At 54.5% G+C, this 57,671-nt stretch carries 45 protein-coding genes (1 of these 45 running past the window's edge); 31 read left to right on the top strand and 14 right to left on the bottom strand.

The window, feature by feature from the left end:
- From HBA55_RS24245 to HBA55_RS24230, 4 genes are all read left to right on the top strand, one after another.
- Positions 1 to 135: the final stretch of a LysR family transcriptional regulator gene (locus HBA55_RS24245; RefSeq protein WP_166996722.1), read on the top strand. It extends 759 nt beyond the left edge of the window; 135 of the gene's 894 nt are visible here — the last part of the coding sequence; its start codon lies beyond the left edge, outside the window; the stop codon is at positions 133 to 135.
- A gap of 214 nt (positions 136 to 349) precedes the next feature.
- Positions 350 to 1,207, top strand: a complete 858-nt coding sequence (locus HBA55_RS24240) for a D-amino acid aminotransferase (protein ID WP_166996720.1) — start codon at positions 350 to 352, stop codon at positions 1,205 to 1,207.
- 268 nt (positions 1,208 to 1,475) lie between these two features.
- Complete coding sequence (alr, locus tag HBA55_RS24235) at positions 1,476 to 2,567, top strand: alanine racemase (protein WP_166996718.1); 1,092 nt, start codon at positions 1,476 to 1,478, stop codon at positions 2,565 to 2,567.
- Positions 2,568 to 2,738: 171 nt separating this feature from the next.
- Positions 2,739 to 3,020 carry a hypothetical protein gene (locus HBA55_RS24230; RefSeq protein WP_166996715.1) on the top strand — a complete coding sequence of 94 codons (282 nt, stop codon included), beginning with the start codon at positions 2,739 to 2,741 and terminating at the stop codon, positions 3,018 to 3,020.
- Positions 3,021 to 3,257: 237 nt separating this feature from the next.
- Here HBA55_RS24230 and HBA55_RS24225 read toward each other — a convergent pair whose 3' ends face one another.
- Both HBA55_RS24225 and ilvA read right to left on the bottom strand, forming a co-directional pair.
- Positions 3,258 to 3,398 (bottom strand): hypothetical protein, encoded by a 141-nt coding sequence (locus HBA55_RS24225; protein WP_166996713.1) that lies wholly within the window; start codon positions 3,396 to 3,398, stop codon positions 3,258 to 3,260.
- A 687-nt stretch (positions 3,399 to 4,085) separates the two neighbouring features.
- The gene (gene ilvA, locus HBA55_RS24220; protein WP_166996711.1) at positions 4,086 to 5,600 is read right to left on the bottom strand and encodes a threonine ammonia-lyase, biosynthetic; all 1,515 of its coding nucleotides are present in this window, start codon (positions 5,598 to 5,600) and stop codon (positions 4,086 to 4,088) included.
- A gap of 117 nt (positions 5,601 to 5,717) precedes the next feature.
- Here ilvA and rpiA point away from each other — a divergent pair, with 117 nt between their 5' ends.
- Positions 5,718 to 6,389, top strand: a complete 672-nt coding sequence (gene rpiA / locus HBA55_RS24215; RefSeq protein WP_166996709.1) for a ribose-5-phosphate isomerase RpiA — start codon at positions 5,718 to 5,720, stop codon at positions 6,387 to 6,389.
- Positions 6,390 to 6,419: 30 nt separating this feature from the next.
- Complete coding sequence (locus HBA55_RS24210) at positions 6,420 to 7,433, top strand: AraC family transcriptional regulator (RefSeq protein WP_166996707.1); 1,014 nt, start codon at positions 6,420 to 6,422, stop codon at positions 7,431 to 7,433.
- A gap of 110 nt (positions 7,434 to 7,543) precedes the next feature.
- On the opposite strand, the gene HBA55_RS24205 is transcribed toward HBA55_RS24210, so the two are convergent.
- Positions 7,544 to 8,203, bottom strand: coding sequence for a fumarylacetoacetate hydrolase family protein (locus HBA55_RS24205; RefSeq protein ID WP_166996705.1), 660 nt, complete (start codon positions 8,201 to 8,203; stop codon positions 7,544 to 7,546).
- A 216-nt stretch (positions 8,204 to 8,419) separates the two neighbouring features.
- On the opposite strand from HBA55_RS24205, the gene serA reads away from it, so the two are divergent.
- The 4 genes from serA to HBA55_RS24185 all read left to right on the top strand — a co-directional run bounded on the left by serA (position 8,420) and on the right by HBA55_RS24185 (position 14,333).
- A complete protein-coding gene (gene serA / locus HBA55_RS24200; RefSeq protein WP_166996703.1) occupies positions 8,420 to 9,649 on the top strand; it encodes a phosphoglycerate dehydrogenase in 1,230 nt (409 codons plus the stop codon).
- Positions 9,650 to 9,706: 57 nt separating this feature from the next.
- On the top strand, positions 9,707 to 10,504 hold the full coding sequence (locus HBA55_RS24195) for an ABC transporter ATP-binding protein (protein WP_206019956.1): 798 nt from the start codon (positions 9,707 to 9,709) through the stop codon (positions 10,502 to 10,504).
- Positions 10,505 to 10,593: 89 nt separating this feature from the next.
- Positions 10,594 to 12,693: an MltF family protein gene (locus tag HBA55_RS24190; protein ID WP_166996701.1), complete on the top strand. Its 2,100-nt coding sequence runs from the start codon at positions 10,594 to 10,596 to the stop codon at positions 12,691 to 12,693.
- A 197-nt stretch (positions 12,694 to 12,890) separates the two neighbouring features.
- Complete coding sequence (locus HBA55_RS24185; protein ID WP_166996699.1) at positions 12,891 to 14,333, top strand: diguanylate cyclase; 1,443 nt, start codon at positions 12,891 to 12,893, stop codon at positions 14,331 to 14,333.
- A gap of 8 nt (positions 14,334 to 14,341) precedes the next feature.
- On the opposite strand, the gene HBA55_RS24180 is transcribed toward HBA55_RS24185, so the two are convergent.
- The 4 genes from HBA55_RS24180 to thiI form a co-directional block, all read right to left on the bottom strand.
- Positions 14,342 to 15,700 (bottom strand): substrate-binding domain-containing protein, encoded by a 1,359-nt coding sequence (locus HBA55_RS24180; RefSeq protein ID WP_166996697.1) that lies wholly within the window; start codon positions 15,698 to 15,700, stop codon positions 14,342 to 14,344.
- 541 nt (positions 15,701 to 16,241) lie between these two features.
- Complete coding sequence (typA, locus tag HBA55_RS24175) at positions 16,242 to 18,050, bottom strand: translational GTPase TypA (RefSeq protein ID WP_338109448.1); 1,809 nt, start codon at positions 18,048 to 18,050, stop codon at positions 16,242 to 16,244.
- 181 nt (positions 18,051 to 18,231) lie between these two features.
- Positions 18,232 to 20,667: a putative bifunctional diguanylate cyclase/phosphodiesterase gene (locus HBA55_RS24170; protein ID WP_166996693.1), complete on the bottom strand. Its 2,436-nt coding sequence runs from the start codon at positions 20,665 to 20,667 to the stop codon at positions 18,232 to 18,234.
- A gap of 124 nt (positions 20,668 to 20,791) precedes the next feature.
- On the bottom strand, positions 20,792 to 22,249 hold the full coding sequence (thiI, locus tag HBA55_RS24165) for a tRNA uracil 4-sulfurtransferase ThiI (protein WP_166996691.1): 1,458 nt from the start codon (positions 22,247 to 22,249) through the stop codon (positions 20,792 to 20,794).
- Positions 22,250 to 22,752: 503 nt separating this feature from the next.
- Between thiI and glnA the strand changes: the two genes are divergently transcribed.
- The 12 genes from glnA (at position 22,753) to HBA55_RS24105 (ending at position 38,198) form a co-directional block, all read left to right on the top strand.
- Positions 22,753 to 24,159 (top strand): glutamate--ammonia ligase, encoded by a 1,407-nt coding sequence (gene glnA, locus HBA55_RS24160; RefSeq protein ID WP_166996690.1) that lies wholly within the window; start codon positions 22,753 to 22,755, stop codon positions 24,157 to 24,159.
- 119 nt (positions 24,160 to 24,278) lie between these two features.
- The gene (locus HBA55_RS24155; protein WP_166996688.1) at positions 24,279 to 24,809 is read left to right on the top strand and encodes a DUF4124 domain-containing protein; all 531 of its coding nucleotides are present in this window, start codon (positions 24,279 to 24,281) and stop codon (positions 24,807 to 24,809) included.
- A gap of 233 nt (positions 24,810 to 25,042) precedes the next feature.
- Positions 25,043 to 26,152 carry a nitrogen regulation protein NR(II) gene (gene glnL, locus HBA55_RS24150; RefSeq protein WP_166996686.1) on the top strand — a complete coding sequence of 370 codons (1,110 nt, stop codon included), beginning with the start codon at positions 25,043 to 25,045 and terminating at the stop codon, positions 26,150 to 26,152.
- The gene (gene glnG / locus HBA55_RS24145) at positions 26,136 to 27,554 is read left to right on the top strand and encodes a nitrogen regulation protein NR(I) (RefSeq protein ID WP_166996684.1); all 1,419 of its coding nucleotides are present in this window, start codon (positions 26,136 to 26,138) and stop codon (positions 27,552 to 27,554) included. Before glnL ends, glnG begins: the two co-directional genes overlap by 17 nt.
- 73 nt (positions 27,555 to 27,627) lie before the next feature.
- Complete coding sequence (locus tag HBA55_RS24140) at positions 27,628 to 28,059, top strand: acyl-CoA thioesterase (RefSeq protein WP_166996682.1); 432 nt, start codon at positions 27,628 to 27,630, stop codon at positions 28,057 to 28,059.
- A 117-nt stretch (positions 28,060 to 28,176) separates the two neighbouring features.
- Entirely contained in the window at positions 28,177 to 28,716 is a 540-nt protein-coding gene (locus HBA55_RS24135; RefSeq protein ID WP_166996680.1) for an RNA polymerase sigma factor, read from the top strand.
- 408 nt (positions 28,717 to 29,124) lie between these two features.
- Entirely contained in the window at positions 29,125 to 30,144 is a 1,020-nt protein-coding gene (locus HBA55_RS24130) for a FecR domain-containing protein (RefSeq protein WP_166996678.1), read from the top strand.
- Positions 30,145 to 30,334: 190 nt separating this feature from the next.
- A complete protein-coding gene (locus HBA55_RS24125) occupies positions 30,335 to 33,307 on the top strand; it encodes a TonB-dependent receptor (protein WP_166996676.1) in 2,973 nt (990 codons plus the stop codon).
- A gap of 102 nt (positions 33,308 to 33,409) precedes the next feature.
- The gene (locus HBA55_RS24120; RefSeq protein WP_166996674.1) at positions 33,410 to 33,886 is read left to right on the top strand and encodes a hypothetical protein; all 477 of its coding nucleotides are present in this window, start codon (positions 33,410 to 33,412) and stop codon (positions 33,884 to 33,886) included.
- Positions 33,887 to 34,030: 144 nt separating this feature from the next.
- Positions 34,031 to 36,835: a TonB-dependent receptor plug domain-containing protein gene (locus tag HBA55_RS24115; RefSeq protein WP_166996672.1), complete on the top strand. Its 2,805-nt coding sequence runs from the start codon at positions 34,031 to 34,033 to the stop codon at positions 36,833 to 36,835.
- A 351-nt stretch (positions 36,836 to 37,186) separates the two neighbouring features.
- Entirely contained in the window at positions 37,187 to 37,783 is a 597-nt protein-coding gene (locus HBA55_RS24110; protein ID WP_166996670.1) for a hypothetical protein, read from the top strand.
- A gap of 76 nt (positions 37,784 to 37,859) precedes the next feature.
- On the top strand, positions 37,860 to 38,198 hold the full coding sequence (locus HBA55_RS24105) for a hypothetical protein (RefSeq protein WP_166996668.1): 339 nt from the start codon (positions 37,860 to 37,862) through the stop codon (positions 38,196 to 38,198).
- An 8-nt stretch (positions 38,199 to 38,206) separates the two neighbouring features.
- Here the strand turns inward: HBA55_RS24105 and HBA55_RS24100 are convergent, their stop codons facing one another.
- The gene (locus tag HBA55_RS24100; protein ID WP_166996666.1) at positions 38,207 to 40,789 is read right to left on the bottom strand and encodes a winged helix-turn-helix domain-containing protein; all 2,583 of its coding nucleotides are present in this window, start codon (positions 40,787 to 40,789) and stop codon (positions 38,207 to 38,209) included.
- Positions 40,790 to 40,999: 210 nt separating this feature from the next.
- Between HBA55_RS24100 and HBA55_RS24095 the strand changes: the two genes are divergently transcribed.
- On the top strand, positions 41,000 to 41,752 hold the full coding sequence (locus HBA55_RS24095; RefSeq protein WP_166996664.1) for a DUF4329 domain-containing protein: 753 nt from the start codon (positions 41,000 to 41,002) through the stop codon (positions 41,750 to 41,752).
- A 37-nt stretch (positions 41,753 to 41,789) separates the two neighbouring features.
- Here the strand turns inward: HBA55_RS24095 and HBA55_RS24090 are convergent, their stop codons facing one another.
- From HBA55_RS24090 to HBA55_RS38070, 4 genes are all read right to left on the bottom strand, one after another.
- Complete coding sequence (locus tag HBA55_RS24090; protein WP_166996662.1) at positions 41,790 to 43,070, bottom strand: amidohydrolase family protein; 1,281 nt, start codon at positions 43,068 to 43,070, stop codon at positions 41,790 to 41,792.
- Complete coding sequence (locus HBA55_RS24085; protein WP_166996650.1) at positions 43,067 to 44,464, bottom strand: amidohydrolase; 1,398 nt, start codon at positions 44,462 to 44,464, stop codon at positions 43,067 to 43,069. Before HBA55_RS24085 ends, HBA55_RS24090 begins: the two co-directional genes overlap by 4 nt.
- Positions 44,465 to 44,526: 62 nt before the next feature.
- Positions 44,527 to 46,413, bottom strand: coding sequence for a DUF885 domain-containing protein (locus HBA55_RS24080; RefSeq protein ID WP_166996647.1), 1,887 nt, complete (start codon positions 46,411 to 46,413; stop codon positions 44,527 to 44,529).
- Positions 46,414 to 46,801: 388 nt separating this feature from the next.
- Positions 46,802 to 47,974: a tetratricopeptide repeat protein gene (locus HBA55_RS38070; protein WP_166996644.1), complete on the bottom strand. Its 1,173-nt coding sequence runs from the start codon at positions 47,972 to 47,974 to the stop codon at positions 46,802 to 46,804.
- Positions 47,975 to 48,218: 244 nt separating this feature from the next.
- On the opposite strand from HBA55_RS38070, the gene HBA55_RS24070 reads away from it, so the two are divergent.
- The 4 genes from HBA55_RS24070 (at position 48,219) to HBA55_RS24055 (ending at position 53,304) form a co-directional block, all read left to right on the top strand.
- Entirely contained in the window at positions 48,219 to 49,847 is a 1,629-nt protein-coding gene (locus tag HBA55_RS24070) for a peptide MFS transporter (RefSeq protein WP_166996632.1), read from the top strand.
- Positions 49,848 to 49,872: 25 nt separating this feature from the next.
- On the top strand, positions 49,873 to 50,229 hold the full coding sequence (locus HBA55_RS24065) for a hypothetical protein (RefSeq protein WP_166996629.1): 357 nt from the start codon (positions 49,873 to 49,875) through the stop codon (positions 50,227 to 50,229).
- Positions 50,230 to 50,605: 376 nt separating this feature from the next.
- On the top strand, positions 50,606 to 50,962 hold the full coding sequence (locus HBA55_RS24060; RefSeq protein ID WP_166996625.1) for a VOC family protein: 357 nt from the start codon (positions 50,606 to 50,608) through the stop codon (positions 50,960 to 50,962).
- A 5-nt stretch (positions 50,963 to 50,967) separates the two neighbouring features.
- Positions 50,968 to 53,304, top strand: coding sequence for an ATP-binding protein (locus HBA55_RS24055; RefSeq protein ID WP_166996623.1), 2,337 nt, complete (start codon positions 50,968 to 50,970; stop codon positions 53,302 to 53,304).
- Positions 53,305 to 53,325: 21 nt separating this feature from the next.
- Here the strand turns inward: HBA55_RS24055 and HBA55_RS24050 are convergent, their stop codons facing one another.
- Positions 53,326 to 53,619 (bottom strand): antibiotic biosynthesis monooxygenase family protein, encoded by a 294-nt coding sequence (locus HBA55_RS24050; protein ID WP_166996621.1) that lies wholly within the window; start codon positions 53,617 to 53,619, stop codon positions 53,326 to 53,328.
- A gap of 168 nt (positions 53,620 to 53,787) precedes the next feature.
- Between HBA55_RS24050 and HBA55_RS24045 the strand changes: the two genes are divergently transcribed.
- Positions 53,788 to 54,570 (top strand): PaaX family transcriptional regulator C-terminal domain-containing protein, encoded by a 783-nt coding sequence (locus HBA55_RS24045; protein WP_166996620.1) that lies wholly within the window; start codon positions 53,788 to 53,790, stop codon positions 54,568 to 54,570.
- 12 nt (positions 54,571 to 54,582) lie between these two features.
- On the opposite strand, the gene HBA55_RS24040 is transcribed toward HBA55_RS24045, so the two are convergent.
- On the bottom strand, positions 54,583 to 55,608 hold the full coding sequence (locus HBA55_RS24040) for a fatty acid desaturase family protein (RefSeq protein ID WP_166996617.1): 1,026 nt from the start codon (positions 55,606 to 55,608) through the stop codon (positions 54,583 to 54,585).
- 218 nt (positions 55,609 to 55,826) lie between these two features.
- Here HBA55_RS24040 and HBA55_RS24035 point away from each other — a divergent pair, with 218 nt between their 5' ends.
- The 3 genes from HBA55_RS24035 (at position 55,827) to HBA55_RS24025 (ending at position 57,524) form a co-directional block, all read left to right on the top strand.
- Positions 55,827 to 56,333 (top strand): GNAT family N-acetyltransferase, encoded by a 507-nt coding sequence (locus HBA55_RS24035; RefSeq protein ID WP_166996615.1) that lies wholly within the window; start codon positions 55,827 to 55,829, stop codon positions 56,331 to 56,333.
- 87 nt (positions 56,334 to 56,420) lie between these two features.
- Positions 56,421 to 57,185 (top strand): TFIIB-type zinc ribbon-containing protein, encoded by a 765-nt coding sequence (locus HBA55_RS24030; RefSeq protein WP_166996613.1) that lies wholly within the window; start codon positions 56,421 to 56,423, stop codon positions 57,183 to 57,185.
- Positions 57,186 to 57,197: 12 nt separating this feature from the next.
- The gene (locus HBA55_RS24025; protein ID WP_338109447.1) at positions 57,198 to 57,524 is read left to right on the top strand and encodes a cupin domain-containing protein; all 327 of its coding nucleotides are present in this window, start codon (positions 57,198 to 57,200) and stop codon (positions 57,522 to 57,524) included.
- Positions 57,525 to 57,671 lie beyond the last annotated feature (147 nt).

Below are 57,671 nucleotides of genomic sequence, written 5' to 3'. Positions count from 1 at the left end.
GAACAACTGATGGAGCTGGATACCGTGCAGCCACCTCCGGCGCTCGACTTCAGCAGTAACTGGCGCATGGATGATGATCGCATCCTGCCGCGATTACTCGCCGACAGCAGCCGGGACATTATCAGCGGCGAATAACACAGCGAAACCCACTGACCATTTCCGACTGCCTATTCTGGTTGTCCTATCGGCAATTTAGACGATTTCTCGATTTTTGCCCCCCTTATCCGGGGAATCGTCTAATAAAGTGGGAGATCACTTATTTTTCTCCCAAACCCCTATGATAAAGTTTGCCCCATTGATAACAGACGTTTTGAACGGGCCCCGCGTGCCCGAGATAAAAGGTGACACCATGAGCATTGTTTTCCTGAATGATTCATTTATGCCAATGGAAGAGGCGAAAATCTCCCCCATGGATCGCGGTTTTTTGTTTGGCGATGGCATCTACGAAGTTGTTCCCTCCTACGACGGCAAGCTGGTAGGTTTCGCCCCCCACATCGAACGCATGAACAATGGCATGCGTGAAATCGGCATCGACTTTAACTGGTCTGTGGAGCAATGGCGTGACGTGTGTCAGGGGCTGATCGAAAAAAACGGCAGTGGCAACCTGGGTATCTACCTGCACGTGAGCCGTGGTGCCGACAGCAAACGTTTCCACGCTTACCCGGAAGGCGTACCTCCCACCGTTTTCGCTTTTGCTTTTGAAATTCCCGCTGCACCGGTTGCCGACAAAACCCAGGCCAAGGGTTACAAAGTCAGCACCACCCGCGACCTGCGCTGGGAACGCTGCCACATTAAATCCACTGCGCTGCTGGGCAATGTCATGCACTTTCAGCACGGTTACTCTCAGGGCGCCAACGAAACCCTGCTGTTCAATGCCAACAACGAACTGACCGAAGCCTCTGCCTGTAACGCCTACGTTGTGAAAGACGGCGTAGTTGCCACACCACCACTGGACAACCAGATCCTGCCCGGTATTACCCGTTACATGCTGCTGGACATCTTGCGCAAAGATGGCTCCATCAAAGTCGAAGAGCGCATCGTGACCATGGAAGAAGTGTTTGCCGCTGACGAAGTATGGGTGACCTCCTCCTCCAAAGAAATCGCCGCGGTGGTTGAAGTGGACGGTAAGCCCATCGGCAACGGTCAGATCGGCGACGTATGGGAAGCCGCTCAGAAACTCTACAGCGCCAGCAAGTACGATTACTAATAACTGCTTTGTTACATCACGTTCTCACGTAGAAGGGTGGATTAGGCGAAGCCGTCGCCTAAAGCGCCTACTGTTGGAATCCACCGATGATGTGGCAGATTCCCAGTCAAAGGTGGATTACGCTTCGCTAATCCCCCCTACGCTGTGTGGTGAAGCTGTGTGACAAAATAGAATTTATTACTGATTGCAAGACGAAATAGCGGTGATACCGCGATCTTAGCCCGCCGTGGCCCACCACGGCGGGCATTTTATAACCGAGATTGATGCCATGAGTCGTCCCGCCCAAGCCATTGTTGACCTCGCCGCCGTGCGCCACAACTTTCAGTTGGCGCAGAGCCTGGCGCCCTCCGCCCAGACCTTGGGTGTGGTAAAGGCCAACGCCTATGGTCATGGCGCCGTGGAAGTGGCAAAAACTCTGGAGCCTCTGGCTCCCGCCCTCGCTGTCGCCTGTATCGAGGAAGCCATTGAATTGCGCGAAGCCGGTATTCGCAAACCCATTCTTCTGCTTGAAGGCCCGTTTGAAAGCGACGAAGTTAAGACCGCCAGCGAACAAGAGTTCTGGTTGATGGCCAGCGGCCCCGAGCAGGTCGACATGATTGCCAACGCCGAAATCGATACTCCGGTAAGGGTCTGGCTCAAAGCCGACTCCGGCATGCACCGCCTGGGCCTCATGGACGAACAACTGCGTCAGTCCTGGGAGAAACTCCAACCACTCCCCCATGTAGACAACGACATCGTCCTGGCGACCCACTTTGCCGCCGCCGATGAACTGGACAGCGACTTTACCCAGCAACAAATCGACAACTTTGCCGCCATGGCCGAAGGCATTAACGCCCCCGTCAGCATGGCCAACTCCGCTGGCATATTGGGCTGGGAACAATCCCGCGGCGATTACAACCGCCCCGGCATCATGCTCTACGGCGCCTCGCCTTTCCCGGGCAGCCACCCCGAAGCGGACAAACTCAAGCCAGTGATGACTCTCAAGTCCAAAATCATTGGCCTGCGCACCATAGAACCCGGTGAAACCGTCGGCTACGGCCGCAGCTGGATCGCCCAGCGCCGCTCCGTGATTGCTACCGTAGCCATGGGCTACGGCGATGGCTACCCCCGCCACGCCCCCAACGGCACCCCCATTATGGTCAATGGCCAACAGGCACAACTGGCCGGTCGCGTTTCTATGGACATGATTACTGTGGATGTGACGGACTTAACCGTCGTACAGGTAGGTGACGAGGTAGAGTGTTGGGGACAACAGCTCGCGGTCAATGACATCGCTGAGCGAGCGGGTACCATTGGCTACGAGCTGATTACCCGCATGCCCCTGCGAACCCCCAGGGTCTACATCAATCACCAGGATTAACGATTGGCTGACCAGCTGGTACTATTCAGTCAGCATTCAGCCATTCACTGACATATTGAACACACCTGAGCAGCGGAACCCACCGCTTCAGGTAATGACAGATCTGTAGCGACGCCTTACCCCGTCACTACAAACTTTCACGGGCCACAAGCCCGTTGGTTGGAGTTATTTATGGTATATCGCGGATACTTCTCACTGGCTCACTGGTCCAACACCGGTGAACAATTCTGGGTACGCTACTGCGCCCAGTTCCACGCAGACCCGTTTCAATCCAGCGGTGGCGTACTGCGTAAACTTGCGGCTCGCAAAATGCAGGAACTGAACGCCGGCGGTATCAGCATCGACCAGGTCGATGCCATCTCCAGCGACAACAGCCGCCCCGAAACCATCGATTGCGTTGGCATCTTCTCGCGACTGGCCAGCGGATCCGAGCAGATGGAATTTCGCGTCTAGGCGACCCCGTCTAGGCGACCGACCCTCTTCGTCGCCAAAGCTGATTAGGGGAGCTTTGACGAAGCCGGTGGGCCCAGCGGTATCGGGCCCGCTACCTATTCCTCCCTAACGCGGATCTTCCCACGCACGGGAACGCCGACGTGACCGCGCCAGATTGTTAAGACAGTGTTTGGATAAAGAGAGTGCTTGGAGGGAGAAGTCAACAGGCCCGGCATCCATACCAGGCCGATATCACGATCAGCGCTGAGCGGTAGTACCTTGCTGCAGAGCTGTCGGAGGCAGAGGTTCGTCGGCAAAAGCCTCGCTTAAATCCATAGCGCTGGCCATGACCCCGACGGCAAAAACAAACACTGCCACAGTAAGTACGTCTAATTTCATTGTTATTCCCCTAATGCCCTTCTTATGGCTTATTCTTGAACCGCGCTGGGCGACTCTTGAGCAATGAGAGCAAGGTTTATACCTAAAAATGCGCGGTTCGCCAAGCTTTTGACGAACACCTCTGTGAAAAGTTCCATTTTAACCCCACCGTCAAGCCAATAAAGGCAACATCAGGCCAGATGTGACCACGATCGCAGCAGATGTAAGCACCCACCAACAAAAGTGGAACCGATCACAGTTAAAGGTAGAAAAGTGTGCCAGTGTCGCGTGTTTTCCGAAGTTGACGCCTAAATAAATAAGCACCGTGGTAACGAGAGATTAAGTGCCAAAAGCCCGGCCCGCACCAAGTTGGTGCAGGCCACCATTCCATTATTGACCCGACATCCAACCAAGAACCTGACAATTGAGGCACAAACCCACACGCACCACGGTGTTAGCGGCGGTCGGCGGGTCCATTTTCAGAGCATCAAAGAGGGCGCCGAAGGAGGGAAAAAGACCGGCGTCTTTTGCCGGGCTTTTTCGTGACCGAGGGCAGCCTGGAGGGCCGCCCGACAGCTCTGAAAATGGGCCCGTCGACCGCCGCGATTGAGGCACCCAGTTACGGGCCTTGATGCATCAATGGTGCATTACGCCTTCGGCTAATGCACCCTACGGGGATACGGAAAGACGGGGCCGTCCAAAGGCAAGCTAGCCAAGAAAAAACTGATAAGCCTCGTTTTCAGTCTCATCCCAATAACCATACCCAAGATCATCCAAAAACTGCTTCATCTCCCGACGCTCAGCCTTGGGCACCTGCATCCCCACCAACACCCGACCATAAGCCGAACCATGATTGCGGTAATGAAACATCGAAATATTCCAGCGCCCCGCCAACTTCGCCAAAAAGTTAAACAAAGCCCCGGGACGCTCCGGAAACTCAAACCGCAGCACCTGCTCATTATCCACCAGCGGCGCATGGCCTCCGACCATATGACGAATATGCAGCTTGGCCGCCTCGTTATCGGTCATATCCACCACCTGATAACCCTTATCGCGCAACTCCTGCACCATCTCCCGACGATCATTATGGTCCGGCGACACCTGCACACCGACAAAAATCCGCGCCTCATGCTCATCGGCAAAGCGGTAATTAAACTCCGTAATATTGCGCTTACCCAAATCCTTACAGAATTTCTTATAGGAACCCGCCTTCTCGGCAATCGTTACCGCCAGGATCGCCTCACGCTTTTCACCGATTTCGGTACGCTCAGAAATATAACGCAGGCGATCGAAATTCGTATTGGCCCCACTGGCCACCGCCACCAGCGTCTGCCCCTCACAACCGTTTTCCTCAACGTACTTCTTCAACCCCGCCAGGGCCAAAGCTCCCGCCGGCTCAGTGATCGAACGCGTATCCTCAAAAATATCCTTGATCGCAGCGCACATCTCATCCGTATTGGCAGTGATTACACCATCCACCGTATCCTTGAGCACCCGGTACGTCTCCTTACCAATCTGCGCAACCGCCACCCCGTCGGCAAAAATCCCCACATGAGGTAAAGTCACCCGGCGCTTCTTATCCAGCGCCGCCTTGAGGCAGGCGGCATCCTCCGGTTCAACCGCAAACACCTTCGTCTCCGGCCGCACATACTTAATATAAGCCGCCATACCCGCGCAGAGCCCGCCGCCGCCAACCGGCACAAACACCGCATCGATCTGACCGGGATGCTGGCGCAGCACCTCCAGAGCCACAGTGCCCTGCCCGGCAATCACATCCGGATCATCATAGGGGTGGATATAGGTCAGCCCCTTCTCCCCAACCAATGCCTGCGCATGGGCAGACGCCTCATCATAAGTATCCCCGTGCAGCACCACTCGGGCACCGCGAGCCCGAACCGCATCCACCTTGATCGCCGGCGTTGTGCGAGGCATCACAATCGTCGCCTTTACCCCCATCTCCTGGGCCGAGAGTGCCAACCCTTGGGCGTGGTTACCCGCTGACGCCGCAATCACACCGTTCTGGCGCTGCTCCTCACTCAACAAACGCAACTTGTTATAAGCCCCGCGAATCTTGAACGAAAACACCGGCTGCAGATCCTCGCGCTTCAATAACACCTGATTATTGAGACGGGCGGACATCAATCGGGCTCGATCCAGAGGAGTCTCGACCGCCACATCGTAGATGCGGGCATCGAGGATACGCTTGACGTAAGACTGGGGCATGGGATTCTCAGTGGTTGGAAAAAACAAGCCAGCAATACTAATGGAAGCCCTATCGAATTCCCATTCCCCCAACCGTATAATAGCGCGCTGTTTACCACTCCCAGCGAACCAGAGACCATGACCCAGGACGAACTGAAACAAGCCGTCGCCAAAGCGGCCGTTGACTACATCCAGCCCAAACTCGACAGCGACAGCATTGTCGGTGTCGGCACCGGCTCCACCGCCAACTTCTTTATTGACTACCTGGCGGAAATCAAAGGCAGCTTTGACGGCACCGTGGCCAGCTCCGAAGCCTCGGCCGAGCGGCTCAAGGCCCACGGCATTCCCGTCTACGACCTCAACAGCGTCGACAGCCTGGTGGTCTATGTGGATGGCGCCGACGAAACCAACCCCGCTTTGGAGCTGATTAAAGGTGGTGGCGCCGCCCTTACCCGCGAGAAAATCGTTGCCGCCGTCGCCGACGAGTTTGTCTGTATCGCCGATGGCAGCAAGTGGGTGGACGTACTGGGTAACTTCCCTCTACCGGTGGAAGTTATTCCCATGGCCCGCTCCCATGTGGCCCGTGAGCTGGTCAAACTGGGGGGTGACCCGGTCTATCGCCAGGACTGTGTCACCGATAACGGCAACGTGATCCTGGACGTGCACAACATGGCGATTACCAATCCGGTGGAAACCGAGACCGCCATCAACCAGATCGTCGGAGTCGTCACCAATGGCCTGTTCGCCTCCCGCCCGGCAGACGTATTGTTGATCGGCCGCGAAACCGGTGTTGAGACCGTTCGTGCATAAAGCCTGACTGGGCTGTTACAATCGGTCACCATGAGCAAGCGGTCCGATATACATCCCGGCTTTTTAAGCGGCTTTATGCAAGGCCCGGCGTCTTGCGGCTATCAGCCGCAGAAGGTCCTCAGTGATCTTGAGCTCGACCCCCTGGCACTGAGCGATGAATCCCGCAGCATCTCGCTGTGGGATTTTAAACGCCTGATCACCCATGTCTGGCAGGATATGGATGACGAAGGGGCGGGCTTTCACCCCCGCCCGCTGAGATCGGGCCTGTTCGCCATGGGCTGCCACGCCAGCATTACCTGCCCCAACTTGCGCAAAGCTCTGTTGCGACACTCACGCTTTTTTGAATTGGTAGACGTAGGTATTCGCGGTACTCTGGAGGAAAAAGGCGAAGAAGCCATCTTCAGTATCGAATTGGACAACCCCAAGAATCTCGATATTGCCTTTGTCACCACCAGCATGCTGATTGTTCGCATCCGCTGGTCCAGCTGGATGATCGACAAACCCCTGTTGCTCGACCGCATTCATGTGACCTTCGACAAACCCGAGTGGGCCGGCATGTTTGACGATATTTTCCCCTGCCGGCACTACTTTAATCAGGGTCGCAACAGTATTGTCTTTAACCGTCGCTTCCTGGATATGCCGGTCGTGCAGACCCCGCAAACCCTGACCGAATTCCTGCGCGATGCGCCCCAGGGCCTGCTGACCCACTACCAGACGGACAACAGCCTGACCGCCAATATCCAGCGCATGCTGCAAAACGAGGATTCGGTCGAGCGATTGCCCTTCGAAAGGGTGGCCGAGCGCCTGCACACCACCACCCAGACCCTGCGTCGGCGCCTGAAGGAAGAGGGGAATACCTATCAGGAGATCAAAGACGCTGTGCGCCGGGACATGGCCGTGTACCACCTGGTCAAGCTCAACACCCCCATCAATGAGATTGTGACCCTGATGGGCTTCAGCGAGCCCAGCGCCTTTAACCGCGCCTTTAAGAAGTGGACCGGGATGACCCCGGGCAGCTATCGCGAAGCCCATCTGCCCGGGTAAGAGTCCTTAGCCAAAAAGACTCATAGCCAGGACAAAACCAATTTGACGCTGTTCCCTGTAGCTGCCCGAGGGCAATAAGTGCAAGCGTTGAATGTGCAGTTGAATCCGCGTCAGCGCGCGCGCGTAGTAACCTCCAACCGGTCGTCCAACTTCACCTGCAATTGATCACCCACAGACAAAGGCCCGACGCCAGCGGGGGTGCCCGTCAGCACCACATCACCCGGCTGCAGACTAAAATGCTGACTGATATAAGACAGCAAACTGGCAACCGGGGTGATCATCGCGGCGGAATTGCCATTCTGCTGTAGCTGCCCGTTGCGAATCAACTGCAGTTGCACACTGCCCCAATCCAAACCCTCGGGGCGCACAAACACCGACAGCGGGCAGCTGCCATCAAAGGCCTTGGCCAGCTCCCAGGGGTGGCCCTTTTGCTTCAGTTTCGACTGCAGCTCCCGCAGGGTCAGATCAAATCCGATGCCCACCCCTGCGATCGCCTCTAAAGCTTCATCTTCTCCGGCACGGCTCAGCGGACTGCCAATCAGCAGCGACATTTCCGTCTCGATGTGGCAATCGCCCCGCTCGCGAGGCAGCTCGATGGGTTCTGCCAGTGGTACCAGGGCGGAAGCCGGCTTGATAAACAGTAGGGGTTCGGCGGGAACCGGATTGTTGAGCTCGCGGGCATGATCGGCGTAATTGCGGCCGACACAGACCACCTTGCCGGGGCTCCACGCCATGGGACTGCCATCTTGCCATTGGTGTTGATACGTCATGAAAGAGGTAACTCCTGAGATTTCGTCTGAATATCGGCTTTTTCACTAAGCATTTGCCCTTTTTAGAGTATAAAAAGGGCGATTTAGCCATCTATCCGCCAGCGGCCTATGCTATCATAGCGCGCCCAAAATTCAGGCCCCCGGCATCCTACACCCCTTGAAAGACGGGGCGAGGAGCGCTGTGGACGACATGCAATTCGAGGTGCAAGACTCCCCATGTCAAAGACGTCACTGGACAAAAGCAAAATTCGCTTCTTACTGCTGGAAGGTGTACACCAGTCCGCAGTCAACACCCTGGAAGCCGCCGGCTACACCAATGTGGAGTATCTCAAGACTTCACTGCCCGAAGAGGAGCTGATCGAGAAGATCAAAACCGCGCACTTTGTCGGTATCCGCTCCCGCACCCAGCTGACCCGCCGCGTGTTTGAGAACGCCCCCAAACTGATTGCGGTGGGTTGCTTCTGCATTGGCACCAATCAGGTAGACCTGGTCGCTGCCCAGGAGCACGGCATCGCGGTGTTCAATGCTCCCTACTCCAACACTCGCTCCGTTGCTGAGCTGGTGATTGCCGAAGCGATTCTGCTGCTGCGCGGTATTCCCGAAAAGAACGCGGTGTGTCACCGCGGTGGCTGGCTCAAGTCCGCCGCTGGCTCCTTCGAAATTCGCGGCAAAACCCTGGGTATTATCGGCTACGGTTCCATCGGTACTCAGGTGAGTGTGCTGGCCGAATCCCTGGGTATGAACGTGATCTTCTACGATGTGGTCACCAAGCTGCCTCTGGGTAACGCCAACCAGGTACGCGCCATGGACGAGCTTCTGGCCCAGGCTGACGTTGTCTCCCTGCACGTGCCTGAGACCGCCGCCACCCAGGATATGATCGGTGAGAAAGAATTCTCGCAGATGAAGAAAGGCGCTATCTTTCTCAACGCCGCTCGCGGCACCGTCGTCGACATCGATGCCCTGGCCGCGTCATTGGAGTCCGGCCATCTGGGCGGAACCGCGATCGACGTGTTCCCGGTTGAGCCCCGCGGCAACGACGAAGAGTTCATATCACCATTGCGCGCCTTCGATAACGCCATTCTGACTCCTCACATTGGTGGTTCCACCATGGAGGCTCAAGAGAACATCGGCTTCGAAGTGGCCGAAAAGCTGGTGAAGTACTCCGACAACGGCACCACTACCTCTTCCGTCAACCTGCCGGAAGTGGCCCTGCCCGAACACCCCAATGCACACCGTCTGCTGCACGTTCACCAAAACGTGCCCGGCATTCTGACCAAGATCAACCAGGTGTTTTCAGAGAACAACATCAATATTGCCGCCCAATACCTGCAGACCAACGAGAATGTGGGTTACGTTGTGGTGGATATTGACGCTGAGTACAGTGATGTGGCGCTGCAGCAACTGCGCAACATCGAAGGTACCGTGCGCTGTCGCGTACTCTTCTGATCAATACCGGCCTTCGGGGCCTTTGGCCCTGCAGGTCTGTTGTACTGAAAGCTGTTTATGACCACTCCCCTGCTCGATATTCGTAACGTCACGGCCTGCCGCGGTGAAACCCGCGTGTTCACCGATCTCAACCTGACCATCGAGCAGGGTGAAAATGTCGCCATCCTCGGCCCCAACGGCGCCGGTAAATCCACGCTGTTGAAATTGCTGACGCGGGAAATTTACCCGATGGAGAAAGAAGACAGCTGGGTGCGAATTTTTGGCAGTGATGTCGTCAACGTTAAACAATTAAGGGAGAAAATTGGCTGGGTATCCTACGATTTTCAGACCAACTATCTGCCTATCACCACCGGTTTCGATGTGGTTCTCTCTGGGCTGCTCGGCACCATTGGCCACCTCTATCAGTTTGATGTGACCGATGAGCAGCGACAGCTGACAGAAGCGGTTATGGCGGAGCTCCAACTCTTGCCACTGAGAGACAAGATGTTTCACCACCTCTCCAGCGGCCAGCAACGCCGCCTGATTCTGGCCCGTGCGCTGATCCACAAACCGTCTACGGTGGTGTTTGACGAACCGACCAGCAGCCTCGACCTGCAGGGCAGCTTTCAAGTGCTGAATGATATGCGCCGGTTAGTTGCGAGAGGGGCGTCCGTGTTGCTGGCCACTCACCATATTGATGAAATTATTCCCGAAATTGAACGGGTCATCTTTATCCGCGACGGCGAGGTAATCGCCGACGGAAACAAGACGGATCTTATTACCAGTGAACGCGTGAGCGACCTTTACGGAATCCACGCCGAAGTGCGCGAACACAATGGTTATTATTCTGCCCTGCCGGGTGACGCCCGCCGCTAGCAGCCTTTTCCTGAACGACAAGCTCGTACACCTTATGGGATACAGTTGTTACACTGGGTGCAGAAGCCAATCAGGAGAAAGGGATATCCATGCGTGCACACCGTCTGTTGCTGCTAGGCCTATTGATCGCACTGCTCTGTGCCTGTAGCGAACCCACCCCCGACGCTTCCAAGAGCGCGCTCCCTGAAACAGACGCCAAACCCGAGGCTCCACAACACTATGAGGAGACCGGTGATCTTCCACAGCTCCGCCAACACGGCCGCCTGCGCCTGCTGGCGCCACGGTTCGATGGCGCCGACGCCCTACCTCGGGACGGCATTCCCGTCTACGGTTACCAACAAGTGGCGGCTGCGTTCGCAAAACACCTGGCACTGGATGTTCAGTGGGTGTTTGTGGACGCCTTTGACGAACTGATTCCCATGCTGCGCCAAGGTCGCGGCGATCTGATTGTGACGAATCTGACGGTCACTGAGCAACGCCAGCAACAGGTAGCGTTCAGTCGCCCGATCAACCGGGTCAGCGAAGTGGTCATCAGTCGACAATCTCTCGACTCACTGGAACAGCTCGCGGGCCTGCATGTGTCTGTGCCTGCCGGCACAACCTACCTGCAGTCTCTGGAGCAATTACAACAGAAGCAGAAGATGCAGCTGCAGCTTTCGCTGGCACCCTCCCACTACAGTGACAGCGATATGCTGAGTGGACTGCTCAACGGAGAATACGATGCTACCGTGTTGGACAGCGACGTCGCCAATGTCCTGCTGCTGGACCATCCACAACTGTTCAAGGGCCCCACGCTAAAACGCGCCAGGGCGATTGCCTGGGCCACTCGACAAAACAACCCCCTATTACAGGCACAACTCAACCAGTTTCTGGTTGCTCATCATCTGCAGGCTTCAGCGCACAGCCTGCAACATCGGGACTGGCAACAAGTGGTGAACAGTGGTCGCCTGCGCATGCTGACACTGAACAATCCCGCCAGCTACTTTATGTGGCGCGGCGAACTGATGGGGTTTGACCTGGATTTAATGCGAAAATTCGCGCAACAGCACCAGTTACACGTTTCAGTGATTCTTAAAGACAATATTGATGAGTTGATTCAAGCATTGAAGGATGGTGAGGGCGATGTGATCGCTGCATCCCTGACCCGCTCACAACAACGTGAAGCGATGGGACTGGTGTTCAGTGAGCCTTATCTGAGAGTGAGTGAACAGCTGGTGGGCTCGCTCGACAGCGCCGACATCGATGACTTGCAACAACTGGCTGGCAAACGGGTGGGGGTAAACCCTGCCACGGTATTCTACTCACACTTTCTGGCATTACAAAAACAGGGGATTGAAATTGAAATCGCCACCTATCCACAAGCCAGCACGGAAAACCTGATCGACAAACTGGTTCAGGGTGAATTCGATTATACTGCAGCGGATTCGCATCTGGTTGCCCTGGAAAATACTCACCGAGGTAACCTCAAGGCGATTCGGCCTCTGAGTGAGCAGTCTGATATCAGCTGGGGGCTACGCCCGGATCAGCCTCAACTGCGGGAACGGCTCAACGGTTTTATCGAGGAGCACTATCGCGGCCTCTTTTACAACGTCACCTACAACAAGTACTTCAAGAATCGTCGACGTATCGAAAAACATCAGTCAGACCGGGTGGTTGAGGGTTCTGCCCTCTCCCCTTACGATGAGTTGATCAAACCCCTGGCCAAAGCCCATGGTATGGACTGGCGCTTACTTGTTGCGCAAATGTACCAGGAAAGTAAATTCGATCCCAAGGCGGTTTCATTTGCGGGTGCCAGGGGACTGATGCAAGTCATGCCTCGCACCGCCAAGGAAATGGGCTACCAGGATCTGGACCAACCCCGCAACGGAATTGCCGCCGGTATTGCCTATATGCACTGGCTGGAACAGCGATTTCCCGGCGAGCTGGACCTGCAGGAGCGGGTCTTCTTTACGCTCGCGGCCTATAACGCCGGTGCAGGTCACGTACGCGATGCCCGACGCCTTGCCCTCCAGCAGGGGCTTGACCCCAACCGCTGGTTTGATCACGTTGAGAAAGCCATGCTGATGTTGTCCAAACCCGAATACTTCCGCAAGGCGCGCTTTGGTTACGTGCGAGGATCAGAACCCGTGCACTACGTAAAATCGATCCGGGATCGCTACCTGGGTTATTTACAACTGGGAGCACGATAAAACTTGCATAACAAAACCGCCAAAAAACCGGCTCAATTCGAAAAAGCGCTACAGATTTTGCAGATTTGTCCGATAATATGTCTAACGGACCCGCAAAAGAGATTGCCGCCACACGCCACATTGGGCCGACGTGGCCCCGACTGAGTGTAGCCAGACAGGATGTACAGATTTATCACCCATAATTCGCGCCAGTGGTCATGGCACTCCGCGCACTAGCCCTCGCCTTGCTGGCGTGGACTGCGGGGCTCAGCTGGGCTCTGGAACTGACTGACGACGAACGCGCTTATATGGCCCACAAGGGCGAATTATTGATGTGCGTGGACCCGGAGTGGATGCCCTACGAGCGTATCAACGAAGCGGGTCAACACGAGGGCATAGCGGCTGACTATCTGGCGTTATTTGCTGAGCGCAGCGGCTTACAGATCACGCTCTACCCCACCAACTCCTGGCAGGACACTCTCGATGCCGCCAGGGAACGACGCTGCGATTTGATTTCGATGGCTCGCCCAACACCCGAGCGACACCAGTACCTGGACTTCACCGATCCCTATCTGACCTATCCATTTGTGATCGCAACCACCAATGACAAATTGTTTGTGGAAGACCTTGAACAGGTCAGTCATCAACCCTTGGCAATCGTTAAAGGCTACGCCATCGGACACTTCCTGCGTCAGGCGAATCCTGACGTCCAGTTGATTGAAGTGGATAATATCTACGACGGATTGCAACAGGTTCGCAACCGGCAGGCGTTTGGCTACATCGATTCGGTATTGTCGATTGGCTATGCCATTCAACGAGGTGACTTTCTCGACATCAAGATCTCGGGCAAACTCGACTTCACATCATCCCCATCGATCGCCGTGCGCAACGATGAACCTCTGCTGACCAGCATTTTGCAAAAAGCGATGGATGCAGTAGATGAACAAGAGAAAAGGGCTATTTATGATCGTTGGATTTCCATTCGCTTTGAACAGGGTTTTGACTACGGCCCTTTATTGCGTTGGATTATCGCAACCGCGCTGGTGTTGCTCGGCATGTTCTACTGGAATCGACGCCTGGTGGCAGCCAACCGAGTGGCTCACAATGCACTGCTGGAACTGAGCCACGCACAAAGCGAACTGCAACAAAAAAACCAACAGCTGGAACACTTGGCGGCCACCGATCAATTGACCGGACTGAATAACCGATTGCGCTTGCATGAGAGTTTACGCAAAGAAATTTATCGTTTCGAACGCTTTCGGCAGCCTTTATCCGTGATCATGCTGGACATTGATCACTTCAAACAAATCAACGATGAATTTGGCCACCAGGTTGGCGACAGCTGCCTGCAGGATTTAGCCCATCTGCTGCAACAGCATACTCGCGAAGTGGATACCTTAGGGCGCTGGGGCGGCGAAGAGTTTTTGGTGATTTGCCCTCAGACCAGTTTGGAAGGTGCCCGCCATCTGGCGGAGAACCTGCGCACCAAAATCGCCCAGCACAATTTTCAGGGGGCAGGGAATCAAACCGTCAGTTTTGGTGTCGCCAGTATAGATGCCGGAGATTCGCAAGAGAGCTTGCTGTCACGAGCCGATCGGGCGCTTTACCAGGCCAAACGCAATGGTCGCAATAGAGTTGAGAGTTTAACTATTGCGCAATAACCATTAAATCAGTTTACCCAGACCTCAACGCGGCGGTTTTTCACTTTTCCACTGCCGCTATTGGCAGCGACAGGCAAATAAGCACCAAACCCCGCCACCGGTGCAGTGGAGATGCCAACTTTACGTAGTGCCGACTTCACTGCCACCGCCCGCAATTTTGACAGCACCATAGCCCGCGCCTGGGTCTGTTTCGCATCGCCAAAACCGATCAACGTCAGGCGCTTGCCCTGATTCTCCTCGCGACTCATATAAGCCACCAGGCGTTGAATATCCTGCTGCGCCTTATTGTCGAGCCGGGCACTGCCCTGATCAAAACGAAAATTCACCGACAGCCGCTGCGCCCCCTGAGTTAATTCCAGATACTCCCGAGGCCCCCGTCGTACCTCTGGCACCGGCGTGGTAATCAATACCTGAGAAACGAAACCGGTCTCCTGCACCTGCTGCTGACCTTCGTCCGTTTGAATAAAACCGATAAATTCGCGGATAAACGGCATCGACTGCTGAGGTGGCGTATACAAAAACAATCGGCGGGATAACGGATAATCCTCCGTCGCCACGCTCACCTTCTCCGGCACCAACGCTTGAGTGCCGACATCCGACACCAACAGCGCGCGAGAACTTCGCACCGACGCCAAGCCCACAAAACCAATGCCGCCAACGTCCCCGGAAACCAAATCCGACAGCTCATCATTCGACTCAAACCGGCGTGCGTCAGACGACAATTTCACCTTCTTACGCAATACCAGACTCTTAAACGTATCCCAGGTACCCGACTTGTCATCGCGGGCATAAAGACTGATGACCCGGTTATCGCCACCCACCTCACGCCAGTTGCTGATCTGCCCCGAAAAAATCGCGGCCAACTGATCCAGATTCAGCTGTTGCACAGGATTATTGCGATGCACCACCACCGCCAACCCATCAATGGCAATCACATGCTCTGCGTCAAAACTGCGCATATTACCGAAGCCCGCAAGACCATCCACCTCTTTGCCCTTAATCGGCCTCGACGACATCGCAATATCTGTGCTGCTGCCCAACAACGCTTTAAAACCGGTACTCGATCCGTGTGCTGCCACCTCTACAAACACCGGCAGCCCCTTCACGAGCCCCTCGACACGATACTCATTCTCCGTCGATAGAGGTACAACACGCACTTTCGACGCCCCCTTGGCTTCTAGGTAATTAACCAACAGGCTTTTCATCAGACTGGCACCAACCGTGTTTGATCCACTCACCTGGAACAACTTACCGGAAGTGGCATCGGGAAATTTGGCAAGAGAAGCGAAGGCCATCGGGGACAGCCCAATCGACAAGAAAGCCGCTGTTAAACAAAACAACAAAGGTCGCTTAATAGAATTCAGCACCGTTAGTTCCCACAGTGAAAGTTGGCGGGACGACAATAAGATGGGTTTATGACACTAAAATGACGATCAATGATTACGCCATCCAGATCATCTGTTTTCGTCATCGTCGAAAATTGCGGCAAGGATTGCACACTCAGGAACCAAGTGTAATCTGACCTACAGCAACGTGCCATAACCGGAAGTTCATAATCCTGGTTCAGGGCACCATGGGCGTTCGATAATGTCCGCAACGGCCGCACGACGTAGGGTGGATTAGAAGCGCTTTGCGCTTCGTAATCCACCGATCCGCCGAAGGTTTAAATTGGCGGCGGCCGTGTACAAATCACCTGTTGCAGGCATATTCAAGGGTGTTAAAAACCGGGCCGCAGCCAACGAACATCTCCGGCAGAACCGGCGGATTACGGCGCAAGCGCCTAATCCGCCCTACGCATAAACAACGCCGTCAGAGTACCAATCCTGCGAATTTCTAAGACCGGTTATGGCACAAAACGGACTGAAAGATAAGACAGGAAGATATTCGTTTATGTGGTCAGGGAGCCAATTACTTCTTGGCCCGCTTACGCTCGTTCTCTTTCAACAGTTTCTTGCGCAAACGAATGCTCTCGGGAGTCACTTCCACCAGCTCATCATCCTCAATAAACTCCAACGCCTGCTCCAACGTGTGACGAATCGGCGGCACCAGAGTCAGTGCCTCATCCGTACCGGAAGCACGCACATTCGTCAGCTGCTTGCCCTTGGTCGGATTCACCACCAAATCGTTCGAGCGGGAATGGATACCAATAATCTGCCCCTCATACACCTCAACAGCGTGCCCCAGAAACAGACGGCCGCGATCCTGCAAGGTATAGAGTGCATAAGACAGCGTCTTACCCTTAACCATACTCACCAGAACACCGTTCTGACGACTCACCACCTCACCCTCTTTCACCGGGCCATAGTGATCAAAAATACTGGTCATGATCCCGGAGCCCGACGTCAACGTCAGGAACAAACCACGGAAACCAATCAGCCCGCGAGACGGCGCCATAAACTCCAAACGAATACGACCCTTGCCATCCGGCTCCATATTCGTCAGCTCAGCCTTGCGCAAACCCAACTCTTCCATGATGGCGCCCTGATGCTGCTCCTCAACATCAATCACCACCTGCTCATAAGGCTCCTGGATCTCACCGTCCACCTCACGCTGAACCACCTCAGGACGGGAAATACCCATCTCAAAACCTTCGCGGCGCATGGTTTCAATCAGAACCGAGAGATGCAACTCACCGCGGCCGGATACAATAAACTTATCCGCACTGTCACCCTGCTCGACCCGCAGCGCCACATTGTGAATCAATTCTTGATCCAGGCGTTCCTTGATATTGCGAGAGGTAACAAACTTGCCTTCCAGTCCGGCGAATGGGGAATCGTTCACCATAAACGTCATGCTGACCGTAGGCTCATCCACGCTCAGTGCCGGCAACGCCTCAACATGCTCCGGATCACACAGCGTGTCCGAAATACTCAGACCATCGATACCGTTAATACACACAATATCACCGGCTGTGGCCAACTCGGTCTCGACGCGATCCAGACCCAGATAGCCCTTCACGTTCAACACCTTGCCCTTGCGCTCTTCACCACTGGACGACTTAACCACCACCTGCTGATTGGGCTTGAGCGTACCGCGGGTGATACGACCCACACCGATAACACCCACATAGCTGTCGTAATCCAGGGCGGAAACCTGCATCTGGAAGTTACCCTCCGGGTCGACGTCCGGGGCGGGCACGCGATCGACAATCATTTGGTACAGCGGCGTCATGTCCTCTGCCATTTCTTCCGGGTCGTCACCGGCAATACCATTGATGGCGGAGGCATAAATCACAGGGAAGTCCAGCTGCTCGTCGGTCGCTCCCAGGCTGTCGAACAGATCAAACACCTGATCCATGACCCAATCGGGGCGGGCACCCGGACGGTCAATCTTGTTAATCACAACAATGGGCTTCAGACCCTGCTCAAACGCCTTGGAGGTTACAAAACGGGTCTGGGGCATGGGGCCATCAACGGCGTCAACCAGCAACAGTACCGAGTCCACCATAGACAGAACCCGCTCCACCTCACCACCGAAGTCGGCGTGCCCCGGAGTATCCACGATGTTAATGCGGTAATCGTTCCAGCTGATGGCCGTGTTTTTCGCCAGGATGGTAATCCCGCGTTCCTTCTCCTGGTCGTTGGAGTCCATGATGCGCTCAGCACCTTCGTCTTTGCGGTCCAACGTGCCGGATTGGCTCAAAAGTTTGTCTACCAGGGTCGTCTTGCCGTGGTCTACGTGGGCAATAATGGCGATATTACGGAGTTTTTCGATCACAACGGGATTCTCAGTGCGGGCCGAGCCAGGGGCTGAAACAGGACAGTCAACAACAGGGCCGTTAAAAAATGGTGCGGGATTATAACTGATGCGGCTGGCGCCCGCATCCGTTAGCGGCATGCCGGACACTGCCGGACTGTGAAGTAGCCTAATTCCCTATTGTGACGATATGGGTAGCCCCTTAGAGAGCGAGGTATTCCGGCGCCTGAAGAAATTTGAGTACATCGTCGGCAGGCAATGGCCGGGCGAACAGGTACCCCTGCCCCTCAGTGCAGTCATTGGCGGCCAGAAAGGTCAGCTGGTCCGGGGTTTCCACCCCTTCGGCCACGGTCTCCAGCGACAACTTGTCACACAGCTCCAGCACCGACAGCACTATCGCCTGGGATTCACTGTCCTGAGCCAGGCGCATGACAAAGCTGCGATCGATCTTGACGCTGTCGATGGGCAGGTTGCGCAGAAACGTCAAAGAGGAATAGCCGGTGCCGAAATCATCCAGACTCACCTTAACCCCTGCAGTACGCAGGGCATAGAGATGCTGCTTGACCAGGATTTCGTCGGTCAGGATGCTGGTCTCCGTCAGTTCAATCTCCAACCGGGTCAGGGGCACACCAAACTGCTGGGCCAGGCTGATAATCTGTTCGGCAAAGTTCTCCTGTGCCATCTGCCGGGCGGAGACATTGATGGCGATGCGAAGGCCCATCGGCAGTTCGGACTCCCAAAGCTGCAGCTGATGCAGAGCTTCTGCCATCACCCAGCGGCCCAGATCGTGGATCAGATTGGACTCTTCTGCCACCGGGATAAATTCGGCCGGAGAGATCATGCCCTTTTCGGGGTCAATCCAACGAATCAAAGCCTCGAACCCAGCCACACGCATGGTTTTCAGATCCACCTTGGGCTGGTAGTACAACTGGAATTCATTGTTCACCAGCCCCTTGGCAATATTCTGCTCCAGCTCCAGACGTTGGTGTACCTGGGTGTTAATCGCCTCGGTGAACAGATAGTACTTGTTCTTGCCCAGGTTTTTGGCTTCGTACATCGCCATGTCGGCGTGGCGCAGCAGAGTATCCGGATCCTTGCCATCCTGAGGGTACAGCGCCACGCCCACGCTGGCGCCGACGCTGACCGGGCTGCCCCCCAGCATCACAGGCTCATTAATATCCGTAATCAGACGCTCGGCCACCAGCGCCGCCTCCCTGGGGTGACGCACTTGATTGATCAGGGCATTAAACTCGTCACCGCCGCGCCGGCTGATCACCTGCTCGGGCAGCTCGTCCCGAGAGGTACCCGCAATCATATCCCCGCCGCGCAAACGCTTTTGCAAACGCTGCCCGATTTGCACCAACAGCTCATCCCCGGCTTCGTGCCCGAGGCGGTCATTCACTTTCTTAAAATCATCCAGATCGATAAACAGCACCGCCAGAAGCATTTTATTTCTCTCGGCCTGCTCGATCATCGATTTTAGAGTCAGCTTGAGGGTGTTACGGTTGGGCAATCGAGTGAGGGGGTCGTAAAAGGCCAGCTGCATGACCTTTTCATTAGTGTCGTTAAGCTGTACACCCATCACCCGGAATGCCTGGGCCAGTTCCCCCAGCTCGTCATTGGAGTCAATATCAATCCGCGGCTGGAACTGCCCCTTGGAGATATCGCGGGTGGCATCGATAAGGCGATCAATGGGTTTGATAATGTCCCGAGCCACCCTCAGGTAGAGAACAAAGCCAATCACTGAAAACAATACTGCGGTAGCCGGAATCAGCACATAGAGAAAATCCAGACTGCTGATGGTGATGGCATCCAAGTCAATCATGGAACCGAGCCAGATGCCGTCATTAACCCGGCGTAGATTGAGCAGGTAGGAAACCCCCGCCAACTCCACCTCAGAGTAACGCTGCCCCTCGCTGGTTTCTTCATTGGTACCTGCGAGTGCTGACTTGGGCAGCACGGTAAAGGTGATGCCCTCGGATTTGGCCAAGAGCGCACCCTGTGCATCTATAAAGAAGAAGCGGGTGGTACGGGTGTCGTTCTCGAAAATCATCTTCTCCAGACCACCCATGCTGGTGGTCAGGAGCAGGTAGCCAAGCAACTGATTGCCCGCTCGGTTGGTCACTGCGACCGCAATCCTGAGCGCGCTGCTGCCATCATCCAAGCTGACCAGTTCACCGAGATGCCCCTCATTCAGCAGCTGTTGTTCCAATTGATCCGGGTAGAGACCACCAAACATACGCATGTCTTCCAACGCAGAGCCAGACAAACCGCCACCGGGCAACGCCTGTTGGGCACGCAGTCGACCACGATGATCGTGCAGGGAAATATGCTGAATGGAAGGATTGAGCATTTGGAAAGCCCGCAAGCGGTCGGTGACCGCCGCGCGACTGACCCGAATATCACCAAGATGGCCTGTCATACGCGGGTCTACTGCTAACTGCTCCGCAGCCAGACGGGGCCGCTCAAGCTCAGTGCGGGCGTTGAGGATCAACTGACCCACGATATTGTTCAGGTAGCTTAGGGCTTCTTTTTGCAGCTTGTTTTCAAAGTACCAGTAAGCACCGCCGCTTAGCACCGCCAGCGGAAACAGCAGCAGTCCCAGCAACATGACCAGTAGTTTTGTTCTCAGCCCCATTCAATCGCCAGTTGTCATTATTATAAGGCAGTTACTTTACCCAGCTTACCGGGTGAGGACAAACGCAATCTAGGACAACGATCGCCGCACCGTTATGGTGCGGAGCATATACCGTCCTTTCTGGTTATTTTGCGGGCCGATAGACGCCCAGATTCTGGTAGCCGGCATCCTTGAGATTGGCCGCGTGGAGCTGGCTCATAATGCCTTTCTCACAATACAGCAGGTATTCGGTACCCGCGTCCAGGCGACTAAATTCATTGCTGAGACGATAGAAGGGGATCTTAAGCACGTCGATGCCTTCAAGCTGCAGGGGTTTGAGTTCTTCTTCGTCGGGGTGGCGAACATCAATGACCACCTGCCGGGCCTGCACCTGCTCTTGTACCTCGACCTGAACCTCTGGTTCCAAATCGTCAATCACCTGGTCAATGCCCACCATACGGCGGGTTTCGATAGCTCGATCAAGCACCGCGAAGTCGAAGTTACCTTCCTCTGCCGAGACCTTTTCCTCCTGGGCACGGGTTGTCGGCTTACGCGAAATCACGCCACAGTACTCCGGCATAGCGGCAGCAAAGTCCTCGGTGCCAATCTTGCGGGCGGTGTTAATAATGTCGCCCTTATCCATGGTGATCAGCGGTCGCAGTACCAATGTGTCGGTAACGCTGTCGATCACGGTCAAATTGGTCAACGTCTGGCTGGATACCTGCGCCACCGCCTCACCTGTGACCAGTGCAGGAATCTCCATCTCTTTGGCCACTTGAGTGGCGGCCCTCAGCATCATGCGTTTGAGTACCACCCCCATCTGTGAGTTTTCCACCTTTTCCAGGATTTCGGCTACCACATCTTCAAAAGGCACAGTGACAAACATCACCCGGTGCGAAGCACCATATTTCTTCCACAGGTAGTACGCCACTTCCTTCACACCTACTTCGTGGGCACGGCCACCAAGGTTAAAGAAGCAGAAATGGGTGCGAATGCCGCGCTTAATGGTCAGATAGCTGGAAACCGTTGAATCAAAACCACCGGAAATCAGAGACAGTACGGGCTCCTGGCTACCGAGCGGGAATCCCCCCAGCCCCGGAGTTTGCTCCTCGATCACGTGAACCTGATTGCGCTTGATTTCCAAACGCACGGTGATGTCCGGATCCTTAAGCCGGACCCCAGCCGCCTCGGTATGCTGATTCAGGCCTCCACCGACATAGCGCTCCATGTCGGTGGAGGTGAAGTCGTGGTCCCCCTGGCGCTTGATACGCACACAGAAGGTCTTACCCTTCAGAGCATCCCCCCATATGGACTTGGTTTTCTGGAACACGTCCTCTTCATCAACCAGAGGAAAGCTGTGCACCAGTGAGAAATGAGCGATACCCGGTGTATTTGACAGGATCTCCGCCACTTGGGCCTTGGCTTGAGCATCGTTCCGCTCTGAGAGTACGTCGATCTTGTCCCAATCCCGGGTGACGGTTACCGGAAACTCGAGCCCCTTGAACAGCTCTTTCAGGTTCTCTCGCAAGTGGCGGATAAAGCGCTTACGCACCGGCGCACTTTTGATGGTGATTTCCGGAAACAGTTTGACGAGAAAATGCATAGTAATGACAACCAGTACAGATGAGTGTGTTGAGGGGGACCGCGGGCGCGCGATTATAAAGCAACCAACGCCAACACGCAGGTGAAAATGCCACCGCATAGTCACAGTCTAACCTTACGGCAGGGAGTTTTCCCTTTGCCCGACTGCTATTTAGCGTCTGATTTCCTCCTGAAAATCCATCAATTTCACGGAATTTCCATACCCTGGCTGCAAATGCACCATTTTGGGTCTACACTCTAATTCCAGCACCACTCTGGTGCATATGGAAATTTTAAGGTGGCTCCTAAGCCCTTGTAATTACAGCGGTTGCGGCGATTTCACCCAATATTTAACACTGGCATACAATTTGCCCTGTTATCGCTCACTCTCTCTTGCGTCCTGCAGATAAAACGTGAAGAATGCGTGGCTGACTTCCCGCGGTCTCACGAAGAAGGACACGAGGAAGGCTTTTTCCCAATAAATTGTTAATTTCGTCTTGGCTAGGCCATTTTGGAGGCATCCACATGTCAGAGAAAACTCTGAATCTGATCAAAGAAAGCGAAGCACGCTGGGTTGACCTGCGTTTCACTGACACCAAGGGTAAAGAGCAGCACGTTTCTATCCCCATTTCCGAAGTTGACGATGACTTCTTCGAAGAAGGCAAGATGTTTGACGGCTCCTCCATCGAAGGCTGGAAGGGTATCAACGAATCCGACATGATCCTGATGCCAGACGACAGCACTGCCATCCTGGACCCCTTCACCGATGAGCCTACCGTAATTATCCGTTGCAACATCGTTGAGCCTTCCACCATGCAGGGCTACGAGCGCGACCCCCGCTCCATCGCCGAGCGCGCTGAAGAGTACCTGAAGTCCACTGGACTGGGTGACACCGCTTTCTTCGGTCCTGAGCCTGAGTTCTTCGTATTCGATGACATCAAGTGGGGCGCCGACATGTCCGGTGCTTTCTACAAGATCAACTCTGAAGAAGCGGCCTGGGCCACTTCTCACGACTTCAACGACGGCAACATGGGTCACCGTCCAGGCGTTAAAGGTGGTTACTTCCCAGTACCTCCAGTAGACAGCCTGCACGACATCCGCGCCGCTATGTGTGCCGCTATGGAGCAGATGGGCCTGGACGTGGAAGTACACCACCACGAAGTAGGTACCGCTGGCCAGTGTGAGATCGGTGTCAAGTTCAACACCCTGGTTAAGAAAGCTGACGAAGTTCAGATCCTGAAGTACTGCGTACACAACGTTGCTCACGCTTACGGCAAGACTGCCACCTTCATGCCCAAGCCTATCGTTGGCGACAACGGTTCCGGCATGCACTGCCACCAGTCTTTCTGGAAAGACGGTGAGAACCAGTTCGCTGGTGACGCCTACGCTGGTCTGAGCGAAACCGCTCTGTACTACATCGGTGGTATCATCAAGCACGCCAAGGCCATCAACGCCTTCGCCAATGCTTCCACCAACTCCTACAAGCGTCTGATCCCCGGCTTCGAAGCCCCTGTTATGCTGGCATATTCTGCCCGTAACCGTTCCGCTTCCATCCGTATTCCTTACGTGCCTTCTCCTAAGGGCAAGCGTATCGAAGCCCGCTTCGGTGATCCTACCGCTAACCCATACCTGATGTTCGCTGCCATGCTGATGGCCGGTATCGACGGTGTTAAGAACAAGATCCACCCTGGCGACGCTGCCGACAAGGATCTGTACGACCTGCCTGCTGAAGAAGCTGCTGAGATTCCTCAGGTTGCCGGTTCTCTGCGTGAAGCTCTGGACTGCCTGGCCGAAGATCGTGAGTTCCTGACTGCCGGTGGTGTATTCACTGACGACGCCATCGACGCCTACATCGAGCTGAAGATGGAAGAAGTTTACCGCGTTGAGCACACCACTCACCCGGTAGAATTCGACATGTACTACTCCGTATAAGTCGAAGCCTGGAGGTTCTCAACCTCTAAGCATCTTCTAAAAAGCCCCGGCCTGCGCCGGGGCTTTTTTGTGTCTGTCAAAAACGCTAACCTAGGGTAGTGATTACACGGAAAACGACCATGAATGCCAGAATAGTCGCCTTGATTGGATGCTTTTGCACCACCTTGTCATTACCAATGTGGGCAGAAATCTACAAAACCGTAGATGAAAACGGCAATGTGACCTATTCCGACACTCCCAAGGAAAAAGCCGATGCTGTCGATCTGCCACAGATCAACACTCAACCCGCTATTCAAGTCCGCACTCGTCCTGGTACTGACACCAGCGAGGAGGAAAACCAGGAACCAGCCCCCAAGCGTTATCAGGTGCGTATTCTGTCCCCTGGTATGGGGTTGCAGGTACCCATGGGCCAGCAGGATGTGCCCGTTAACGTATTAATCGCTCCAAATCTGCATAAGAATCACCGTATGCAGCTCTTTGTTAACGGTCAGCCCTATGGGCCCGCCAGTCAAAGCAACCAGGGCGTACTCAAGAATATTTACCGTGGTGAACACCGCTTGCACGCTGCTGTGGTCACTCGCAAAGGGAAGGTTATCTCCCAATCATCGCCGATAACCATTTTTGTTCAGCGTCGCTCCGTTCTCAACTGACGCCCTAAAACTTCCCTCCCCAACACCCGCCTGCACATTTTTGGTGCATACTTAAGAGTAGAGAAACACCACTTAGTACCTGAAAGCCCTGATTTCACCGAAAAGGGGCGAGTGCGCCGTATTGGTTCGTTTCTTGCTCTTACAGAAGCTAACTGTAAGAACCCTATAAACTCTGGGTGATTATCCGCGGGAAATATCCTCGGCCACACCCGTCCAGACGACGGCAGGACTCAATGTCGATACCAGCAGGAACCGGTGCTAACTCCAGCGAGCAGCACTACAAGTCCATCTTTGACCACCTCAATGTCGCCGTGGTGGTATTGGACAACTCTCTGCGTCTGGTGCACATCAACCCCTCTGCTGAAATGATGTTGGCGGTCAGTCGCAGCAAGGTTCTGGATACGCCGTTCGTACACTACTTTCGGGAGAGTGATGCCTCCGCCGAAGAAGCACTGAAGGCGGCGGCAGACGAAGACGCCCAGTACACCAAGCGCCGCTCCCAATGGCATCTGCACAACGGGGCCAAACTCACCGTCGATTACTCTGTCACCCCCTTGCCCGACAAAGCCGGGCTGTTGATCGAAATTGTGGCACTGGACCGCTTGCTCCGCATCAGCCGTGAAGAGGCACTGATTTCCTCCCAGGAGACGACCCGCAATCTGGTCCGCAGCATGGCCCACGAGATCAAGAACCCCTTGGGAGGCATTCGTGGCGCGGCTCAGTTGCTTGAACGGGAGCTGCCCGCCGAGGAGCTGCAAGAGTTCACCCAGATCATTATTGAAGAGGTGGACCGCCTGCGTAATCTGGTAGACCGAATGCTCGGCCCGCGCCAACTGCCCAATTTCGAAGACATCAATGTGCACGAAGTGCTGGAACGGGTAGCCACGGTTATCCATGCCGAGTGCGGCGGCGACATCCGCCTGAAACGGGACTACGACCCCAGTATTCCGGACTTTCCCGGCGACAAAGAGATGCTGATCCAGGCGATGCTCAATATAGCCCGCAACGCTATGCAGGCCCTGCAGGAAGCCGACCTGAGCGAGAACAGTTCTATCGCTCTGCGAACCCGTATCCAGCGCCAATTCACCATCGGCCGCCAATATCACAATCTGGTGTGTCGGATTGACATTGAAGACAACGGCCCGGGAATTCCCAGCCATATTGTTGAAGACATTTTCTACCCGATGATTACCGGTCGCGCCGAAGGCACCGGTCTGGGTCTGGCAATTTCCCAGCACCTGATCCAGCAGCATCAGGGCCTGATCGAGTGCAGCAGCCACCCGGGCAAAACGACATTTTCTATCTATATACCACTGGAACAACACCATGCAGCCACCCAATAACGTCTGGATCATAGACGACGATCGTTCAATTCGCTGGGTATTGGAGCGCGCTCTGCAGCAAGAGGGTATTACCTGCACGGCTTTTGAAAGCGGGGACCGCGCCCTTAACGCGCTCAAGACCAGTCGCCCCGACGCCGTGATTACGGATGTACGCATGCCGGGCACTGACGGACTGTCGCTACTGAAAATCCTCTCGGACGACATGCCCACCCTGCCGGTGATTATCATGACCGCCCACTCCGATCTCGACAGCGCCGTGTCGGCTTACCAGGGCGGCGCCTTTGAGTACCTGCCCAAGCCTTTTGATGTGGACGAAGCGGTGGCGGTGATCAAACGTGCACTGGCCCACGCGCAGGAGCAACAGCAGGAAAATCCGCCACAGGAGCCTGAACTGGGTACCGAAATCATCGGCGAGGCACCTGCCATGCAGGAGGTGTTCCGAGCCATTGGGCGACTGTCCCAGTCCAATATCACCGTATTGATCAACGGTGAATCCGGTACCGGTAAAGAGCTGGTGGCCCGGGCCCTGCACCGTCACAGCCCCCGCCGCAGCAACACCTTCATTGCCCTGAACATGGCCGCCATTCCCAAGGATCTGATTGAGTCGGAGCTGTTCGGCCACGAAAAAGGCGCCTTTACCGGTGCTGGCGGCCAGCGCCAGGGCCGCTTTGAGCAGGCCAACGGCGGCACACTGTTTCTCGACGAAATTGGCGATATGCCCGCCGAAACCCAAACCCGGCTGTTGCGGGTGCTGGCCGATGGTGAGTTTTACCGAGTCGGCGGCCATACTCCGGTCAAGGTGGATGTGCGCATCATCGCCGCCACTCACCAGAATCTCGAAACCCTGGTGGAAGAGAACCGTTTTCGGGAGGACTTGTTCCACCGCCTGAATGTCATCCGCATCCACATCCCCAAGTTGGGCGATCGCCGCGAGGACGTCCCCAAACTGGCCCAGCATTTTTTCCACAAAGCCGCCAAAGAGCTGGAGGTGGAAACCAAGATACTGCTGCCGGAGACCGAGAATTATCTTTGCACCCTCGACTGGCCGGGCAACGTGCGCCAGCTGGAGAACACCTGCCGCTGGATTACCGTGATGGCATCCGGTCGCGAAGTGCACCTGGAAGACCTGCCGCCAGAGCTGATGGACAGCCGCGACCAGGATTCACCCTCCGGCGACTGGGAAAAAGCCCTGCGCCACTGGGCCGACCAGGCGCTGGCTCGCGGCCAGCACGACATCTTGTCTGAGGCCGTGCCGACGTTTGAGAAAGCACTGATCGAAACTGCGCTCAAGCATACCGCCGGTCGCAAACGTGACGCTGCCAACCTGCTGGGCTGGGGGCGCAATACCCTCACCCGCAAGCTCAAGGAACTGGGTATGTCAGACAACGGCGACGGCGAATAAGGCGGAGGTTGATAAACTCACCTCCTGCATTAAACTGGGGCGGATTCACTCATCCGCCGCCACATGGACGCCTATGCACCCGCTTTTGGAAGATCACCCCTACGTTTACCACCACAAGGTCACCTGGGGTGAGCTGGACGCCTTTCAGCACGTCAATAACACCGAGTACTTTCGTTATTTCGAACACGCCCGCATTGGTCACTTTACCGCCATAGGTATCATGGCGGTAATGGCCAGCGACAACACCGGTCCCATCCTGGCGGAAACCCGCTGCCGCTTTAAGGCCCCACTGGATTTCCCGGATGAGGTGTACATCAGTGCTCAGGTCAAAGATCTCAAAGAGGACTGTTTCACCCATGTCTATACGGTGGTGAGCGAGCGGCACAACCGCGTGGTGGCCGAAGGAGAAGGCAAAATCGTGTACTACGACTACAATCACAACCGCCGCTGTCCGCTGCCGCCGGTATTGCTGCAGCAGCTGCAAAACGCCACTGGCAAAGAATAGGGCGGACCCGACTGTTTTACCTCGGCGGGCTGTGCTATAAATCGCGGCTGCCCCAGGTCGATAAAAACAGACCGATGAGTTAAAGCAATAATAAGATGGGTCCCCTTCTGAAACCCGATGGCGAATAACAAGCACAACAGACTCGAATCGCTCTTTGCCAACCATGCGAAGGCACTCGTGCGCTTTCTGAAACGCAAGGTCAACAGCGAGCAGGATGCGGAAGACATCGCCCAAAATGCCTTTATCCGAATTCAGCGCCTGGCCGAAGAAGGCGAACTGGAGAACCCCAAGGCTTACCTCTACCAGACCGCCTCCAACCTCGCCATAGATATGCTCAGGCGTGAGAAACTTCACCAGAATTACCTTCAGCAAACCTTCAGTCGCGATCAACTGGCCGACGAGGAATACTCAAGCCTTACGGATTACTGCACTCCTGAAAGACTGTTGTCCGCAAGACGCGATCTGGACAACCTGCAGCAGGCCATGAACGAGCTACCCCTGAAATGCAGGCAGGCCTTCCTGTTGCACCGGGTTAAAGGGCTCTCCTACAGCGAGATCGCCAAGGAGATGTCGGTGTCCGTCTCCAGCGTGGAAAAATATATCCTGCAGGCCCTGAAACACAGTCGCAAGCTTGTCACAGGCGAAGAGAAACGCTGAAAAGTTTGCGTTTTTCACTCAACTGCAAAAAAAATGCTGAAAAATTGTGGGTGGAAGACGTTTTAGTACGTCTACTAAATGCAAGACGACTGTTGAGTCCACAGTGGTCGTGGTACAATTCCGCGTCCCAAAACTGGCCAAAAAACAGACAATCCTTGGGGGTTTCTTGAAAGTCAGGCGAATTAATGACTTGTCGGGGGAAACTGTTCCAAGGTAGTGCGGTCTAATCGAAATCGATTCTAAGGCCGATATATTGAGGCCGGCGTCTGTGACTATACTGAATTTGTGCCTGGGTTAGGGAAGATCGCCAGAAAGCACAGAGCACTATGGATCGCAATGTTTGGGAACCCCGTGAGAATTAAGGTTAATGTAAAACAGCACATGGGACATGTGCACAGGTAGTGAAACGTGAGTCAGACCATTTCACAAAACTATGATGAGTTACTGGACGAAGCTGCGGGCTGGATTGCCCGGCTGCGCTCGGACCAGGTAACTGCCCGTGACAAACAGGATTTCTCTCGCTGGCTGAATCAGAGCGACGAGCATTGCCGCGCATTTGATGATATGTCTTCCTCCTGGGAAGCCACCGCCACCGCAGCTTATCTGCCGGATGTCGAGTCGCAGATGCAGCTCCAAACACCCGCCACCCCCTCGGTCGAAGAACCCCAAACCAGCGGTTGGTTCAGTAGCTGGAGTGGCTGGCAGAGCGGTCTCGCCATGGCCTGTATCGCCGGCGTTATTGCACTGGTTACCCTACTGCCAGGCACACCGGACATTCGGGTCGACAGCTATTCCACCGGCGCCGGCGAGCAGCGCCAGATTACGCTGGCCGATGGCTCAATCATTGACCTCAACACCCGCTCTCACCTGCAGGTCTCTTTTAGTGAGGATCAGCGTCAGCTGCGCTTGTTGCGTGGCGAAGCCTACTTCCAGGTTGCCAAAGACCGTGAGCGCCCGTTTGTTGTGGACGTGGGTGCCGGTACTGTCACAGCGGTAGGCACGGCATTTAATATTCATCGCCACATTACGGAAACCCTTGTTGTGGTCACTGAGGGCATTGTTCAGCTGCGAGAGCAGACGGACGCCTCCACCCCGAACCCAAGCTCTGAGCGTCTGATTGCCAATCAGGAAGCCAGCTTCGGCAAACGCGGGCTGACCGAAATCCGCTCCAGCCGCACACAAGCGGCACTGGCCTGGCGAGAGAAGACGCTGATTTTCAACCAAAGCCCCCTGACTGAGGCAGTAGCCGAGCTCAATCGCTACTTGGAGCTGCCGGTTAATTTGGATGACGAATCGCTGCGCGACCTGCGTGTCTCAGGTACCTTCAGTGTGGCTGCACCGGCCGAGACACTGGACGCGCTGATGGCCAGCTTCGACCTCAGCCTGGACCAACAACGCCTGTATCGAAACATCTCTGAAACCCCCTAGGGGTGCCGAACCAAGCGCACCTCCGCCCCCCATTTGATGGCAAAAACGGCCAGGCAAACCTGGCCATTTGCGCCAAGCCTTCATTGAAACCCTGAGCTGAATACTATATAACCGGAAGGGTGTATTTGGTCAGGCGCGTAAACCTTACTGTCGCCTGCACCCGAAAAGGTATCTGGCAGTACTCGATAACATGGTATTCCGTCGCGCTCATTCTTCCCTGCTGGCCCTGGTTGCGGCTTTGCCGTTAACTGTTGGAACGCTGAGCCCGATTCAGGCGGCGGCGCTGGATACTGCCCAAACACTGCAATTGCCTCCACAGCGGCTGTCATCCTCGTTGATCGATCTGGGTAAACGCAGCGGCCTGAGCATTGTATTTCCCTCTCCTCTGGTCCTTCATCAACAGGCACCGGCCTTAAAGGGTGAAATCAGCCCCCGCCAGGCACTGGAGAAGTTGCTGGAACAAACGCCTCTGACTTACCGGGAGATCAGTCCCAGAGTGGTCGCCATTGTGCCGCGACCGCCGGAAACAGGGGGTGAGGAAGAGAATCACGTTTATCCCGTTGAGTATTTTGAGGAAATGATGGTCATCGGTCGCTCGGTGACCGGCTCGCGCATCAATCGCTCCGACCTAGAAGGCTCCTCGCCGGTGGATATTATTTCCGCACCCGAACTGGCCCGCAGCGGCTCTCAAAGCCTGGGGGAATTCCTCAAATTTGTACCGGCGGTATCCGGCAACTCCACCAGCACTGCCGTGAGTAACGGCGGTGACGGCACTGCCACCGTGACACTGCGGGGCCTGCCCGCCAACAACACCCTGGTGCTGATCAACGGCCAGCGGGTGGCTTTTGATGGCCAGGCAGGCGACTCTGTCGATCTCAACAGCATTCCGCCAGCCGCAGTGGAGCGCATCGAGATCCTGAAAGACGGTGCCTCCGCCATTTACGGTTCAGACGCCATCGCCGGTGTCGTCAATATTGTGATGCGCACCGACTATGATGGACTGCAACTGGAGCAATACTACGGCGAAAGCAGCCGCGGTGACCTGGAAACCCTGACCAGCAACCTGCTCTGGGGCACCACCGGTGAGCGCGGCGGCCTCCTGCTCTCGGCCACCTACTATTCCCAAAACGGTCTGTACAGCCGCGACCGAAGCCTGTCAGCCAATGCCGATGGTCGGCCACGGGGCGGTGTCGACCAGAGGGTCAGTGCAACAGAAACCAGCCGCATTACGCTGCCCGATGAACAGGTCCTCATTCTGGACGAACAATACCGCAACCTGCCCGAGGGTGGATCGCAGATCGGTCACTATCGGGAAGCGACCGACGATGACCTGTTCAACTATCAGACCCAGACCTCGTCGATCTCACCATCCCACCGCTACAGTCTGTTTATGAGTGGTCACTATGAGCTCAACGACAAACTGGAGTTAACCGCCGAGGGTTCCTATTCCAAGACCCGCGCCACCATCAGCCTTGCCTCTACCCCGCTTTATACCGCCTTTGAAGAAATTCCCCTGCCGGTCTCTGCCGACAACCCCTACAATCCGTTCGGTACAGACTTGGACGACGTGCGGCGGCGTATTCTGGAACTGCCGGCACGGGAGCAGGAAAACCAATCTCAAAGCTATCGTTTTAACATCGGGCTGGAAGGCAGTGATGGCAATCTGCATTGGGACAGTCACTTGTACTGGAGCCGCAGCGAGGCCGACGAAACCATCTCCAACCTGCTCGATGGCCTGCGGGTGGCTCAAGCCCTGGGGCCGGACTGCCGAGGCACCGCCATTGATGGCTGTGAGCCTCTGAACCTGTTTGGCCCGCCGGGTTCCATCAGCGCTGAACAGCTGGCCTATATCACCCGTGACGCCCGCCTTGATGGTTACAGCCAACTGTACGGCGCCAACCTGATTGTCGATACCATGGCCACGCAACTGGACGCCGGGCCGGTATTCTTTGCCGCTGGTATCGACGTACGCCGCGAGCGCTCCTCGCTCTCCCCCCGCAACTACAGCGCTAACGATGAGCTGATCGGTGGTATCAGCATTGGTTCCACCCGCGGCGAAAGAGACATTGCTGAAATCTTCTTTGAAGTGCAGCTGCCCTTGCTGGCCAACGCCCCCGGCGTCTATAGCCTGGATCTCGAATTGGCGGCACGTCACTCCCATTACAGCGACTTTGGCGACAATACCAGTCCGAAATTAGGCTTGCGCTACCGGCCGGTGCGCGATCTGTTGCTACGCGCCACCTATTCTGAGGGTTTCCGAGCTCCCAGCCTTGATGAGCTCCACAAAGGCGGCTTCCGCACCCAGGCGTTTCTGGAAGACCCCTGCTCTATTGAAGCGAATGTGGGTGTGCTGTCAGGATGCAGTCAACAAAGTGACCCCACCCGTATTCAGTACCTGACCGAATTCAGTGGTGACGCCGAATTGTCACCGGAGGAATCCACCAGTTACAGCCTGGGCCTCGTGTGGACACCACTGGATTGGTCCAATCTGTCTCTGAGCCTCGACTACTTCCGGATCAAACAGCGCAATGTCGTCGATTCCAGCCCCCAGACGATCCTGGATGAAAACGCCGAGCTGGGTAACTTTGGCGAACTGGTGCAACGGGATGCCAATGGCAATATCACCAAACTGTTTGCCCCCTTTATCAATATTGGAGCCAGAGAAATTCAGGGCCTGGATCTGGCCATGCGTTATCAGGTCCCTTTACCACAAGGCAACCTGGTGTTCAGTCTCAACGCCTCTCATATTGCAGAATTTCTCAGCCGTGTGACGGACCAGTCAGAGACCAAAGACCTTGCCGGTACCTTTACTGACGATGCCAAAGAAGGCCACGGTGCCATTCCGGAATGGAAGCTCAACGGTGGCCTGGTCTGGAGTCGAGATGACTTTGAGCTGAGCTATAGCCTCAACTACGTCAGCTCGCTGCGGGAGGACATTCCCTTTAGCGACGACAGCCGCAGCATCGATAACTGGGTTACCCACGATCTGCAGTTCAACTATCGGCCAAGCCTGGTGCGGGGGCTGCAAGTCAGCCTGGGTGCTGACAACCTGCTGGATGAGCAACCGCCGTTCGCCGCCTCGGCCTTTAACGACAACTACGACGCCCGCACCTACGACATCAAAGGCCGCTTCTGGTACCTGCGTCTGAGTCAGAGCTTCTAAAGGGGCTTGTGCGAAAGAGTCTCTGAGAACAAGCCGCTTTTGAGGGGTTTGCCTCCCCGTTCGTCTAGCATCTGTTGACCCTTAATTTTTTTGGAGCCTGTTATGGTTGCTCTCAGATCCTTGCGCGCCTCGCTTTTGGCCCTGGGCTGTGCCTCGGCCTTGATCTCCCCACTGGCGCTGGCGGATAAGACCTTTCCCGGTATAAAGCAGCTGATGGATGAGAAGACGTTTAACGCCGCCGGCTTGCAACAGCTTTCGCCGCAAGAGCTTAAAGCGCTGGACCGCTGGCTGATCCGTTACACCGCCAACGAGGCGGACATCCTCCAAAAAACCGTGGCGGAGGTAAAAGAAGAGGCCAACACGGAAATTCACAGCGCCATCGACGGCTCGTTTCACGGCTGGAAGGGAAAAACCAAATTCCGGCTGCAAAACGGTCAAGTCTGGGAACAGCGCTACAGCAATACCTGGCACACGCAACTGGACAACCCCAAGGTCACGATTTCAAAGAACTTTTTTGGTTTTTACGACATGAAAGTGGAAGGTACCAAGCGCACAATCGGTGTCCGTAGAGTACAGTGACTGGCGGTTCATAAAAAACCACTAAATTTTTGTTAATTTTTTTTGAGGTGTTCCAAAAACCCTTCGTCTCATTATCAGTTGTACCCAAATCGACAGCGAATAAATTGCTGCGACTCGCATAACAACGAACGAGAGGAAGTTATCATGACTAAAAAGAACACTCTGTCTACAGCGGTGAAGATGGCCGTCCTCGGTCTGACCGCCGCCTCCATGATGCCCCTGACGGCAACTGCTGACAACGAAGAAGCCATCGAAGAAGTAATGGTGACCGGCTCACGTATTGCCCGTGACCCACTGGACTACGTTGGCCCCATGAACATCATCAGCAGTGAAACCATCACCAAAGCCAATGCCATTACCGTACAGGAAATTCTAAAGGAGATTCCGTCGGTAACTATGAACGGCACCAGCGAAAACAACTCCAACGCTGGCCAAGGTGTGCGCTCAGTAGAAATGCGCAACCTGGGTGAGCAACGTACTCTCCTGCTGGTCAATGGTCGTCGTTTTGTTTCCACCGTACTGGGCACCGGTCTGGTCGGTGACTTGAACAACATCCCCGTCAACATGATCGAGCGTGTTGAAGTCCTCGGTGACGGTTCCTCAGCTGTTTATGGTTCCGACGCCGTTGGTGGTGTTGTTAACGTAATTTTAAAGCAGGACTTCGAAGGCGTTGAGCTAAGTGTTGGCGGAGGCCAATCCGGCGAACAGGATGGAGACCGATACGACCTGTCCATGGTCATGGGCGCGAACTTTGACAAAGGTAATATCACATTTGGCGTTTCATTTGCCGAAGAAAAAGAAGTGACCTTTGCCGATCGTCCCTGGTCGCAGGATCCCGTGATCATCGACTTCGGTGGCGGCGCCACCCTGAACGGTTCCGGTATTCCACCTTGGGGCAAATACTATCGCCCGTCCAACGGGAGCTCCATTGCTTTTGCTCCTGATGCGGACAGTGGTCTCGACTTTACCGAGTGTGGCGGCGCCAATGGCCAAGCCATCGACGGTTACGAGCCCTGCCGCTTTAACTATAACCTGGGTAACGATGTTTCCCTGCTGAGCCCCAATCAGAAGACTTCCTTCTTCTTGAAAGGTAACTACGAACTGACTGACACGCTGAACCTGATCACCGAAGTCAGCTACACTGATCGCGAAGGCTCCCTTGGTTTCCCTGGCTTGCCGATCTCCGGTGCCCACGGTCAGTTCACCGACATGGTGCCCGTACCTTTCACAAACCCGCACATTCCTTCTGATGCACTGGCGATGATCCAGGCCGAAGAACTGGCTGTTAACTCCGCTGCCACCGGTTTTATCATGGACTGGCGCGCACAAGATGCCGGAACTCGTCAGTTTGAATACCAGGGCGAAACTGTAAGCACTCTGGTTGGGCTGGAAGGTGAATTCACCAACGGCTGGACCTGGGATGCCCACTTCAACTGGGGCCGTTCCGAAGTGTTCGAAGAAACCTTCGACCAGGTTAACGTTGGTAAACTGCGTATTGCTGTTGACCCCGACAAGTGTGACGCTGACGTAGGCTGTTCCAACGCACAAGCAGCTCCTGGTGATGCCATTGATATCTTCGGTCGCGGTGACGTAACCGATGCCTTTGCCAACTACATTCTGTTCGATGACACCGAGTTCAACGAATACGAAATGATGCAGCTTGCCGGTAATATTAGCGGTGATCTGTTCGAGCTGCCTGCCGGTACTGTTGGTTTCGCCGCGGGATTCGAATACCGTGAAGAAGAAGGTGGCAGCCGTAAGTCTGCGGTGACCCAGTCCGGTGATTCCGGTGGTAACTTCTCTCAGTCCACCAGCGGTGAGTACGACGTAACTGAATTTTACGCGGAAATGAACCTGCCTCTGATCGAAGATGCGCCTCTGGCCGATAACCTGTCTATGGACCTGGCCTGGCGTTACTCTGATTACAACACCATTGGTGACGACTCCACTTATAAAATTGGTGTGAGCTGGAGCCCGTTTGAAGATTTGCGTATTCGTGCTGTGTCTTCTACCGCATTCCGTGCACCTAATATCATGGAGCTGTTCGGTGGTATCTCTGATACTTTCGACGCTGTCGGTGATCCCTGTTCCGGCTATGGTGGCGATACCAGTACAACCGTTGGTGCTAACTGTGCTGCTGCAGGTGTGCCCGCAGGTTACATTCAAAACGCCGGTCAGCTGAAAGTTTCCGAAGGTGGTAACCCGGATCTGGAAGCAGAAACCGCCGACAACCTTACCTTTGGCATCGTTTGGACTCCGAGCTTTATTGAAGATTTCTCACTCGCTCTGGACTACTACGAAATCGAGGTGGACAACGCCATTCAGGCTCGTGATGTGACAGGTGTTATCAACAACTGCTACAACACTCCAGGCTTGGCTGCCGCCGATTGTGCTCGTATCGGTCGTAATGAGCAGGGCAACATCATTCGCCTGGAAGTACTGAACGAAAACCTGGCGAGTCTGGAATCCAGCGGTGTTGACATGACTCTGAACTACGCCATGGACACCGACTTCGGTCGTTTCAGCGTCAACTGGTTGGCCAACTACCTGATCGAGTACAAGGAAATCAGCGACGACGGCAGCGAAGAGAACTTCACCGACCGCATTGCGATGGACAACAGCGCCTGGGCCGGTTACCCACGCATTCGCTCCAACCTGTCCTTCAACCTGGCGCAGGACAACTGGGACGTGGGCCTGACTCACCGTTACATCCACGATGCTGACGCTGATCCTGTTGTTCCTTCTCTGGATGTGGTTGACTCCGTGGACGCTGTTCACTACTTCGACCTGACCGGCAGCATGAACTTCGGTAACTTCCGTGTGGTTGCAGGTATTGAAAACCTCACCGACGAAGAACCTGAGTTCATCCCAGCCATCTCCACCAACACCTCTACTGTGTATGACTGGATGGGTCGCTTCTACTACACCAAAGTAACTTACAGCTTCTAAGTCCGAGCTGTAACCGCTCTCTTCCTCAAGGCCCGCTTATGCGGGCCTCTTTTTTTGAACTCATAAATCCGTACCGAATTGCTTCCTGCTCTTTCCTGACGGATTGACCTGATTGCCAATTGCGCTTAGCATCCTCCCAGACCTCTTCAAAACTCGCCCAGGGATGCATCACGCGAGCTAACCAAGGATGGCTGTTTGTCCGCTGTTGCGGTGGTTCGATAATTCCCTGCCCGATTTTTTGTTTTCCCTATGGGAAAACTGCCTCATTTTGCTAAATGAGATTGCGACACCTGCATAGTGGTGTGACTCGGGAGAGCTCGAATTCACTAGAATCGATAGAAGGAACTATCTATGAAACTCAGAAAACATGCTTTGGTTTTGTCACTCGGTGTCTGCCTGACGCAGATGACCTTACCTGCTTTCGGCGCGAACTCTGATCCCGGCAAAGAGGATATTCTGAACCTTGCTTTTGACCATCCGGATTTCTCGCTGATTCAGGAACTTACCCAAGAAGAAAGCGACTCGACAACCGGTGAGTTCTTAGGGTTTTCCCATGCTACTACCGCTGCATTAAGAACGGTCCTTACTCATGCTTCTGCCGGAGGTGGTGCAGCCGTCTTAACGACAGGAATAGACGATGTATTTAATGGCGGCAAGACAGCAGGCGACTACCTTAAAGCAGGAGCATTTGGCATGCTCGGAGGAATGCAAGGAGTATGGTTCAAAGGGCCGGGAGGCTCCGCCATCACAGGAGCGATTATCGCTGAAACTCTAAGGCAGGCAGAGAAGAGAGCAAACACTAGTGTTGAAGAGCTTGGGCTAGGCAAGAACGCTGTTCCCAGATTTGGCGGAGGAGAAGTGGGCTTTCGACCGGCCACCATAAACTTTAGCGCAGGATCGTACAATCGCGGAAGCAATAAGAGCATCATTACCATATACGCTCAATGATCTTAAGACGGTTTGTATCTTTCGAGACCAGGGATACATGCCGTCGGGTATTCTGTTAACAAGGAAAGGTATAAGAATGAAGAACATATTAAAGGGAGTTGTCGACGGTTCGCTATTTCTAAGTTGCTTTGGTGCGTTGGGCTTCAGTGGAGCTATATGGATATACTTTGTAGCGTATCAGATGGGGCATCTCGACACGCTCAGAGGCAATTCAGGTGCTGAAATATTGGTAATGATTCCAGGAATGATTTTTGGGTTCTGGCTCTATGGCGGTAGAGCGGGTGATATCAGATTTAGTGAAGAATCTAAGTTTGAGGGTATCCGAACAAAAGACTATCGAGTGAAAGTCATCACTCTTTTTTGTCTATGGATAATGGCGTATTTATCTTCGCTTTTGATCCCGGTCATGCGCTAGCGCCGGAATCAAATCCCAAACTTTGCCAGCTGCTTCTGGCTGCCCCGTGTTTGCATTTCATCAAAGCTCTTTCGCAACACCGCAAACTGCGCCTTGGTATCGGCAAACGTCAAATACCGTGTGAGCATGGGATCAATGGCGGCCAGTCCGAGCGGCTGCAAGTCCTGCTGCAGCATTCGCTGCAAGGTGGTGGCCAGTTTCACCGGTTGGTTGCTGAGGATAAAGTAAACCAGCTCCGATGCCTGCAGCGACATATGCCCCCAACCCTGGGCACGCATATTCTGAATGCGCTTCTCGATCTCTCTCAAAAGCTGGCGTTTGAGTGCGCTCTGGTTTAAAAGTCCGGCGACATCCGCTCGGTAGAGTAATACCGAAAGCTCGATATCAGGTTCCTGCCAACAACCGCCGCCGTTGTCGTGAGCGCTTTCGAAATAATCACTGGCCCCGGCATAATCACCCCGCTTGTAGGCACCGAGTCCTCGCCAATAGTCCGCTCTGGCCAGGCCAGCCGCCTCATAGTTTTCGCAGCGCGCCTGGTTGGCCCACATATCCTCCGGGTGGATGGCTTCTACGCGCTTGGCGATGGCCTCTACGGCGCCGTTATTGTTTGTCCGCATGGCCATGGCCATATCCAACAGCGCCAGGCGCCAGGAATCCAGCTCGGGTCGTAACTGCTCCAGCAAGTTGCCGGCATCCTCAAATTGGCCGAGCCGGATTAGCGCGTCCACTACCGTAGCATTGACGTAATTTTGTTTCTCCGCCGGGAAGTTGTGCCGCAGGGCGAAATCCAGCACCTCATCATAGCGGCCAGCCGAGTACAGGCCGTACAACTGCATTTTCAGTAATGATTCGTCCCGCGATTGGTTAAAAAACTGCTCCCCCAGACGCAAGGCTTCGTCATAGCGCCCCTGTTTTTGCAGCACAGAGAGGTAGTTGTGTTGGATCTTGGGGTGCAAAGGATCGTTATCTAAAGCCGCACTGTATTGATTGTAGGCACCGCTGAGCTCTCCGTCGGTCATGAGGGCATTACCCAGCCACATACGAGCCATGGAATAAGCGGGTTTGAGCTGTACGGCACGTTCATGTGCCCTGCGGGCCAGACCGTATTCACCCTTCAATTCGTGAATAATCCCCTGGGAAGCGTAGGCCTCGGCCAGTCGCGGCGCGAGCTGCAAAGCCTTATCCACATAGCGCTGTGCCTTTTGGACCTCTTCAGACTCCTTATCTACCCGGCCTTTGTCGGGATCTCCGCCCATTTCCCCATAAATAACCGTAAAACTGTAGGCGTCTGCCAGACCCGAGTACGCCAGTGCGTAATCGGGCTGGATTTCGATGGCCCGTTCAAATTCATCGGCCGCCTTGCGCAGGGATTCCGGGGTGCGCTGATGCCAATAGTGGCGTCCCAGCAGGTACTTTTCGTAGGCGCCGGCATTTACAGAGGCCTGAGGATGAGGTGTCAGCTGCAACTCCAGTTTTTGCGCCACCTCCTGAGCGATTTCCCGCTGGATAGCGAAGGCATCGGCCATATCCCGGTCGTAGCTGCCCGCCCATAGCGGATAGCCCTCTTCGGTGTCCGTCAATTGCACAGTTACCCGCACCCGGTCGCCCTGAATCCGAACAGTACCCTCTACCAGCACATGGGCGTCGAGCTCGCGCCCAATCTCCCGAACATCTTTCGCCTGATCCTTAAACACTCGTGAGGAGGTTCTGGCCACTACCCGAATTTCCGGAATCGTAATCAGTGCATTGCGGATGTCTTCTGAGAGGCCATCGGCAAAGAACGCTTGGTTAGAGTCGCCCGAGAGGCTTACAAAGGGCAGTACGGCAATGGTTTTTGCCGGCGTCATGCCCTTGGCGGTGCTGGGTGCTCCATTGAGACGCTCCTCCACCCGATCAAACACTTGGTCTAACAGCATTTCGGCTTTTTCATCGCCGTGGTGGATGGCCACCGTAGCCTCATCGTCATTCATTACGGCAATCAACACCAGCGCCGCTACCAGACCGCAGCCAATCAGAACACAGTAGATCAGTACGCTGCCGATGGTACTGACAACCGAATTCAAGGTTTGCAGCAGCAGAGCGTACCAGGGCAATGGCGCCGGATTGGCTGCCGTCATGCCGGGGACTGGCGTCGGCTGCACCTGTGCTGCAGCCGGGGACGGCGCAGCAGCAGGGATAAGCTCAGCGGGAGGCGTTGTCTGAGCAGCGACCTCGGACGCAGCCTCTACCCTTTGAGGAGCAACAGGGGCTGGTACGGATTCTTGCAGCGGCTGTGGCTGGAGTAACAACCGGTAGCCACGCTTGGGCACAGTACCAACAAAACGTTTCTCACGAGCGGTATCTCCCAGCAGACTGCGCAGTTCTGAAACTGCGCGAGTAAGTACTTCCTCACTGACAACAACTCCGGCCCAAACTTCACTGAGCAGCTGCTCACGGCTGACCGTTTCGCCACCGGCCCGAGCCAGGCAAAGCAGCACATCCATGACCTTGGGCTCAAGGTGTTGGCGATGACCGGCCTTGACCAAACCACCGTTCAAGGGTTCGACCCGCCACTCGCCAAGAATAAAGCCCTGATTCAGATCATTGTCCATAACTTGCCAGCCATCTAACCCCCAAACAACTAAGTTATTGATAGTTAAGGGGTTGTAAAATTATCCGAAGGTTTTCCGAAGGTTTTTATAGCAGTATTTGAGGAAAACATCAGCATAAAACTGACTTTCTTCAGGTCTCTGCTCCCAGGTTTTCCGACACTGGCCCCACTTGCCAACGCGGCATCGCCGCAGACAGAGACAGAGGTCGTCATGAAAACCACTCGCGGTTACAAACACTTGGTGTCGGGGCTGCTTACCGCCTTGGCCCTGCAGATTTCCACCGTTGGGGCCCTGACGCCAGAAGCGATGGAGTCCTCTCAGGCCTGCCATCACGACCACTCGCTAAGTGTTGACCGGCTTCCTGAACAGGCAGCTCCCGCCTCAGAGGGGCGGGATATTTTTGCTGATCCGGAAAGCGCAGTCATTGCGGCCAGTAACTATTTTAACCCGCTTTCCATAGCTGAGGACCGTGAGTATATGGGGGCGGTGTTGCGCCACCGGCGACAGGGCCACTATGTCTATACCGCTGCCGGCGGTGTGGCGGGAGAAGATCGCATAAATATCCGGCTGCAGTTACCCAAACAGTATGAGGTAGTTGCCTTCTGGCACACCCATGGCGGGCCACATTTCAGTCGTCGGTATTTTTCGGATGTGGACACTCGCCTGGCCAAAGACTGGCAGGTGCCCTTCTATCTGGCCGACTTTACGGGCAGCCTGAAAGTATTCCACCCGGACAGTAATACCCTGCCCAGTATGAAGGCTTATAAACTCGGTTTAGGCAAGCGCAGCGGCTACGCCAAGGGCAGTTCAGTGAAACTCGCGGACAAGCGCGTCAAGATCGCCACCGACTTCGACCAGTGGCAGGCGCTACACGCTCAGGTGGCCATGGGACCGATGGATGAGCACTCCTGCGACAGCATCGCACAGCAAGCGAAAACTGCGCAGGAGCAAAATAACAGCTAGGTATAACGTATTAAATAGATTGCACTAGAGATTCTCTCTACCGAGAGTGAGCCTGCAAACGGCGAAAGTAGCGGTCACGCAGGCGCGTGGCCCGGCTTACCAGGGACATTTCCCGGCCCTCTATCAACACCATCTCCGGCTCGCTCAGCATCTCCAGTGGGTCACCACTCCAAAGCACCAGCGTCGCAGGCGATCCTACTGCCAGCTTGCCCCCTTTTAAACCAAATACCTCAGCGGGGTTTAGCGTCATGGCGTTAATGGCAGCCAGCTTATCGAGTCCATTGGCCACGGCATTACCGGCGGATTGACGCACCAGGAACGCATTGTGGGTATTCTGCCAGCCCATCCCGGTAAAGATCAGCTTCACCCCGGCCTGTTGCATGATACGGGCGTTGTCGAGACGGGCTCCCAAAGACTCGTAGGCATCGGGCAGGTTATGAATAGGGTCGAAGATCACCGCTTTGGCACCGGCAGCGATCTCATCAGCCACGCGCCAGCCTTCACTGACTCCGGCCAAAATCAACTTAAGACCGTAATCCTTACCCAATTTAAGCGCTCTGAGAATATCGTCAGCTCTTTCTACATGGACAATCAGGGGTTTGCGACCGCTTACTACTGGACCGAGAGCATTCAGATCCTGCAGAGACAACGCATAGTCGCGGCGTTCGCCACGCCTGACCGCAGCCTTGTTGGCCGCATAGTCCTTGGCGTCGTCCAGCGCCTCCCGCACCAGAGCCATGGCCACAGCGCGTGAGCCACCGGCCAGATGCTGGCCACTTTCACCCAGGCTGAGCACCACCGCAACACTGTCATTCAGAATCTGCTGACCATGGCTATTGAGAGTGATCAAGGCTGCTTGGCCGGCAAACAAACCGGCGTTACTCTCAGGGGTTACCAGGGCATGCGTGAGCCCCTGCATACGGTTGTGGGGAATCAGGATTGAGTCGGGATTAAAGCCATCGGCGACCTTCATGGCAGCGGTCACCCTTGGATCACCACTGCTGGTGTCCACCGTGCTCTCAATCGCGCTGATTTCCTCCACCCCAAGATGGGTGTCACCGTTAAAGAACCCCGGTGTCAGGCTCATGCCCGTGGCATCAATGCGGCGTGCGTTATCCGGCGCCCACAGCTCAGGGCCAATTGCACGAATGACTCCATCGCGGATCAACACATCTGTCGAGGCCTTAATCCCGTGGGGCGTATACACGTCGGCGTTACTGATCAGAACGGCGTCGGCCGCAAGCGACGCAGTGACCGACAGACCACTGGCCGCTACCAGAGCACCGAACCAACGGCGCAGTTTACTAGTGGCACTCATGGGCGGTCCTCCTCTGGGTTAAGCACGCCGAGATTAAAATCCCTCGTGGGTGTGAGTCCGGGCTTGCCGCTATCGAAACGCAATACGCCGTCAATCCAGACCTTGTCCGCCTTACTGTAAATGCTAAAGGGATCGCTGCTCCAGAGCACCAGATCAGCATTTTTACCGGCCGTGATGGAACCGATACGGTCATCCAGTCCCAAACTCTTGGCGGCATTGAGAGTTACCCAGCGAATAGCATGGGCGCGGGTTATATCCAGCCCCATACGACGCCCGGCGCTCATTGCCTTGGCCACCTCCTGATTCAAACGCTGCACCTGGATGCCGTCATCGGAGTGAATCACCGCACAAGCCTTGGCGTAATCCACCAAGGCCAGGTTTTCACGCACCATATCAAAGGCCTCCTGCTTGAAACCCCACCAGTCGGCCCACATCACCGCGCAGATATTCTCCTGCGCCAACAAGGGCGCCACCTTGTAGGCCTCCACGGCATGGTGGAAGGCCGCGATGGTGTAACTGAACTCCTTGGAAAGGTCGATCATCTGCGCCATTTCGTCGGCGCGGTAGCAGTGGTTATGGATGCGGATCTCACCGTCGAGCACCCCCATCAGCGTCTCCAGCTTGAGGTCGCGCTTGGGCGGCTTGCCGTTCTTTTTCTTCTCGTAGGCCCGCCACTTCTCGCGGTACTCGACCGCATCGATCCAGGCTTTACGGAAGCCGGCCATATTGCCCATACGTGTAGAAGGCATGGTGCCTTTCTCGCCATAAACCCGTTTGGGGTTTTCTCCACAGGCCATCTTGAGACTGTGAGGAGCATCGGGGAACTTCATACCCTGAACCGTGACCGAAGCCACGTTCTTGAGCGTGACGCCACGGCCGCCAAACAGATTGGCGGAACCCGGCAGTACCTGAAAGGTGGTAACGCCCCCAGCCAGCGCCTTCTCATATTGCGGATCCTGGGGCCAGACGGAATGCTCCGCCCATACTTCGGCCGTGACCGGCGACGTCATTTCATTGCCATCGGCATGATTGATGGTTTCCGGTGCCGGGTACACCCCCATATGGGAATGCACGTCAATCAGACCCGGTGTCAGCCATTTGCCATTACCGGGTACCACTCGGGCACCCTCCGGCAAGGGTATATTGGCCCCAACCGCTTCGATACGACCATTACTCAACAACACATCGGTACGGTTAAGTTGCCGGCCATCACCGGTCAACACCGTGGCGCCCCGAATTAATGTCACAGGGCTGCTGGGCACCTGATAAGTGGAGCCATAGGGTTTACGCGCCTCGACGGCGTCATCGGGCTCCGCGGGAGGTTTTACCGGTTGGCTGCAAGCGCTCAGCAGCAGCGCCGCCAACGGTATCAAAGATAAGCCTTTGAGAGTCATCCTTTTGTCTCAAGTTGTGGGGGCAGAGTCACTCCGCCCCAGGTAGTTATTACGAGTAAATATTAGTTGTAAGTTGCTATCCAGCGATCCACCTGTTGCTCCAGAATCGACAACGGAAGACTGCCATCACTCAATACTACTCGATGGTAGTCACGAATGTCGTACTTGTCGCCCAGAGTAATTTGGGCCCGCTCGCGCAGCTCCAGCAACTTAAGTCGACCGATCATGTAAGCCAGAGCCTGGCCCGGCAAAGCGATATAACGCTCGACCTCCGCCACAATATCAGTATGGGACAGCGCCGTGTTGGCCGCCATTAACTCAATCGCCTGCTCACGACTCCAGCCTTTGGCATGCATTCCCGTGTCCACCACCAAACGACAAGCGCGCCACATCGCCATCGTCAGGGCACCAAACTCCTGGTAGGGATCTGTATAGAGCCCCAGATCCTTACCCAGGCTTTCCGTGTACAGACCCCAGCCTTCTACATAAGCCGTAACATGATCAAACTTACGGAACGCAGGCAGCCCCTCCAGCTCCTGAGCGATAGCAATCTGGAAATGATGACCGGGCGCCGCCTCGTGTATCGACAAGGCTTCGCGGATATAGGTGGGGCGGGCCGGCAGGTCGTAAGTGTTTACGTAAAAGATACCTGGCTTGCTGCCATCCGGTGCGGGCGAGTTATATTCCGCCGCCGCCGCTGAAGCGGCACGAAATGCCTCCGTGGGCCTGATCACATAAGGGGCGCGAGGCTCGATATCAAACAACTTCGGCAGCCCCGCATCAATGACGGTGCGGACATCCTCGTAGGCCTGCAGCAACTCCGCCTCGGTCTTGTACTGGAATTTGGGATCACTGCGCAAATGATCAAAAAAGGCGCGCAGATCACCTTCAAAACCCACCCGCGCCTTGATCGCCAACATCTCCTCACGAATCAGTTTCACCTGTTGCAGGCCAATCTCATGAATCTGATCGGCGCTAAGATTCGTGGTGGTATATTCACGCACCTTACTGGCATACCAACCCTGGCCACCCGGCAAATCCCCAAGGCCTACACTGGCGCGGGTCGTGGGCAGATATTCCTCCTGCAGGAATGCATGCAAGCGGCGATAAGCGGGCACAAAGTGCTGTTCAATAGCCTCGCGGTATGAAACCGTCAGACGCTCGCGATCTGCTGTAGAGACCACCTCCGGGAACATCGTTAAAGGTTTATAAAAAATACTGTCTTCCGCCTTGTCGACAATATGCGCCTGCAATTGAGGCAAGGTGCGCTCAATCAACACACGCGGCTGCACCACCCCTTCGCTCATGCCCTGACGCATACGCTCAATAGCCAAATCAACCCACAGGTTGAATTCACCCATGCGCTCTAACCAATTGTCGTAATCCGCCACCGTGGCAAACGGCTGAGTCGAGGCACCGGAGCCCAACACCGCCATAAAATTGGGCAAGCTAAAAAACTGACTCACCGGAATCAACGTGTCCAGACGACCATAGCCCTCGCTCAGATACTGCTCGCGGGCCTCACGTTGATACAAAAAGACATCATAACTGAGGCGGTCCGCCTCGCTCAGCGCATCGCGATCAATCGCCCGCAGAGACTCCAGAGCACGCTGCTCCAGCGCCAGAGACTGCGACAAATAATCATCACTGAGGCCGTCACCCAAACGGTGGTTGTAATCCATTACCCCTTCAAACATTGCATTGATGGGGTTGAGTTCAAAATTGGACTGACGGTAATCAGCAAACACCTTATGCAACTGCTGACTAAGAGCCTTGGGCTCCTTCTTGGACTCCACTGACACATTGACACAGGCGGTTAGAGACACCACCGCAGCGGTCGCTGCAGCCATACGACCGAGCGGCTTGAGATATTGGCGCGCACGTCGTACGGCAGTCGCCAACACTGGGGTGGGAATTCGGGAAAAGAGGTTCTGCGCAGACGCATTCATCGCTTGTTTGGCCTTAGATTTTTGATGGGAATTATATCGCCGCTTACCAAATCCACAGGGTTGGGCAGCTTGTCTTATTAGACGGCCGAGATAAAGAATCCCCCAAATATTTGGGCAATAAGAGAGCAAGAGATGTGAGGTAAAAAAACTCAGTGAACTACGGTGGTAGCGGCGGCTGGGCGTTTCGTTTTCGGAGCATTATAGAGGGTGCCGAAAGAGCCAAAATGACGAGCGTTTTTCAGCTCGGCATTTTGGGGACTGAGGGAACCCAGGATGGGCGCCCGACCGCTCCGAAAACGGAACGCCCAGCCGACGCGATTGAGGCACCAACCTAGAACACCGTCCGACATCTGAGGAGTGCCGGAAACCTTGTTGCTAAACGCAGCAACTATGGCTTAGCAGCAAACAACATCTCCAACTTATTGCGATAACGACTCTGCTGCCCCGCATCCTTAGTCAAGCTGACCGCCCGCTCCAGATTCTTGCGGGCGCTGGCGCTGCGCCCCAACGCACTATCCACCCGCGCCGCCAGGAAAAAAAAGCGATGATCCTCATTATAAGAATCAATTGCCGCCTCTATATGAGCACTGGCCTGAACAAACTGACGCTGCTCCAGAGCCTCCTCTGCCAAATGGTAGCGAAAATACGGATTATTCATCCGAAAACGATGAGCCATCGACTCAAACTGCTGCGCCTCCTCAGTCCGCTCCAGCTGGCGATAAAGCCGTCCCAGATTACTAATCACCAGCAAATTCCTTGGACTTAACTCCAGGGCCCGCCGATAGGCCACCTCCGCCTCATCGAAATGCCCGGCCCGGCGATAAATCGTGCCGAAATTGGCCCACAAGAACTCCAACTTTGGCGCCAACTGTAACGCCTTGCGCTGATAACGAAACGCCTGCTTTAAATCCTGCTCGAACAACTTCTCCATCGCCCGGTTATTATAGAACTGCGCCTCGGCGTAACTGTCATCCACCTTACCCTGGGGATAATCGACATTATAATTCTCCCGGTTCAGGTCCACGATCTTGCGGCCCCGGGGCAACTCCACCACTGCGTTAATATGCCGATAATACACATGAGTACCTGGGCTCTGCATATCCCAGGTAGGAGGTACCTGCACCTCATTAAAATACGCCTTTAAGCCCGCCTCTCGCGCCAGTGCAACAAACATACTGGTGAAGGACAGACAATTACCCTCCTGAAAATAGAACGTCTCGGCAGCGGTATGAGTGGTCAGAGGGTCATACTGCAAACCCAGTATGCCGTTGTGAAAAATTGCCCGTAAAAGACTGTTGAACTTCGCACTTTTGAGCCGATTGCCACCGGAAGTCACATAGAGCTCCAGGAACTGATGCATCTCATCACTTAAGGCCATTACCTGCTCTTCTGGCAGCGTCTTCACCGGGTGCCCCAGCAGGGCTTCGCCACTGAGAGCCCAATGCAACTCGGCATCCGTCGGGGCTTGCACAGCTAACTTGGGCTGGGCAATACAACCCGCCAATAAAGCCAAGCAGGCCATAGAAACAACCAACCTGAGGCAACGATAGACAGCGATCACCGGATACCTCCTCCAGTCAGAGGCCCCCAGCGGCAAAATACCGTAAAGAGCCCAGGAAATTCAGCAAGATCATTGCAACGCCTTCACTCTTTATCTTAGTCTGTTTGGGACATACTTGACCCAAAATCCGACCAATGGCTGCCGACGATCCTCAATAGAGGTCGATGTTCCTTTGCGGTATTTCGTCGCTTAACCGTCCTAAAGGGGTACAACAGCCCCGAAATAACGATAACGCGGACACTTTATGACCACCACATCCATCCCCACCACCGCCCTGGCGAGCGACGAACTGTTCGGCCATCCCAAGGGACTCTATGTGTGTTTTGCCACCGAGCTTTGGGAGCGTTTCTCCTTCTACGGCATGAAGTACCTGCTGTTGCTGTATTTGACCAAGTACCATCTCTTCACCGATAGCGCCGGCTACGACGTCTTGGGTGCCTACGCGGGCCTGGTTTACGCCCTGCCCGTTATCGGAGGCCTGCTGGCCGACCGCTACTTGGGCATGCGCAAGGCCGTGGTATTCGGCGCCCTGCTGCTCACCGGTGGCCATGCACTCATGGCGGTGGAAGGCCAACAAGCGGTGCAATACGCTGCCGGCACCGTGCTGACAACCGACATCACGCTCAATAGCGGCGAAATACTCAAGGCAGGCACGTTGCTGAGCGAAGGTGTCATCATTCAGGACGTCGTGGCACTGAAAGTCTTCTTTCTGGCCCTGGCTCTGATCGCTGTGGGAGTAGGCTTCCTCAAACCCAATATCTCCACCATTGTCGGCCAGCTGTACGCGCAGGATGACCCTCGCCGTGACGCCGGATTCACCATCTTCTATATGGGCATCAACCTGGGCTCCTTCACCGCCATTTTGCTGTGTGGCTGGCTTGGCGAAACCTTTGGTTGGGGCTACGGCTTTGGTGCTGCGGGTATCGGTATGCTGTTGGGCCTGTTCACCTTTTTGAAAGGTCAAAAATATCTGAACGGACTGGCTGAACCAGCTGACCCGGAATCTCTCAAAGAAAAGCTCTTGGGCCCCATCAACCGCGAGTGGATTATCTACCTGGCGGGAATCGCCTCACTGGCCGTGGTTTGGCTGTTGCTGCAGAATGAAATCGTTGTACACGCCACTCAAAATGTTCTATTGGTCATTGCTCTGGCCGGTATTCCACTCTATGCATTGATGAAGGGCACAAAAGAAGAGTTCCAACGCACGCTGGTGCTGATGGTTCTCATCGCTTCCTCGGTGGTATTTTGGGCGCTGTTCGAGCAGTCTGCAGGCAGCATGACCCTCTACGCCGACCGCGTGGTTGACCGCAATGTGATGGGAACGGAATTGCGCGCCTCCATGTTTGGCTCGCTCAACCCCTTCTTTATCATCGTCTGCGCACCGCTGTTCGCCGGCCTCTGGGTGTGGCTGGCCAAACGGGGCTGGGAACCCAGCACCCCGGTAAAATTTGCCCTCGGCATTATCCAGGCCGGCCTTGGCTTCGGCGCCATGGTTGTCGGCGCCAGCTTTTTGGGCGAAGACGGCAAGGTTGCCGTTGTCTGGCTGACCCTCGCCTACCTGTTGCATACCACCGGCGAACTCTGCCTGTCACCGGTTGGCCTTTCAGCTGTCACCAAACTGTCCATCAAACGGGTTGTTGGAGTCAGTATGGGGACCTGGTTTTTGGCCACAGCTCTGTCGGAGACCGTAGCAACCCGGATTGGCAAGATGGCGGCCATCGATACTACCGGTGGCGAATCCCAGGACTTGGCCCTTGCTCTGACCACTTATACCGAGCTGTATGAATTCCTGATGTGGACCGGTATTGGAGTGGGTGTGTTTATGTTGCTGCTGGCGCCCTTGTTGAAGAAGGGAATGCACGGCGTACATTGAGTTCTACACATTCTAAGGAAACAGCATGAAATTGACTGCATTCAGCGATAACGAAATTCTAGACACCGTTAAATCACTCGCTGAACATACGGAAGATTCGTGGAATAAAAAGGACTTCCAGGGGTTTTGTCGATTTTTCTTATCGGCAACACCTGAGCAAACCTTTCCTGAAAGTGAATTTAATCGACAGATAAATGAGAACTACGACACCTTTGGAAAACACACCATCTCCGACTTCGTCGCTATCCACCGCAATCCGGATAACGTGATCGTCATTTGGAAAGTCAACTTCGAATCACGAAAGGAACCCGGTTTACTGATGTATGAATTTAGAGAACATGATGGAGAAATTCTTATCGGTGGTTGTTCTTATCATGCCTGAGATTCGGTATTTTCTTCTAAGAGTAGAAGCATTGACTCTGTTAATCAGCAGAGTTCCCGTCGCGGTCGGAGCCCGCTGCTACGGAATGCGTGACAATCCGGTCAATATTGATGCCCATATGTTCACCAACTATATAGTCAACCGGTATACCCTACGCCGATGAATTCCCTGCGCGCAGAGAAGCAAGCCCAAGACCGCAATAATCGTATGCTTACCCAGAACCCAGTGTGAGCGCTGCACTGGAACTCCCTTGACAACGGGTTTATGCCTTCAAAACCTGCTAATCTTGCCTCATAAGGTGACTTTGGGCCTGCGGCGAGCCAGGTATAGGCGTAATGCGCGATGACGGTCAATTCAGTTAAAGGGGACACTCATCATGAAAATGAACTATTTTGTCTTTGGCACCAATGACATGGCCACTTCGGTCGGTTTTTATGATGCTCTTTTTGCAGGCAGCGGTATCAACAAGATCCATGCTGAGGGACGTATGACCCTGTGGGCTGGTCCGGACTTTATGTTTGCCCTGGCGGAACCCTTTGATGGCCAGCCTGCAACAAACGGCAATGGCACCATGGTCGGCTTCAACCTGGATTCTGCCTCAGAAGTGGACCGGCTGTATGCAAAGGCACTCTCATCAGGTGGTGTGGACGAAGGTGAACCGAAAGAACGATCCGGGCGATACTCAGCCTATGTACGGGACTTGGACAGAAACAAGATCTGTTTTTTCGAGTAACATCCATGAACAAGATGGCTAACTGGGTGTTTTTGCTGGTGCTATCCACCGGTTTGTTATTGACACTGGGTGTCTTCACCACCGTTCGCCAACAAGAACAAGCTCGTCAGAGGGACGTGATCTACGAGCAAACCCAATCCATCGGCGGAAATATCGAAGCCGGGTTTCGTCAACGTACTCTTCAGGTCGCCTCAGTCGCCCATTTGTTTTCCAGTTCGGAGTGGGTTTCCTACGATGAATTTCAGCAATTTATCAGACTCGCCTATCAAGATGAGAGAATCAGCGATTTTGTTCTGAGCTGGTTGGTTTACAGCCCTGTTGCTGATGCCGATAAAATTCAGAATAAGATTCGCCAGAAAAACAGCGAAGTCTTTAGCGACTTTCGCTTTTTTGACTTTGACTACGCGTCCTTTCAACCCAAACCGCTTTTGGGTCACGACGGGTGGTTAACGGCGGTGGCTTACCATTATCCGAAAGAGAAAATCGTAAGGAACTTTCTTGGGCGAAATATCGGAGTGAATCGCCCTGTTTACCGAAACACCGAAGTTGTGCTGCAATCCGGCAAGGCCTACATCAGTGGTTTGTCTGAACCCATACCAGCCGTGCCCGCGCCTCATTATTTTATCACCTATCCGATTACCCGTGACGGGAACATCTCCGGTTTTATTGTCTCAGGAAATTCGCTGGGCCCTATTTTCAATCGTTCACTGCCCGACTACTATCTTGAAGCCTTCCGATTTTGTTTACGCGGAGAAACAGGAGGTGCATTCCGTTATCCTGAAAATACCATTGTCGATCGGTGCACAGAAAATGAGGCGGGAGTTCCCCGCTATGAATTTGACATATCCGGCTCTGAATGGTCACTTGATATCTACCCTGTGAACAATCCCATATCGCAAAGTAATCTGTTGATGTTGTCTTTGATTACCGTGTCGATAATGGCATCGCTTATTTTGGCACTCTTTAGTCGTTCGCTGCTGTTGAAACAGGGCGAGCTGAGAAGTCGAGTGATCGATCAGACCAGTAAACTGCGTATAAAAAACCAGGAACTACAAGAGACCATCGAGCAGGCAAACGCCGCAACAAAAGCCAAGTCTGAATTTCTCGCTAATATGAGCCACGAAATCAGAACGCCAATGAATGGTGTCGTGGGCATGACGAGCTTGTTGCAGAAGACTCAACTGAGCAGTAAGCAAAGGCAGTTTGTCAGTAACATTGATTTGTCCGCCCGCCACCTGATGACCATCATCAACGATATACTGGATTTCTCCAAGATAGAATCCGGAAAGCTCAAACTGGAAAACTCTGCCTTTTCGATACATCAGGTTGTCGATCATTTGAGAGCTACATTGCAGCAAAATGCCGAAGAAAAGGGATTGTCTTTTGAAATCATGCTTGATCCCAATATCCGCCAAGAGCTGGTGGGTGACCTTGTTCGTATTTGTCAGATTGTGATCAATTTGAGTTCAAATGCCGTCAAATTCACCGACAAAGGTAGCGTGACAATAGAATTGAGTATACCTCAGCTACAGAATGCTGAGCCGACGCTTCAGGCTGCAACGGTTGATTTGATGATCAATGTCCGAGATACCGGCATAGGAATCTCCGAGAACGAGATTCATGAACTGTTTGATAACTTTACCCAGGCGGACTCTTCTATAACACGCCGTTTTGGCGGCACTGGCCTGGGCCTTTCCATCAGCCAACAGCTGTGCAAAGCCATGAGTGGCGAAATATCGGTGGCCAGCACTCCGGGAGAAGGCAGTTGTTTTACGGCACGAATACCTGTCGGGTTATATCAAGAAACCCTGAATGCCGAGCCTCAGAATATCCAAAACTTCGACAAAGCACCCACCGTCCAGGAAGCAGGTGTGCTGAGGGCACCAGCAGAAACAGCCGATGCGGCTCACAACCAGCAGCCGCTGGACTCAGAACATGCTCGTATACTTATCGTCGATGATAGCGAAGTTAATCAGTTGACTCTAAAGTTCATGCTGGAGGATCTTGGTATCGACAGCGAATGCGCGGATGATGGTCAACAGGCTCTGGATCTTCTGCAGCAACCATCTGCCCTTACCTGGGACCTGGTGTTTATGGACTGTCAAATGCCCGTTATGGATGGGTTTTCCGCCACTCGGTTAATTCGAGAAGGCAAAGCAGGAGCAGAAAACAGACAGATTCCCATCATTGCCTGTACGGCAAATGCCCTCGCAGGAGACGACAAGCGCTGCCTGGCTGCAGGTATGGATGACTATATCGCGAAGCCGGTTGAGGAAGAAGAAGTGGTCCGTAAACTGAAGCGCTGGCTGCCAGACTTGTCCATTTCGGAGAGCTTGGAATAGGAAAGCGGCGGCGGTGTGTGTTTACGATTCACCGCCATACTCATGCAGAATCTCAACGATTTGCACCTGGTATGATTTGTACCACTTTGACTTTCCCAGCTGCTGGGCTTTACGGTGCTCAGGGTTGTTTTTCCACGCACGAATTTTGTCCTTGTCCGGCCAATAGGAAATGGCCAACTCAGAGTTGCCTTCCGTGCAGGCCGTAAATTCCGTGCAGCCATATTCGTTTAGTGCCAGATCACGCATTCGATTGGCGGTTTCAAAGTAAGTCTCGTCAAACTCCCTGACCTCGGCTTTAAAGATGACGGCATACATGTAAAACTCCTCAGGTGTCGATGCTGATTTGATGTGGGAAGAAAAACACAATCTACGATTTCGATCCATCACAATTTTCGCTGTTCGCCCAGCCCCTCGGCGGCTGGCACTCTCGACCTCTGTAGCTTAAGATACTTGCGCCTCCCATCACGCATCCCGGAGCCCCTTTTGGCCGTCAAACCCAAGCACCTCGTCCTCAACCTCCTTTCGGTTGCAGAAGAACCCCTGACCTCGCAACAGTTTGTGCGTGTCGGCGAGCTCTTCGATATTACCGCAAACAACATTCGCGTCACCCTGGCCCGACTGTCTGCGGATAAACTGATCGAGACCTGCGGCCGCAGCCAATATCAGTTGGGTGAACACAGCCGTGAGCTGGCCCAGAATCTGGCGGGCTGGAGATCGCTGGAGAAAAGTCTGGTGTCTTGGAGTGGAGATTGGATCGGGGTGTTCGTGGCCACTCTGGGACGGGCGGATCGCACCGCCCTGCGTCGTCGCAGCCGCGTTCTTAGACTGGTGGGTTTTGAAGAGTTCAAGCAGGGATTGCTGGTGCGTCCCAACAACCTGGAGGGCGGTGTGGCTCGTGCTCGCGAAAGGCTCTATAACCTGGGGCTGGAGCGAGAAGCAATGGTATTCAGGCTCGGTGATCTGGAACAAGCCGAGCAGAAGGCCGCGATGGAGCTCTGGGATACCAACGCCCTGGAGCAGCAGTACGCCGAGGGCTTACGGGAAATGGAGAACTGGATGGTGCAGGCAGACAAGTTAACACCGGATGTGGCCGCCCGCGAGACCTTTCTGATTGGCGACCGGATATTGCATCACATCGTGTTTGATCCGTTACTGCCCACCGAGATGATCGATACGCAGGCCAGGGCTCGTTATATCGATACCATGGCCCGCTTTGATGAAGTGGGCAAGGTGCACTGGCGCAAGATCTACCGCAGCCTGGGTTAAGGCTGCGAGTGTTCATACCCTGGAGGACACCCTACCCAGCACCTCCAGATAACCCGGAGGCTCGGGCACCGCGTTTTTCTCTCTGAGCAGGCGATGCAGCCTCGGCAATTGCCAGCAAGGTGCCGATGCCAGCGCGTGGTGCTCAATGTGGTAGTTCACATGAAACGGTGCCACAAAGGAGCGAGACCAGAAGCTGGGGCGGGTACTGCGCGTATTCTTTAGCATATCCGGAGTCATTTCGGTCAGGGCGTGCTCGGCAATGGCCCGGATGCGGATAAACAGCCAATAGGGACTCAGATAAGCCACCAACCAAGCCAAGTAAAGCTCCGGGTGACCCACAGTGGCGAGAATAGCGAAGAGTAGAGCATTGGTGAGTAACGTGGGCCAGGCCTCCCTGAAGAATTGGCCGGTGTAGTCCCGGATTGTGCGTCCCTCGCGAGGTAATTTCTCGATATCACTGGCAACCGTCCACTTCAGCACCCCAGCGTTCATTAATACCATCCCGAACAGGGATTTAATGCCGGTCAGCCCTAGCAGATCGCGGGAGAATTTACGTGCCAACGAAGCTTTGGTCGTGGGGAATCCGCGGATCAGAGAATAATCGATGTCTTCAAAAGTGCCCGTTTTGGCATGGTGAATAAAGTGGTGTTTGCGGTATTTACCCACCTCCAGAAAGATCGGATGGCCGCAGAGCCAATTCGTCAGGTTGTCGTTCAGCCATACATTCTCGAATAGTGACCGGTGGGAAGCCTCGTGCATCAGAATCGCCATACCCAGCTGCCGACCGGCAATAAACAAGATGGCCAGGATAGTGACTGGCACTGCGACCCACAACGGCTGCTGTTGGGCCCAGACAATGGCCGCCATAGCTGTCCCAATCACCAGCCAGACAGAGCTTATCGCCCACCAACCAAAGAGATTTGAGCGGCGGTGGAGGCTCGCAACGGTGTCTTTGCCCAACAATTGGGTCAGCTGTCGCCTGGCCGTCTGCCGCTCCAGGCCTTCGGCAAACAGATCTTCTGAGGTTGTCGTACTCATGAGCTTGTCTCCTGATTGATAGAGACAGATTATTACATAAAATTACCAATATCAATATTTGATGTAATTTTGAGCTGAATTCAATACTCGTGACCCGGAAGTCGCCAGGCCCTTCTCGCGAGCTGACGCCTCTGGTATGGTTCGCGTGGTCGGTAACGACCAGTAGGCTGGGGCTCAGTTAATTGCCCGACACCATTAAAATGCCAGAGCTTTTAACCATGAGTGATGAAGTACAGGTTACCCTGGTCGATATCGAGCAACAGGCTCGGCCAGCGCTCGAAAACCTGTTTCAGTATTACGTTTACGATCTGTCCGGTTTACTTGCTACCAATCCGGGTGATGATGGCCGCTTCGATGTCGATCACTCTGCGCTGGACGCCTATTGGTCACGGGATGACCACCATCCTTTCTTTATCATTTCCGGCGGTGAGCTGGCGGGTTTTGCCCTGGTACGCAAGTACCCCAATAAATACCGTGTCTACGATATTGAGCAGTTCTTCGTGCTCCAGAGATTTGCCCGCCAGGGTATTGGCCGAAAAGCCTTGCAGCTGATGCTCGAACGTTTTCATGGCGAATGGCAGATTCGTGTATTGATGGAAAACACCGAGGCACTGGGTTTTTGGCGCTCATCCCTGCAGTCGATTGTCGGTCGCGCCTATCAGTGGTCGCTGGAAATGGATGGTGAATTAAAGATGCACTTCCTGCGGTTCGACAGCGGTAATTGACGACTAAATCGCTTTGGATGTGTTGCTTGCGGCACGCCACTATAATCAGTGTAGAATCTCAAAGGATTCTCACTAAGCGAGCCGCCCATGATCACCACCTGCCCCAAATGCGGATACCAACGCCAGAGTTCGGACTCGCACGTTGTTGCTGGCGTTTGTCCCTCCTGCGGCATTGCCTATAAGAAATGGTTGGAGCGGCAAGCCCTGCAACAAGCTCAGCAGGATCCCGAGGGCGATAACGATTTATCGATTGAATCAGAACCCAGCCCGACGTTCAGCACCCGCTTGCGAGAGCAATTTTTGTATGTCCCGGATAAGGTAGATCCCCTGAGTTTTTGGGGCCGGGCTTTTCTATTCGGCGTGTTTTTTATTTGGGGTTGGTCGTTTATTCTCGGCGGTATTTCCTGGGTCAGTATCGGCGGCTCGTTTTTGCATAACGTGATTTTGCCTTTTCACGAATTTGGCCACGTACTTTTTTCGCCGTTCGGACGATTTATGTCAATTTTGGGTGGCAGCCTGTTCCAGGTGATTATGCCGTTGGGATTGATGCTGGCCTTTAGCATTAAACAACGCGACAACTTCGCGGCCTCCATTATGTTGTGGTGGAGTGGCCAGAGCTTTATCGACGTATCTCCCTATATAGCCGATGCCCCATACCGGGCCATACCCCTGATTCGCGGTCTCGGTGAAAGCGCCCATGACTGGGGTAATCTGTTGACCATGACCAACTCCTTGGATTCCGCCTGGACTTACGCCCAAATCAGTTTCGGTATTGGCACTCTGTTGATCTTATGCAGTTACGGTTGGGGTGCCTGGCTGCTATACCAGCAAAAACAGCGCATGAGCGATTAGGGGTTATAGATCGTGGTAGATAATTTGTTCAAGAACCTGCCTGACACATTGGACGAGGAAGTATTTGAAGATTTACTGACAGGCAACAATGTTCGGGTGGAGCGAATTCTTTCTCATGGTCAAACCACCCCCAGGGGAGAATGGTACGACCAGGAACAGCACGAGTGGGTGATATTACTCAAAGGTGGAGCGCGGATAGGTTACGACAACGGTCGTGAGATCTCTCTTGAGGCTGGAGACCATGTGAATATTCCAGCCCACTGTCGCCATCGGGTCACTTGGACTGATCCTCAGCAAGTGACCGTTTGGCTTGCTGTCTTTTACGATCCGGCCAACTGATCCGCCGCAACTCAAACCTCGGGAGCGTCTAAAATTCTGTGTCAGGCCGGGTTTAGGCGTTCCCGCATAACATCATAATTCAATAACTTCATCAAGCCGGCCTTCAAAGAATATGGCGAGCTGCGACAGGGTGAGCCCCCAGTTTTG

This window comes from Pseudomaricurvus alkylphenolicus (genome assembly GCF_011683955.1).
Classification (GTDB): Bacteria; Pseudomonadota; Gammaproteobacteria; order Pseudomonadales; family Cellvibrionaceae; genus Pseudomaricurvus; species Pseudomaricurvus alkylphenolicus.
The sequence above is the reverse complement of the archived record's forward strand: the minus strand, read 5'-3'. Positions and strand labels throughout refer to the sequence as shown.

Excerpts from the sequence above, each read along its gene's own strand:
- HBA55_RS24240 (WP_166996720.1), top strand. The coding sequence starts at position 350 with ATGAGCATTGTTTTCCTGAATGATTCATTTATGCCAATGGAAGAGGCG.
- alr (WP_166996718.1), top strand. The coding sequence starts at position 1,476 with ATGAGTCGTCCCGCCCAAGCCATTGTTGACCTCGCCGCCGTGCGCCAC.
- HBA55_RS24230 (WP_166996715.1), top strand. The coding sequence starts at position 2,739 with ATGGTATATCGCGGATACTTCTCACTGGCTCACTGGTCCAACACCGGT.
- HBA55_RS24225 (WP_166996713.1), bottom strand. The coding sequence starts at position 3,398 with ATGAAATTAGACGTACTTACTGTGGCAGTGTTTGTTTTTGCCGTCGGG.
- ilvA (WP_166996711.1), bottom strand. The coding sequence starts at position 5,600 with ATGCCCCAGTCTTACGTCAAGCGTATCCTCGATGCCCGCATCTACGAT.
- rpiA (WP_166996709.1), top strand. The coding sequence starts at position 5,718 with ATGACCCAGGACGAACTGAAACAAGCCGTCGCCAAAGCGGCCGTTGAC.
- HBA55_RS24210 (WP_166996707.1), top strand. The coding sequence starts at position 6,420 with ATGAGCAAGCGGTCCGATATACATCCCGGCTTTTTAAGCGGCTTTATG.
- HBA55_RS24205 (WP_166996705.1), bottom strand. The coding sequence starts at position 8,203 with ATGACGTATCAACACCAATGGCAAGATGGCAGTCCCATGGCGTGGAGC.
- serA (WP_166996703.1), top strand. The coding sequence starts at position 8,420 with ATGTCAAAGACGTCACTGGACAAAAGCAAAATTCGCTTCTTACTGCTG.
- HBA55_RS24195 (WP_206019956.1), top strand. The coding sequence starts at position 9,707 with ATGACCACTCCCCTGCTCGATATTCGTAACGTCACGGCCTGCCGCGGT.
- HBA55_RS24190 (WP_166996701.1), top strand. The coding sequence starts at position 10,594 with ATGCGTGCACACCGTCTGTTGCTGCTAGGCCTATTGATCGCACTGCTC.
- HBA55_RS24185 (WP_166996699.1), top strand. The coding sequence starts at position 12,891 with ATGGCACTCCGCGCACTAGCCCTCGCCTTGCTGGCGTGGACTGCGGGG.
- HBA55_RS24170 (WP_166996693.1), bottom strand. The coding sequence starts at position 20,667 with ATGGGGCTGAGAACAAAACTACTGGTCATGTTGCTGGGACTGCTGCTG.
- thiI (WP_166996691.1), bottom strand. The coding sequence starts at position 22,249 with ATGCATTTTCTCGTCAAACTGTTTCCGGAAATCACCATCAAAAGTGCG.
- glnA (WP_166996690.1), top strand. The coding sequence starts at position 22,753 with ATGTCAGAGAAAACTCTGAATCTGATCAAAGAAAGCGAAGCACGCTGG.
- HBA55_RS24155 (WP_166996688.1), top strand. The coding sequence starts at position 24,279 with ATGAATGCCAGAATAGTCGCCTTGATTGGATGCTTTTGCACCACCTTG.
- glnL (WP_166996686.1), top strand. The coding sequence starts at position 25,043 with ATGTCGATACCAGCAGGAACCGGTGCTAACTCCAGCGAGCAGCACTAC.
- glnG (WP_166996684.1), top strand. The coding sequence starts at position 26,136 with ATGCAGCCACCCAATAACGTCTGGATCATAGACGACGATCGTTCAATT.
- HBA55_RS24140 (WP_166996682.1), top strand. The coding sequence starts at position 27,628 with ATGCACCCGCTTTTGGAAGATCACCCCTACGTTTACCACCACAAGGTC.
- HBA55_RS24135 (WP_166996680.1), top strand. The coding sequence starts at position 28,177 with ATGGCGAATAACAAGCACAACAGACTCGAATCGCTCTTTGCCAACCAT.
- HBA55_RS24125 (WP_166996676.1), top strand. The coding sequence starts at position 30,335 with ATGGTATTCCGTCGCGCTCATTCTTCCCTGCTGGCCCTGGTTGCGGCT.
- HBA55_RS24120 (WP_166996674.1), top strand. The coding sequence starts at position 33,410 with ATGGTTGCTCTCAGATCCTTGCGCGCCTCGCTTTTGGCCCTGGGCTGT.
- HBA55_RS24115 (WP_166996672.1), top strand. The coding sequence starts at position 34,031 with ATGACTAAAAAGAACACTCTGTCTACAGCGGTGAAGATGGCCGTCCTC.
- HBA55_RS24110 (WP_166996670.1), top strand. The coding sequence starts at position 37,187 with ATGAAACTCAGAAAACATGCTTTGGTTTTGTCACTCGGTGTCTGCCTG.
- HBA55_RS24105 (WP_166996668.1), top strand. The coding sequence starts at position 37,860 with ATGAAGAACATATTAAAGGGAGTTGTCGACGGTTCGCTATTTCTAAGT.
- HBA55_RS24100 (WP_166996666.1), bottom strand. The coding sequence starts at position 40,789 with ATGGACAATGATCTGAATCAGGGCTTTATTCTTGGCGAGTGGCGGGTC.
- HBA55_RS24095 (WP_166996664.1), top strand. The coding sequence starts at position 41,000 with ATGAAAACCACTCGCGGTTACAAACACTTGGTGTCGGGGCTGCTTACC.
- HBA55_RS24090 (WP_166996662.1), bottom strand. The coding sequence starts at position 43,070 with ATGAGTGCCACTAGTAAACTGCGCCGTTGGTTCGGTGCTCTGGTAGCG.
- HBA55_RS24085 (WP_166996650.1), bottom strand. The coding sequence starts at position 44,464 with ATGACTCTCAAAGGCTTATCTTTGATACCGTTGGCGGCGCTGCTGCTG.
- HBA55_RS24080 (WP_166996647.1), bottom strand. The coding sequence starts at position 46,413 with ATGAATGCGTCTGCGCAGAACCTCTTTTCCCGAATTCCCACCCCAGTG.
- HBA55_RS24070 (WP_166996632.1), top strand. The coding sequence starts at position 48,219 with ATGACCACCACATCCATCCCCACCACCGCCCTGGCGAGCGACGAACTG.
- HBA55_RS24065 (WP_166996629.1), top strand. The coding sequence starts at position 49,873 with ATGAAATTGACTGCATTCAGCGATAACGAAATTCTAGACACCGTTAAA.
- HBA55_RS24060 (WP_166996625.1), top strand. The coding sequence starts at position 50,606 with ATGAAAATGAACTATTTTGTCTTTGGCACCAATGACATGGCCACTTCG.
- HBA55_RS24055 (WP_166996623.1), top strand. The coding sequence starts at position 50,968 with ATGAACAAGATGGCTAACTGGGTGTTTTTGCTGGTGCTATCCACCGGT.
- HBA55_RS24050 (WP_166996621.1), bottom strand. The coding sequence starts at position 53,619 with ATGTATGCCGTCATCTTTAAAGCCGAGGTCAGGGAGTTTGACGAGACT.
- HBA55_RS24040 (WP_166996617.1), bottom strand. The coding sequence starts at position 55,608 with ATGAGTACGACAACCTCAGAAGATCTGTTTGCCGAAGGCCTGGAGCGG.
- HBA55_RS24035 (WP_166996615.1), top strand. The coding sequence starts at position 55,827 with ATGAGTGATGAAGTACAGGTTACCCTGGTCGATATCGAGCAACAGGCT.
- HBA55_RS24030 (WP_166996613.1), top strand. The coding sequence starts at position 56,421 with ATGATCACCACCTGCCCCAAATGCGGATACCAACGCCAGAGTTCGGAC.